Annotated in this window: 54 protein-coding genes and 2 tRNA genes (2 of these 56 cut by a window edge); 41 read left to right on the top strand and 15 right to left on the bottom strand. The window is 43.1% G+C overall.

Annotated features, from left to right (window positions below; all coding sequences use genetic code 11):
* The 3 genes in view from AC3WJJ_RS06925 to AC3WJJ_RS06915 are tightly spaced (at most 15 nt apart) and all read left to right on the top strand, a layout consistent with a single transcriptional unit that may run on beyond the window.
* On the top strand, positions 1–493 hold the 3' portion of the coding sequence (locus tag AC3WJJ_RS06925; protein WP_492539139.1) for a TetR/AcrR family transcriptional regulator. 38 nt of this gene lie to the left of the window's left edge; the window shows 493 of its 531 coding nt (coding positions 39–531); its start codon lies beyond the left edge, outside the window; the stop codon is at positions 491–493.
* On the top strand, positions 490–804 hold the full coding sequence (locus AC3WJJ_RS06920; RefSeq protein WP_492539137.1) for a DMT family transporter: 315 nt from the start codon (positions 490–492) through the stop codon (positions 802–804). The genes AC3WJJ_RS06925 and AC3WJJ_RS06920 overlap by 4 nt, the downstream gene beginning before the upstream one ends.
* Positions 805–819: 15 nt before the next feature.
* Positions 820–1170, top strand: coding sequence for a DMT family transporter (locus AC3WJJ_RS06915; RefSeq protein WP_492539135.1), 351 nt, complete (start codon positions 820–822; stop codon positions 1168–1170).
* Positions 1171–1252: 82 nt separating this feature from the next.
* Here the strand turns inward: AC3WJJ_RS06915 and AC3WJJ_RS06910 are convergent, their stop codons facing one another.
* Positions 1253–1966, bottom strand: a complete 714-nt coding sequence (locus tag AC3WJJ_RS06910) for a polysaccharide deacetylase family protein (RefSeq protein WP_492539619.1) — start codon at positions 1964–1966, stop codon at positions 1253–1255.
* Positions 1967–2192: 226 nt separating this feature from the next.
* A complete protein-coding gene (locus tag AC3WJJ_RS06905; RefSeq protein ID WP_492539133.1) occupies positions 2193–3860 on the bottom strand; it encodes a MutS-related protein in 1668 nt (555 codons plus the stop codon).
* 358 nt (positions 3861–4218) lie between these two features.
* On the opposite strand from AC3WJJ_RS06905, the gene AC3WJJ_RS06900 reads away from it, so the two are divergent.
* The 3 genes from AC3WJJ_RS06900 (at position 4219) to AC3WJJ_RS06890 (ending at position 5536) form a co-directional block, all read left to right on the top strand.
* Positions 4219–4304: transfer RNA gene (locus tag AC3WJJ_RS06900), tRNA-Leu, on the top strand.
* 131 nt (positions 4305–4435) lie between these two features.
* Positions 4436–5119, top strand: coding sequence for a uracil-DNA glycosylase (gene ung / locus AC3WJJ_RS06895; protein ID WP_492539131.1), 684 nt, complete (start codon positions 4436–4438; stop codon positions 5117–5119).
* 21 nt (positions 5120–5140) lie between these two features.
* Entirely contained in the window at positions 5141–5536 is a 396-nt protein-coding gene (locus AC3WJJ_RS06890; RefSeq protein WP_422660416.1) for a hypothetical protein, read from the top strand.
* A 90-nt stretch (positions 5537–5626) separates the two neighbouring features.
* On the opposite strand, the gene AC3WJJ_RS06885 is transcribed toward AC3WJJ_RS06890, so the two are convergent.
* On the bottom strand, positions 5627–6703 hold the full coding sequence (locus AC3WJJ_RS06885) for an AI-2E family transporter (RefSeq protein ID WP_492539129.1): 1077 nt from the start codon (positions 6701–6703) through the stop codon (positions 5627–5629).
* A 112-nt stretch (positions 6704–6815) separates the two neighbouring features.
* On the bottom strand, positions 6816–7151 hold the full coding sequence (locus AC3WJJ_RS06880) for a L,D-transpeptidase (protein WP_492539127.1): 336 nt from the start codon (positions 7149–7151) through the stop codon (positions 6816–6818).
* A gap of 161 nt (positions 7152–7312) precedes the next feature.
* Here AC3WJJ_RS06880 and AC3WJJ_RS06875 point away from each other — a divergent pair, with 161 nt between their 5' ends.
* The 17 genes from AC3WJJ_RS06875 (at position 7313) to nagA (ending at position 31735) form a co-directional block, all read left to right on the top strand.
* Positions 7313–7783 (top strand): hypothetical protein, encoded by a 471-nt coding sequence (locus AC3WJJ_RS06875; RefSeq protein ID WP_492539125.1) that lies wholly within the window; start codon positions 7313–7315, stop codon positions 7781–7783.
* Between the two features lie 167 nt (positions 7784–7950).
* Positions 7951–9750, top strand: a complete 1800-nt coding sequence (locus AC3WJJ_RS06870; protein WP_492539123.1) for a cache domain-containing sensor histidine kinase — start codon at positions 7951–7953, stop codon at positions 9748–9750.
* Between the two features lie 14 nt (positions 9751–9764).
* Positions 9765–11276: a response regulator gene (locus tag AC3WJJ_RS06865; protein WP_492539121.1), complete on the top strand. Its 1512-nt coding sequence runs from the start codon at positions 9765–9767 to the stop codon at positions 11274–11276.
* Positions 11277–11412: 136 nt separating this feature from the next.
* Positions 11413–12897, top strand: a complete 1485-nt coding sequence (locus AC3WJJ_RS06860) for an ABC transporter substrate-binding protein (protein ID WP_492539119.1) — start codon at positions 11413–11415, stop codon at positions 12895–12897.
* Between the two features lie 91 nt (positions 12898–12988).
* Complete coding sequence (locus tag AC3WJJ_RS06855) at positions 12989–13918, top strand: ABC transporter permease (protein ID WP_422661412.1); 930 nt, start codon at positions 12989–12991, stop codon at positions 13916–13918.
* Positions 13919–13950: 32 nt separating this feature from the next.
* The gene (locus AC3WJJ_RS06850; protein ID WP_492539117.1) at positions 13951–14868 is read left to right on the top strand and encodes a carbohydrate ABC transporter permease; all 918 of its coding nucleotides are present in this window, start codon (positions 13951–13953) and stop codon (positions 14866–14868) included.
* 27 nt (positions 14869–14895) lie between these two features.
* Positions 14896–17193, top strand: a complete 2298-nt coding sequence (locus AC3WJJ_RS06845) for a glycoside hydrolase family 3 N-terminal domain-containing protein (protein ID WP_492539115.1) — start codon at positions 14896–14898, stop codon at positions 17191–17193.
* 3 nt (positions 17194–17196) lie between these two features.
* Positions 17197–20301 carry an alpha-mannosidase gene (locus tag AC3WJJ_RS06840; RefSeq protein WP_492539113.1) on the top strand — a complete coding sequence of 1035 codons (3105 nt, stop codon included), beginning with the start codon at positions 17197–17199 and terminating at the stop codon, positions 20299–20301.
* A gap of 39 nt (positions 20302–20340) precedes the next feature.
* The gene (locus AC3WJJ_RS06835) at positions 20341–21660 is read left to right on the top strand and encodes a glycoside hydrolase family 125 protein (protein ID WP_422660426.1); all 1320 of its coding nucleotides are present in this window, start codon (positions 20341–20343) and stop codon (positions 21658–21660) included.
* Positions 21661–21718: 58 nt separating this feature from the next.
* Complete coding sequence (locus AC3WJJ_RS06830; RefSeq protein WP_492539111.1) at positions 21719–22717, top strand: glycoside hydrolase family 130 protein; 999 nt, start codon at positions 21719–21721, stop codon at positions 22715–22717.
* Between the two features lie 132 nt (positions 22718–22849).
* On the top strand, positions 22850–25573 hold the full coding sequence (locus AC3WJJ_RS06825; RefSeq protein WP_492539109.1) for an alpha-mannosidase: 2724 nt from the start codon (positions 22850–22852) through the stop codon (positions 25571–25573).
* A 172-nt stretch (positions 25574–25745) separates the two neighbouring features.
* On the top strand, positions 25746–26795 hold the full coding sequence (locus AC3WJJ_RS06820; RefSeq protein WP_492539107.1) for an SIS domain-containing protein: 1050 nt from the start codon (positions 25746–25748) through the stop codon (positions 26793–26795).
* Positions 26796–26873: 78 nt separating this feature from the next.
* The gene (locus AC3WJJ_RS06815) at positions 26874–27656 is read left to right on the top strand and encodes a DeoR/GlpR family DNA-binding transcription regulator (RefSeq protein ID WP_492539105.1); all 783 of its coding nucleotides are present in this window, start codon (positions 26874–26876) and stop codon (positions 27654–27656) included.
* Between the two features lie 21 nt (positions 27657–27677).
* Entirely contained in the window at positions 27678–28649 is a 972-nt protein-coding gene (locus AC3WJJ_RS06810; RefSeq protein WP_492539103.1) for an ROK family protein, read from the top strand.
* Between the two features lie 28 nt (positions 28650–28677).
* A complete protein-coding gene (fba, locus tag AC3WJJ_RS06805) occupies positions 28678–29547 on the top strand; it encodes a class II fructose-1,6-bisphosphate aldolase (RefSeq protein WP_492539100.1) in 870 nt (289 codons plus the stop codon).
* Positions 29544–30524: a 1-phosphofructokinase family hexose kinase gene (locus tag AC3WJJ_RS06800; protein WP_492539098.1), complete on the top strand. Its 981-nt coding sequence runs from the start codon at positions 29544–29546 to the stop codon at positions 30522–30524. Before fba ends, AC3WJJ_RS06800 begins: the two co-directional genes overlap by 4 nt.
* On the top strand, positions 30515–31735 hold the full coding sequence (gene nagA, locus AC3WJJ_RS06795; RefSeq protein WP_492539096.1) for an N-acetylglucosamine-6-phosphate deacetylase: 1221 nt from the start codon (positions 30515–30517) through the stop codon (positions 31733–31735). The genes AC3WJJ_RS06800 and nagA overlap by 10 nt, the downstream gene beginning before the upstream one ends.
* 96 nt (positions 31736–31831) lie before the next feature.
* Here the strand turns inward: nagA and AC3WJJ_RS06790 are convergent, their stop codons facing one another.
* Both AC3WJJ_RS06790 and AC3WJJ_RS06785 read right to left on the bottom strand, forming a co-directional pair.
* A complete protein-coding gene (locus AC3WJJ_RS06790; protein ID WP_422660435.1) occupies positions 31832–32347 on the bottom strand; it encodes a L,D-transpeptidase in 516 nt (171 codons plus the stop codon).
* Between the two features lie 260 nt (positions 32348–32607).
* Entirely contained in the window at positions 32608–32763 is a 156-nt protein-coding gene (locus tag AC3WJJ_RS06785; protein WP_422660436.1) for a hypothetical protein, read from the bottom strand.
* A 663-nt stretch (positions 32764–33426) separates the two neighbouring features.
* On the opposite strand from AC3WJJ_RS06785, the gene AC3WJJ_RS06780 reads away from it, so the two are divergent.
* Entirely contained in the window at positions 33427–34167 is a 741-nt protein-coding gene (locus tag AC3WJJ_RS06780) for an N-acetylmuramoyl-L-alanine amidase (RefSeq protein ID WP_492539093.1), read from the top strand.
* Positions 34168–34587: 420 nt separating this feature from the next.
* On the opposite strand, the gene AC3WJJ_RS06775 is transcribed toward AC3WJJ_RS06780, so the two are convergent.
* Positions 34588–34660, bottom strand: a tRNA-Val gene (locus AC3WJJ_RS06775).
* A gap of 142 nt (positions 34661–34802) precedes the next feature.
* Between AC3WJJ_RS06775 and AC3WJJ_RS06770 the strand changes: the two genes are divergently transcribed.
* Both AC3WJJ_RS06770 and AC3WJJ_RS06765 read left to right on the top strand, forming a co-directional pair.
* Positions 34803–35066, top strand: a complete 264-nt coding sequence (locus tag AC3WJJ_RS06770; RefSeq protein WP_492539091.1) for a hypothetical protein — start codon at positions 34803–34805, stop codon at positions 35064–35066.
* Positions 35067–35375: 309 nt separating this feature from the next.
* The gene (locus AC3WJJ_RS06765; protein ID WP_492539089.1) at positions 35376–35819 is read left to right on the top strand and encodes a GNAT family N-acetyltransferase; all 444 of its coding nucleotides are present in this window, start codon (positions 35376–35378) and stop codon (positions 35817–35819) included.
* Between the two features lie 84 nt (positions 35820–35903).
* Here the strand turns inward: AC3WJJ_RS06765 and AC3WJJ_RS06760 are convergent, their stop codons facing one another.
* Together AC3WJJ_RS06760 and AC3WJJ_RS06755 are read right to left on the bottom strand one after the other, a co-directional pair.
* A complete protein-coding gene (locus AC3WJJ_RS06760; protein ID WP_492539087.1) occupies positions 35904–36140 on the bottom strand; it encodes a DUF3892 domain-containing protein in 237 nt (78 codons plus the stop codon).
* 74 nt (positions 36141–36214) lie between these two features.
* Positions 36215–36952 carry an MBL fold metallo-hydrolase gene (locus AC3WJJ_RS06755; protein WP_492539085.1) on the bottom strand — a complete coding sequence of 246 codons (738 nt, stop codon included), beginning with the start codon at positions 36950–36952 and terminating at the stop codon, positions 36215–36217.
* Positions 36953–37198: 246 nt separating this feature from the next.
* Here AC3WJJ_RS06755 and AC3WJJ_RS06750 point away from each other — a divergent pair, with 246 nt between their 5' ends.
* Both AC3WJJ_RS06750 and AC3WJJ_RS06745 read left to right on the top strand, forming a co-directional pair.
* Positions 37199–37756 (top strand): stalk domain-containing protein, encoded by a 558-nt coding sequence (locus AC3WJJ_RS06750; protein WP_492539617.1) that lies wholly within the window; start codon positions 37199–37201, stop codon positions 37754–37756.
* 87 nt (positions 37757–37843) lie between these two features.
* Positions 37844–38161, top strand: coding sequence for a DUF1292 domain-containing protein (locus tag AC3WJJ_RS06745; RefSeq protein ID WP_422660444.1), 318 nt, complete (start codon positions 37844–37846; stop codon positions 38159–38161).
* 64 nt (positions 38162–38225) lie between these two features.
* Here AC3WJJ_RS06745 and AC3WJJ_RS06740 read toward each other — a convergent pair whose 3' ends face one another.
* Complete coding sequence (locus tag AC3WJJ_RS06740; protein WP_492539083.1) at positions 38226–39701, bottom strand: aminotransferase class I/II-fold pyridoxal phosphate-dependent enzyme; 1476 nt, start codon at positions 39699–39701, stop codon at positions 38226–38228.
* A 186-nt stretch (positions 39702–39887) separates the two neighbouring features.
* Between AC3WJJ_RS06740 and AC3WJJ_RS06735 the strand changes: the two genes are divergently transcribed.
* Entirely contained in the window at positions 39888–41183 is a 1296-nt protein-coding gene (locus AC3WJJ_RS06735) for an MFS transporter (RefSeq protein ID WP_492539081.1), read from the top strand.
* A 66-nt stretch (positions 41184–41249) separates the two neighbouring features.
* Here the strand turns inward: AC3WJJ_RS06735 and AC3WJJ_RS06730 are convergent, their stop codons facing one another.
* On the bottom strand, positions 41250–41873 hold the full coding sequence (locus tag AC3WJJ_RS06730) for a YktB family protein (protein WP_492539079.1): 624 nt from the start codon (positions 41871–41873) through the stop codon (positions 41250–41252).
* A 271-nt stretch (positions 41874–42144) separates the two neighbouring features.
* Between AC3WJJ_RS06730 and AC3WJJ_RS06725 the strand changes: the two genes are divergently transcribed.
* On the top strand, positions 42145–42741 hold the full coding sequence (locus tag AC3WJJ_RS06725) for a YkzI domain-containing protein (protein WP_492539077.1): 597 nt from the start codon (positions 42145–42147) through the stop codon (positions 42739–42741).
* A 197-nt stretch (positions 42742–42938) separates the two neighbouring features.
* On the top strand, positions 42939–44348 hold the full coding sequence (gene gnd / locus AC3WJJ_RS06720; RefSeq protein ID WP_492539075.1) for an NADP-dependent phosphogluconate dehydrogenase: 1410 nt from the start codon (positions 42939–42941) through the stop codon (positions 44346–44348).
* On the opposite strand, the gene AC3WJJ_RS06715 is transcribed toward gnd, so the two are convergent.
* On the bottom strand, positions 44332–44640 hold the full coding sequence (locus AC3WJJ_RS06715) for a hypothetical protein (RefSeq protein WP_492539073.1): 309 nt from the start codon (positions 44638–44640) through the stop codon (positions 44332–44334). The genes gnd and AC3WJJ_RS06715 overlap by 17 nt on opposite strands.
* A gap of 210 nt (positions 44641–44850) precedes the next feature.
* Here AC3WJJ_RS06715 and AC3WJJ_RS06710 point away from each other — a divergent pair, with 210 nt between their 5' ends.
* Positions 44851–45363 (top strand): shikimate kinase, encoded by a 513-nt coding sequence (locus AC3WJJ_RS06710; RefSeq protein ID WP_492539072.1) that lies wholly within the window; start codon positions 44851–44853, stop codon positions 45361–45363.
* 85 nt (positions 45364–45448) lie between these two features.
* On the opposite strand, the gene AC3WJJ_RS06705 is transcribed toward AC3WJJ_RS06710, so the two are convergent.
* Positions 45449–45754 (bottom strand): rhodanese-like domain-containing protein, encoded by a 306-nt coding sequence (locus AC3WJJ_RS06705; RefSeq protein WP_492539071.1) that lies wholly within the window; start codon positions 45752–45754, stop codon positions 45449–45451.
* Positions 45755–45903: 149 nt separating this feature from the next.
* On the opposite strand from AC3WJJ_RS06705, the gene aroA reads away from it, so the two are divergent.
* The 4 genes from aroA to ptsP all read left to right on the top strand — a co-directional run bounded on the left by aroA (position 45904) and on the right by ptsP (position 51450).
* Positions 45904–47196 carry a 3-phosphoshikimate 1-carboxyvinyltransferase gene (gene aroA, locus AC3WJJ_RS06700; protein WP_492539070.1) on the top strand — a complete coding sequence of 431 codons (1293 nt, stop codon included), beginning with the start codon at positions 45904–45906 and terminating at the stop codon, positions 47194–47196.
* 60 nt (positions 47197–47256) lie between these two features.
* On the top strand, positions 47257–47679 hold the full coding sequence (locus AC3WJJ_RS06695) for a CoA-binding protein (protein ID WP_492539068.1): 423 nt from the start codon (positions 47257–47259) through the stop codon (positions 47677–47679).
* A 127-nt stretch (positions 47680–47806) separates the two neighbouring features.
* A complete protein-coding gene (locus AC3WJJ_RS06690) occupies positions 47807–49690 on the top strand; it encodes a glucose PTS transporter subunit IIA (protein ID WP_492539066.1) in 1884 nt (627 codons plus the stop codon).
* Entirely contained in the window at positions 49687–51450 is a 1764-nt protein-coding gene (ptsP, locus tag AC3WJJ_RS06685; protein WP_492539064.1) for a phosphoenolpyruvate--protein phosphotransferase, read from the top strand. The genes AC3WJJ_RS06690 and ptsP overlap by 4 nt, the downstream gene beginning before the upstream one ends.
* A 173-nt stretch (positions 51451–51623) precedes the next feature.
* Here the strand turns inward: ptsP and AC3WJJ_RS06680 are convergent, their stop codons facing one another.
* Complete coding sequence (locus AC3WJJ_RS06680) at positions 51624–52148, bottom strand: type 1 glutamine amidotransferase domain-containing protein (RefSeq protein WP_492539062.1); 525 nt, start codon at positions 52146–52148, stop codon at positions 51624–51626.
* 250 nt (positions 52149–52398) lie between these two features.
* Between AC3WJJ_RS06680 and AC3WJJ_RS06675 the strand changes: the two genes are divergently transcribed.
* The 4 genes from AC3WJJ_RS06675 (at position 52399) to AC3WJJ_RS06660 (ending at position 55287) form a co-directional block, all read left to right on the top strand.
* Positions 52399–52872 (top strand): hypothetical protein, encoded by a 474-nt coding sequence (locus tag AC3WJJ_RS06675; protein WP_492539060.1) that lies wholly within the window; start codon positions 52399–52401, stop codon positions 52870–52872.
* Positions 52873–52965: 93 nt separating this feature from the next.
* The gene (gene ytxJ / locus AC3WJJ_RS06670) at positions 52966–53313 is read left to right on the top strand and encodes a bacillithiol system redox-active protein YtxJ (RefSeq protein ID WP_492539058.1); all 348 of its coding nucleotides are present in this window, start codon (positions 52966–52968) and stop codon (positions 53311–53313) included.
* A 106-nt stretch (positions 53314–53419) separates the two neighbouring features.
* Entirely contained in the window at positions 53420–54430 is a 1011-nt protein-coding gene (gene ccpA, locus AC3WJJ_RS06665) for a catabolite control protein A (RefSeq protein WP_492539056.1), read from the top strand.
* A gap of 155 nt (positions 54431–54585) precedes the next feature.
* Positions 54586–55287 carry a 5'-methylthioadenosine/adenosylhomocysteine nucleosidase gene (locus AC3WJJ_RS06660; protein ID WP_492539054.1) on the top strand — a complete coding sequence of 234 codons (702 nt, stop codon included), beginning with the start codon at positions 54586–54588 and terminating at the stop codon, positions 55285–55287.
* A 139-nt stretch (positions 55288–55426) separates the two neighbouring features.
* Here the strand turns inward: AC3WJJ_RS06660 and AC3WJJ_RS06655 are convergent, their stop codons facing one another.
* Entirely contained in the window at positions 55427–56059 is a 633-nt protein-coding gene (locus AC3WJJ_RS06655) for a GNAT family N-acetyltransferase (protein ID WP_492539052.1), read from the bottom strand.
* A 286-nt stretch (positions 56060–56345) separates the two neighbouring features.
* Between AC3WJJ_RS06655 and acsA the strand changes: the two genes are divergently transcribed.
* Positions 56346–57671 carry the 5' portion of an acetate--CoA ligase gene (acsA, locus tag AC3WJJ_RS06650; protein ID WP_492539050.1) on the top strand. 399 nt of this gene lie beyond the right edge of the window, so only the first 1326 of its 1725 coding nucleotides appear in the window; its start codon is at positions 56346–56348; its stop codon lies off the right edge, out of view.

Genomic DNA, 57671 nt, shown 5'->3' with positions numbered 1-57671 from the left:
AGTCATCATAACCCAAGGAATAGGATCACTTACACTAGAGGCAGTGGCAATTGAAGCTGGTGTTAGTAAAGGGGGATTATTGTATCATTTTCCGAATAAAGAGGAACTTATCATAGGTCTCAACCTTTATGCGCTTGAACGGTTTAGGAATTCTATACAGCTTGAGATGGAAAATGGAAAAAACTATGTTGAAGCTTATGCTATAGCTACTTTGAACGATATATTTGATCCGAAATATATCGGAATTGACGCAAGTGTATTGGCGGCTTCTGCCAATCATATTGAAGTGCTGAAGATGTGGAATGAGGAGTGTAAAAGGTTTACGGCAGAGATGAAAAAGGAAGGGATATCGTTTGAACTTGGCATGTCATTAAGGCTAGCTTGTGATGGGCTTTGGTATTCCAAAATCTTTGGGATCGGTGAGTTAAATGAAGACGAACAGAGAAGAATGATTACTTATTTACTAGAGCGGATTAGGGAGGGGCGTATGTGATTTTTTATTTGTTTTTGGCGGGTGCAATTTGTTCCGAAGTGTTTGGTGCTACGATGTTAAAGCTATCTCAAGGTTTTACGAAATGGAAACCGATGATAGGTGTAATCACCGGCTATGTCTTGGCTTTTTATCTGTTGTCGAAAGCTTTAGGTGGGCTGCCACTAGGATTATCCTATGCGACATGGAGTGGTGTGGGGACCATATTAACGGTTGTGATTGGAGTCTCTTTATTCAAAGAAAAGGTGAACCGTCAAGGAATTTTAGGTATCGCCATTCTAGTTATTGGAATTGTCATGCTTAATTTATCTTAGTAGAGGAGTAATGATGTGAAGGGTGCTATTTATTTAAGTTTAGCTATTTTGCTAGAGGTGTTTGGTTCCACAATGTTAAAGCTCTCTGAAGGATTTACAGTGCTTTTGCCATCAGTAGGTGTAGTAATCGGATTTTTGGGGTCATTCACGCTTCTATCGTTTGCGTTAAAGAGTATTTCATTATCTGCTGCATATGCAACATGGTCAGGAGTCGGAACGGCACTGACAGCGATTATGGGCGTGTTTATATTTCAAGAGCATTTTTCTATCATGAAGGGTGCTGCGCTCATTCTAGTCATTATTGGAATTGTTCTGTTGAACAAGTCTCAGCGTGAGTCTAAGTCTGTGGAGAATGGTGTTGCTTAATTAAATGAACATAAGAGTAACCCAAAAAAGTCCATGTATCTTTTGATACATGGACTTTTTGACATGTTAGAATCCGAGGAGTTTAATGGTTCACTTCCATATAGTTTTTAGCTTGTTCACGATAAGAGAGCAGGTCGGAGATCGTAACAAACGAGTAGCCTCTCTTCTTCAGCTCAGGCAAAATGATCTTCAGTGCTTCATAGGTCTGTGTACTCCCAGATACAAAATCATGCATTAGCACGATATCACCGTTATGCGCGTTCTTAAGTACTTTATTCACGATTTTATCAACTCCAGGTTTTTTCCAATCCAGTGTATCTTGGTGCCAAGACCAGAGGATCATCAGGAGACCACTTTTCTTACAGTGCTGAACGATGGATTCATTATAACTGCCGCCTGGAGGACGGAACAGCGTCGACTTATGTCCTGTTGCTGTATGAATAGCTTCTTGTGTCTTGTTTAGTTCAGTCACCATAAAATTGCTGCCGATTCTGACAAATGACGGATGGCTAAAGGAGTGATTGCCGACCTCATGACCTTCTTTCAACTCACGCTGGACAATCTCGGGATATTTCTCCACCCGGTTCCCCACGACAAAAAATGTAGCTTTGGCATCATACTGTTTCAGTAAATCGAGAATATTTGCGGTTGAGTCATCGTCAGGCCCGTCATCAAAAGTGAAAGCAATGACCTTATTCTGTGTAGGGACCTCCCACACAATATCTCCACGCTGTTCATAATAATCTCTTCCTTTACTTGTCGCGGAAGGCATGGCATCTAGTGGAGAACATAACATGGTATTGGTGAAGATGAGCAGGAGCAGTAAGATTTTTTTCATTTTTTTATTTATCCTTTGCTTGTCATGAAAATTGACGTTTTTTAGTATTCTTTGAATTGACAAGCTAAATTATTCTTAAATATATCTATGAGTTTTTTGACTTCTTTGGGTATAGACAACGATTGAATTATAGTTTTTCAGCATTGAATAGCCGTGGAAAGTTTAGCAAAGAGGAAATCGCTGATTATTTGGAGGAGGTTGTAACAAGGTTGCGTTCATGAATGGTTTGTGTCAGTTGCTTCAAACTTATGCCGTATTGCCGAGCGATATCTCTTGCAAAGCTTTGTCCTTGCGGCTTCCCAGGAGTTACTTTATATGATCGATTGGACTCAGTTAATTTATGCTCTACTTCTTCTTTAATCCCTGCGACCATACTAATGAGCTTGCTATCCCCGGGTTGCTCTGAATTAATTTCATTAATGTTTTCTGCTAGCTCATATAGATGTGTGGCGATAACAGCACGAAGACCCAACAATTTAAGTGCACAAACGATATCTTTCATTAAATAAAAGCTTTCCCCTGGACTGGTTGAAGAAAAGGATTCATTAAGTAAGATTAAACTGTTTCGTGTGGCGCACTGAAAAATCTCTCCTATTTTCTTGGATTCAACTCCTAGTCGTCCTGTTTCCATACTGGAATTTTCCTCAATGTTGAAATAAGGATAAATCCCATCTACAGGACTGATTTCCGCTTCATCACAAGGGACATATAACCCTGCTTGCATCAAGACTTGCGTCAAGCCGATCGCTTGGGCATATGTCGTTTTCCCTCCGGAGTTAGGACCTGTTAGTATAAATATGCGACCATGTTCATTAAAGAAAACGTCATTGGTTACGATATGATCTCCTAATTTACCGTCCTCGTATCGTGCAGCCATCCGAAGTGCAAGATTAAGATTATAATTCCCTTTCAAATGGGTCTTTCGCTCGCCTGATGGAAGCAGAGTAGGTCTGCACATCGGCATGCCTAAGTCTCTCAATTTATGGATGAATTTAACTACGCCAACATAAAAGGCTATGTCCGTTTCTAGTGAGAGTATCCAGTTGAAATTCAAATATGAATATCTTTCAACTATGGGTTGAATAGGCTTCAATACATTTTTAAGCACCTTTTTCAAATCGCGGAATAATGTTCTTCGGAGTTCGGTCTCTTCATGCGACATGTCGTATGTCGAAGTATCATTTTTAGATGTATGTACGGTTTCAACATGTTCTGGGTTTTTGTACAACTCGGATATGCCTTGATAGTCATTACTATTTGTGAAAAGTTTGCTGAGGAGAGAGTTCCCGGAAAATTTCTTATCATTAATTGAGACAAGTGTTGCTTCAACAGGATTTAATTGTGCGTCAAAATTAATACCGATGGTCACGCTAGAAATTGAATCTAACCCTTTTTGCAGTTTAGGAAGCTGTTCAAGTAGGTTTTTAAAGTCTAGATCTTCCGAAATTTGAGTAATGCGATCTTTTAGATCAATAAGTCCTTTTGATTTTAAGTCAGATTTTTCTGTAAAGGCATTATGTAATTGATTTATTAAGTCTACATAAATACCTAATTCTTTAAGTCTCGTTACTGTTTGCAACATATCGACACTTACGCTGGAATGTTTTCCAGATACAAACCTCATATCAGCAATGGTGGACAAACTCTTTTCTAAACAAACCAACAATTCAGAGTTATTCAACAAATCTTCTATAATATCCAACCTATATTTTATTGTTCTTGGATCATAGCTCAATTGTCTAAATATTTTACGGATATCGTTAAAGTATTTGCTGTTACTATCTATCATATGAATGATAGTGTTGAGCTCAAGCTCATCGAAGTCTTGCTCAGAGAATTTTGCTCCCTTCATATCCGATCTATGGGGAAAAACAAGGTTAATATTCTCGTTAGCGAGGAGAGACATCTTATTCACCATCCTTTTTTTGTATATTATAGAATATGTAGCAAGAGAGAGCCAATTAAACAAGCGTAGATATCGGACTAGAGTATATTGAGAGTTACTATAATTTGGGGCTATTTTTCATCAAAATAATTAAATTCAAAAATATTGTTGACAAGTATCGCCGCATCATGTTATTATCATTCTTGTCGCTGCTGACATAAACATTGCTTAGTCGGCTCACAGAATATCCGATATTGAAGTAAAATATATGCGGATTTTCGAAAAAAGCGAATTTAAAAACGCGGCAGTATTTCGCGTTAAACATGCCGGGGTGGCGGAACAGGCAGACGCACAGGACTTAAAATCCTGCGGTAGGTGACTACCGTACGGGTTCGACCCCCGTCCTCGGCATCAAGAGTAGAATAGCAAAAAATAAACCGGCTTCCTTCTGGAAGCCGGTTTATTTTTTGCTAGAAAGAGTGTAGTATTTTTAATACTATAATATATGATCATCCGGTAACATCTGCTAGGAGGAAATATCTGTGTTTAATAATGATTGGGACTTAACTTTACAAGAAGAAATCAAGAAACCGTATTTTGAAGAGTTAACTTTGAAGATAGCGGAAGAGTATAAAGAGCACACCGTTTATCCGCCACAAGAAGATATTTTTCGTGCGCTCAAACAGACACCTTATGATCGGACGAAAGTAGTTATTTTGGGTCAAGATCCATACCATGGTCAGGGACAGGCAGAAGGTCTGAGCTTCTCTGTTAAACCTGGGGTAAGGATCCCACCTTCATTACATAATATTTATAAAGAGTTGTCAGCAGACCTTGGCATTCCTGCTCCATCGCATGGTTCTCTGATGCACTGGGCCAATCAAGGTGTCCTGTTGTTGAACGCAGTGCTCACAGTACGGGAAGGACAACCTAACTCGCACAAAGGACTAGGTTGGGAGAAGTTTACGGATGCCGTTATTGCGAAGTTAAATGAGCGTACAACTCCAGTGGTGTTTATTCTATGGGGGAGTTATGCGCAAAAGAAAGGTGCCTTTATAGACCGGACGCGTCACCGCGTATTAGAATCCGTGCATCCTAGTCCGCTCGCAGCAAGAAGAGGATTTTTTGGAAGTCGTCCTTTCTCAGCATCGAACGCTTTTTTAGAGGAGCAAGGCATTGAACCGATGGACTGGAGTATTCCTGAACTGTCTCAGACAAAAGGTTAATAATCCAAGGAGGTGACCGCGTTGAAGCATTGGGTTGGGCGACATGTACTTGTCCATCGTCGTGATGGTGCCAAGGTCACTGTTGAAGGTGTGCTAAAAATATGGGATAACATGCAGGAGAGGGTAGTGATTGTACCAGGTGATATTGTGGTACCCTTTCAAGCGATTGCAAGAATTGAGCGGGCAGATTTGACCCCGATGTTAAACTGTATTGGGTATAAGATTAAACATGCTATCCAATTTGATAATGCGATATATTTCCGTTCTAAAGTGATGATATGGAGAGGTGATACTTTAGTGGCGCCTCAGGCCATTTTGACGGCTCATGATGCGGATACCGTTACATTGTCTAGTGGTGAGCGATTCATGAAAGCGAATCATAGCTTTGTCGTTCGTTCCTTAAGAGGTAAAGTATAGTAAGACATGATTCAGAACATGAAGGGCACCGGCATTTGCCGATGCCCTTTTTTTGTTTGTTTAAAGAATCAACCTGAATTTGTTGACTAACTAAGCATCTTCAACTTTCTCTGCTAGGAACAGCTCATATACGCGAACAACAATAATTTTGAGTACCATATAAGCTGGAATCGCTAGGAGAACACCTAATATTCCGTAAAAATCACCACCGACTAGCAGTAGAATGATTGTGGTAAGCGGATGAATATCAAGTTGTTTACCGTAGATCACAGGTGTAAGTATGTTGTCCTGAATTTGTTGAGCAACGACAATGACGACAACGGACCAAATGGCAATGCTCGGTGATTCGATAAAGCCAACGATAACGACAGGTATGGATGCCAGAAGGGCACCTACATACGGAATGAAGTTAAGGATGAATGAAATAATGGTAAGCAATAGTGAGTAAGGAAGACCAATAATGAGAAATCCAATATACATAAGAACACTAAGTGCGAGATTAAGGATAACTTTCCCGATAATAAAGTTACTAAGGGCACTGTCGATATCGCTAAGCACTTCTTGCCCATCTTTGCGATATCTTCTAGGGACTACACTTAAAAGCTTAGAAGGTAGCTTGCTGCTTTCTTTCAGCATGTAGTACAAAATAATAGGAATAGTGGCGATGATAACAACTACTCCAGACACAACGGAAATAAGGTTGCTGATGGAGTTGCTGATCCATGTCATAGCACGATTCGCATAGTCCATTAGACCGTTGTACAGCTCTGATTCTGATGGCATAAAGCGTGACCAGAAAGGATTTTTACCCAGCTGATTCATTTGTGTCTGTAGATCATTCACCAGATTTGGCGCATTCTCTATGAAATTTTCGATTTGCTCTTTTAATGTAGGCCATACGAGAAGAATAAAGATTAGGAATAATCCAGCAAATACAAAATAAATCATGAGTACGCCAAGGGGGCGTTTGATCTTTCTTCGTTCCAGATAGTCCACAATTGGACGGAGTAAATAGTAGAAAAAACCCGCTGCAGCAATCGGAACGAGAAGCATGTTAAATATGGATACGATAGGGTTGAACAAGAAGCTGACTTTGGCACCAAGATAAATAATTAACAGCAGTGCAATGATACCAAGGCAGGTACGAAAATATTTGCTCTGCATCATAGGGCTTTCCCTCCAGGCTATGTAGAGTGTCGCAATTACTTGCGACTTAACAGTTCTCATTAACCAAATTAGCCAGTTTTGAATGAAGGGGGATTTATCCAGAAGCAAAGTATCAGTCTATTTCCACTGGTGTGTGGATAGGAACAAGAGAGGCGAGCTCGTTGACATCTTCGTTATGCATTCGAATACAGCCGTGTGAAACGCTCCTCCCAATGGAGGAAGGGTCATTCGTTCCATGTATACCATAATGGGGCTTGGACAAGCCGAGCCAGTATGAACCGAAAGGTCCACCTGGATTGGGTTCTTTATTAATAATAGTGTAGGTTCCTGGAGGTGTCTGAGTAGCTAGTTTGCCAACAGCAATAGGATATGTTTTCACGACACGGTTCCCATCGAGTAAATGAAGCTCATAATTCGATCGATCGATCATAATCCGATAATTAGGCATATTCAATCACTCCTTCTCGAATAGTCTATGTGTGACAATAGGTGGCCGCGCATTAGGTACATAAAATGGGCTTCAATTACCTATCGTTTATTTTTTGTTACGGAAGGTTAATAATTTTTAAGCGTACATAATCCATTTTCCGGTATCGGGGGAAAACATAAATGGCTATTCTTTTGGTAGGTGTGTTTGAAGCGGAATCTGATCTTAATCGTGTGATTACCGGATTAGGAGAACTGGGATTTAAAATGAAGGATATATCGATGATCGGACGGAATGTGAAGATGCTAGACGACCTGAGCGATTTGACAGGGACGATGAAACCGGATACGGGAACAGCTTCAAGTGGTCTCCTAGGTTCCTTGCGAATTGTAGTGTCTGGATTAGAGGTATTGACCGAACCTGTAGCAGCGGTGGGGCCGATTGCCATAAGAGCTGCAGGGGCGGGAGTTGGAAATGGTAAGGAAGACAGTTTGGCCGTAAGCTTGCACGGGCTTGGAATACCGGAGGATGATGCAAGGAATTACGAGCATCAAGTGGAGTTAGATCGAACTTTGGTTCTTCTGGAGTGTGACGAGGATCAACAGGAGCAGATAACGATGTTGTTCAAGGAAAGTCGTGCTTTAAATATGTAATGTTTCAGTATATAGCAGAAGTCAAGGTGCTCAGTAGCCCTTGGCTTCTTTAAGTACGACCTTAACTCCAGATTATTACAGCACTTTAAAGTTGACGGATCATGTTATATTAGAGGGGGAGGACGAACAAGCTATGGGTATTTGCATCAGGAAGGAGTTAGACACCCTTGTCTTTAGTTTACTTCTATAGAAATTATATAAAGAATAATATGTTTACAAAAATGCTGCTGTCGTTCTCAGTGATCGCCATCATTACTATTGTGTCGTTGTCATATTGGATGTATCATTTTCTGTCACAATCTGCGATACGCAGTGAAATGAATACTCAGCGTGAAGCCGTAGAGCAAGTGGAGAGGTATGTGAATCAGAAATACGCAAATGTACAATCTTATGTGAATGATATGTATCGTAATAATCCGCTGAGCGATGATGCGTCTTTTTTTCTAATGAATAATTTCAATGAATATATGGCAAAAAGAATTGATCGCTTCACAGGTTCTAACGTCTCACATTCTGAAAGTATCTTGGCTTATTTCAAGCAGCGTCTTGAAGACGATGCTGATATTGAGAATATTCTTCTCTACAGTGCTGAGAAACAATATGTGTATGTGTACAAACAGGGGAGTATGAATAGACTGTATCAGGCGAACTCCACGCATTCTTTTATTCCGGATGCCATGGCACTAGAGACCCAAAGTGTTACTCTACCTAATGAATGGGTCCGAAAGCTGACTCACAATGAAGATCGGCCGTTGTATTCGATTAGAAGTCCTATTAACGATATGAGAACTTATAAGAACATTGGACAACTCCTTGTATATTACCGGACAGATGGACTACACAAGGTGCTGGAGACGATCAGTCCTCAATTGAAGGGCTACATTCTCGTATTGTCCGCGGATGGACAGGTATTGTTTGATTCCTCTAATAAGTATTATGGAAAGCGCTATCCTTATGCAGATGAACTTCTGAATCCAAAAGAGGTAGTTGATCTTGAGGAAGAGTCTTATATAACCACCTTGGCCCGTAATCAAGGGGGATATACGGTAGTGGGGATTGCTCCCAAAGCGGAGGTTGCTAAGTCTTACAAAGGTCTGCTAAATACCATTATTCCGCTTGCCTTGATTTCTATCTTAGTTGCAATTCTCGTTCCTGCCATACTGATTGTGAATTATTCGAAACGCACCAATAACATTATCCGGTTTATGCGCAAAGTTGAAACTGGGGATTTGGTGGCCAGAATTCAAGATCCGAGAGAGGATCAACTTGGCCAAATTTCGCATAGTTTTAATGAAATGCTTGATGAATTGACAAGATACATCGATCGGGTATATAAAGCTGAGATTAATCAGAAGAATGCAGAATTATCGGCACTTCAAGCAAGGATCGATCCTCACTTTTTATACAATACTTTGGAAGTCATCCGAATGCGGGCGTACTCTCAAGGCGCCACAGATGTCGCGGAGATGATTTATAGCTTATCGGTATTATTTAAGAATATGGTACAGAAGAAGCGTATTCATACATTGAAGGATGAACTTGAAGCTTGCCGCCTTTATCTGGAGTTATTCCGGATTAGGTATAAAGATAAATTCACTTATGAGATCGATTGGGACGAAGCGATTGAAGATATAGAGATCATCAAAATGTCGCTGCAGCCACTCATTGAAAATTACATTGTCCATGGTCTTAGGTCAGACCGTTATGATAACTACATTCACATTAAAGCCGTAGAACGTGGCGATCGAATCCATATTGAAATCCAGGATAACGGAAAGGGGATTGCAGAAGAGAAGTTAAACAGCATCCTTAATCGACTCCAGGCTCCGGAATCGAGTGGAGAGTCATTCGGTCTTCGGAGTGTGAATGATCGTCTGAAGCTGACATATGGAAATGACTATGGCATGGACATCCAGAGCAAGCCGGATATTGGAACAACATTAATTATTGAATTTCCGGTGACATAGAGGAGTGAAGAACGATGTATAAAGTGTTTCTTGTGGATGATGAGCCCTTTATTATCGAAGGACTATATGATGCGGTCGATTGGCCTAAATTCGGTATTGAAATTGTGGGAACGGCTGAGAATGGGCGGCAGGCTCTTGAGAAGATGCAGAGTGTTCCTGTGGATATTCTCATTACAGATATTTCGATGCCGATGATGACAGGGCTTACACTCATTGCTGAAGCTAGAAAAATTAAGCCCGAACTCAGGGTCATCATTCTTAGTGGATTCGATGACTTTTCATATTTGAAAGAAGCTATGCGACTAGGGATTGAGAACTATCTCCTTAAGCCAATTAATTTGAAGGAACTTGAGGAGACTCTTTCTGGAACGATCAACAAGATTAATGCTTCGAAAGCGAAGTACATGTTAGATGAATATGATATATCCATTCTCAGAACGAATATTCTTTATCGGTGGTTAACAGGCAGAATAGAGCCGGAAGAACTATCTGAGCGTGCCGCATTGCTAGGTCTTAGACTAGAGCAGCCTTACATGATGGTGTGCGTGTTACGAGCACAATCCTCTAAGTTAGATCAGGCGTTAGTGCAGCTGGTGGAGACAGAGAAGAATGTGATGTATTTAATCGACTATGATGGAGACTTTGTCGTTATCTTTACCATGGATGATCCTGAGGTAGAGAAGCCGAGAGCTATTCGATTGTTGCAGCAGGTTCGGGAGCAATGTTTTGAGGAGGATATCAGCATTTCTCTTGGAAGCATAGAGACCATTTCGGATCATAATACAGAAAGTTATAGGCATGCTAAAGAAGCACAAGAATATTTTCTTGTTCTAGATCAGCCTTCATATGTGGATTATGTCGATATACAAGAGCAGAAGGATGAGGCATCCAAATCTTTTTCGTTCCAATGGCAAGGATATGCCAAGGGAATCTCTGCAAGGGACAAGCAGGAGTTATTCCATACGATCGACAGTGACTTTGAACGGCTACGTATGACTCCAGGAATCATGCCGAGCGTATTACAGAGCATTGCGGTAGAACTTATTATCCGAATTAAGATTGAACTCAGTGATATACAATATAGTGCGGCCCCGGATTTTGTGAAAAACACGCTCAGTCGTATTGTGGAATCGGCCTCCATCGATGATTTGATTCGTGCAGTTAAAGACGGAATTGGTGGACTGGTTGATGCGCTAAATAGCGATACGAAAAGTCCCGTGATTCAGCAGACACTCAATCATATTCATGAATCATATGATGAAGATTTGTCGCTCAAAGTGCTGGCAGCCCATTATCACATCCATCCTGTGTATCTGGGACATCTCTTTCATAAAGAAACAGGAGAGAGTTTTACAGAGTACATTAATCGATACAGAATTGAGAAAGCGAAAGAACTACTTCGCACGACTCCACTTAAGGTACAGGAAATTGCAAGAGAGGTTGGCTACTGGGAGACAGGCTATTTTTATAAGCAATTCAAAAAATATGTGGGTCTTTCTCCAAGAGACTTTAAAGGACTACTCTGAATTTCATGTTCAGAGTAGTTTTTTTCTTTATTTTGAACCATAATACCTTTAGTTTTTCGCCTATGTGAAAATGCTTTCATCCGGTAATCTTAATGTATAGAAAATAAACAAAGAGAGACAAAAGGGAGGAAATGAAATGAGTAAGTCGAGAAAGAAATGGCTCATTCCCATGACGATGTTGTTGTCCATTTCGATGTTGTTATCTGCATGTGGCGGGGCTAAAGATTCGTCAAATGGAAGCGCAAGCAATGGTGGCTCTTCGGATAAGCCTGTTGAGCTGATCTGGTACACAATTGGTGCACCTCCAAAAGACCTGGAAAAGGTTGAAGCCGAAATTAATAAGTACACTGCTGAAAAAATCGGTGTAACTGTGGATATGAAAATGATCGACTTTGGTGACTACTCCCAAAAAATGCAGGTTATGGCTGCTTCCGGCGAGCCAATGGACATTCTGTTTACAAGCTCATGGGCATTTGACTATGTACAGAATGCAAGAAAAGGCGCATTTATGGAACTGGACGAGCTGCTAGAGAAGGAAGGTAAAGGTATTAAAGAAATACTGGACCCAGCATTCCTAGAAGGTTCTAAAGTTGATGGACATAACTACGCTATTCCAGCTAACAAAGAGCTTCCAGCTCAAGAAGTATGGCGTTTTAACAAGAAGCTAGTTGATAAATACAACTTGGATATTAGTAAAGTGGATACACTTGAAAGTCTTGAACCACTTCTTAAAGTGATCAAAGAGAATGAACCTAATGTGGTTCCACTTGCGATCAGTAAAGATTTTGGTCCGTTGACTCCTTATGATGCAGTTATTGAAAAAATGCCAATGGCTGTTCACTTGGATGACAAAGAGAACTTGAAAGTTGTAAACACATTAGAATCACCTGAACTTATGGCAGCTTTGAAAACAATGAACAAATATTACAAAGCGGGATACATTTCTCCAGAAGCGGCTACAACAACTTCAACTCAGGACTTGTTCACTTCCGGCAACTGGTTTGTTGACCGTGCAGCAACTCAGCCATTTGCAGACAATCTGTGGAGCCAAAGCTATGGCTACCCTGTAGTTTCTACACCGGCGAACGATCCTGTGGTTTATAACTGGTCTGTAATGGGCTCCATGCAAGCGATTTCTGCGAACTCAGAACATCCAGAAGAAGCAATGAAATTCTTGAACCTTCTTAATACGGATGCGAAACTTCGTAACTTGGTAGACTCCGGTATTGAAGGCGAGCACTACAAGAAAGTTAGTGAGAATGTAATGGAGAACCTTCCAGCATCTAAAAACTATGACGTGCCTACATTTACTTTTGGTAACGTAATGCTGACTTACTTGAATCCAGAAGATCCTGAGAACAAATGGGAAGAGTTCAAGAAGTTTAACGAGTCCGGTACAAATGCACCGCTTCTCGGATTTAACTTCAACCCATCAAAAGTATCTTCCGAACTTGCAGCAGTCAACAACGTAAAAGAAGAATTCTGGGCTCCGCTTATGACGGGAACTGTAGATCCTGAACAATACTTGCCTAAAGCTGTTGAAAAATTGAAAGCTGCTGGCTTAGACAAGATTATGACTGAAGTTCAGAGTCAAGTGGATGCATGGAAAGCAAGTAAGTAAGAATTAGATTGACAATGTGGATTAGATAGGGCGGCGGTCATCCACCGCCCTTCTTTTTCATTCATCACGAGGAGGGATTGACGTGAGAGCGATCGGACAATTTTTCAAAAATATCATGACGAATAAGGCCATGCTATTCATGGTTTTGCCGGGGGCCATTTGGTTTCTCTTTTTCTCTTACTTGCCGATGCTTGGAACAATCATTGCGTTTAAAGAATACCGTTTTAGCCGCGATGGGTTTCTTGCCAGCATCATAGACAGTAAGTGGGTTGGACTCGATAACTTTAAATTTTTATTCAGTACCAATGACGCATATATCATCACCAGAAACACGGTGTTGTACAATTTCGCATTTATCGTATTAGGTCTCATTTTATCTGTTGCTTTGGCAATTGTGTTGTCTGAGATTGTAAATAAACGACTGGCGAAAGTGTACCAGACCGGTATGTTTCTTCCCTATTTCCTATCATGGGTAATTGTTGGGTATTTTGCGTTTAGCTTCCTCAGTATGGATAAAGGTATGCTGAATCAGATTCTTGCTTGGTTTGGTGTAGATCCAATCCAGTGGTATTCGGAGGCGAAGTACTGGCCTTACATTTTGATTCTAATTAGCTTGTGGAAAGCAATTGGTTATAACAGTGTCGTGTATCTCGCAGCGATTATGGGTATAGACAAGTCCTTGTATGAAGCAGCTATGATTGACGGCGCGAACAAATGGCAGCAGATCAAAGCAATCACGATCCCAATGCTGAAACCGCTTATGACGATTCTAACTCTACTTGCTGTAGGTAAAATCTTTTATGCGGATTTCGGATTGTTCTATCAAGTGCCGAGAGATTCCGGTACCCTGTATTCGGTAACGAATGTTATTGATACGTATGTATACCGTGGATTGAAAACAACAGGTGAGATCGGTATGAGTACTGCAGCTGGTTTGTATCAATCCGTTGTCGGATTCATTCTCGTCATGACTTCCAACTATATCGTGCGCAAATACGATAAGGACAACGCGTTGTTCTAACAAGCGAATTTACTTCAAAGGGGGTACGAGACATGTTTAAAAGAAAACCCAAAACCCAAGACTTTCATCAGCTCTCCAAAGGTTGGAACATTGGTGCGAACTTAATCGCAGGTATTTTTGCCTTTATGTGTGTATTTCCATTCTTGTTTGTTATGATTATCTCCTTTACGGATGAGACATCACTTGCAAAGAACGGTTATCAAATCTTCCCAGAAAAATGGAGTCTTGAAGCATATAAATATGTGTTTGAAACAGGAGATACTCTGCTTCGCTCCTATGGCGTAACGATCTTCGTTACCGTGGTAGGTACGATCATTAGCCTTTGCGTAATCGCATTGTATGCTTATGCAGTGTCGCGTAAAAGTTTCAGATACCGTAACTTCTTCTCATTCTTTGCATTCTTTACCATGCTCTTTAATGGGGGCTTGGTTCCAACTTACATTGTAGCTACCCAGCTTCTTGGTCTGAAGGATTCCATCTGGGCTTTGATTTGGCCACTTGCTGTAAATGCCTTCTACATCATGATTCTACGTACGTTCTATAGCACAAGTGTTCCGGATGCTATTGTGGAGTCCGGTAAAATTGACGGTGCGACGGAGTTCAAGATTTTCTACAAACTCGTTCTTCCGCTCTCCTTACCAGGTCTAGCAACGATCGGTTTGTTCAGTACTTTGGGATATTGGAATGATTGGTTTAACGCGCTATTATATATCGATAATCCGAACTTAGTTCCTTTACAATCGATGTTAATGAGAATTGAAACTAGCATGCAATTTATACTTCAGAACTCTCAGAACGCTTCTCTTAGCATGGATGCTCTTCAATCGCTGCCTCAGGATACTTCTCGTATGGCGATGGTTGTACTGGCGACAGGACCTATCATTCTGGCGTATCCGTTCTTCCAACGTTATTTCATCCAAGGTTTGACGATTGGTGCGGTGAAAGAATAAAACATGTAGTGACCGGGGGATATGGGAATGACCTTTAAAGATTCTAGCAAACCTGCACTAGATAGGGCTCAGCATTTGCTGAGTCTCATGACACTTGAAGAAAAGATTGGACAGCTTATACAACCTTTCGGCTGGAAGACTTACGAATATAAGAATGGTCAAATATCTTTAACAGATTCTTTCAAAGAACAAGTGGAGAATGGCGGCGTAGGCTCTTTATATGGGGTACTACGTGCTGACCCTTGGACAGGTGTTACGCTTGATAATGGTCTTTCACCAAAAGAAGGCGCTCAAGCGGTTAACGAAATTCAGCGATATGCCATTGAACATTCTCGTTTGGGTATTCCGATCCTGATCGGAGAGGAATGCTCTCATGGGCACATGGCTATCGGAGGAACGGTCTTCCCAGTGCCGTTATCTATTGGCAGCACATGGAATGTGGACCTGTACCGGGAAATGTGCCAAGCTGTTGCTCGAGAGACAAGGAGCCAGGGCGGTGTTGCCACTTATTCTCCTGTGCTTGATGTTGTACGGGATCCTCGCTGGGGACGTACAGAGGAATGCTTCGGGGAAGATCCTTATTTGATCAGTGAGCTTGGTGTTGCTTCTGTAGAAGGTCTTCAAGGTGAGCGACTGGATGGAACAGACAGTGTAGTTGCAACACTGAAGCACTTTGCAGGTTACGGAAGTTCTGAAGGTGGCAGAAATGCAGGTCCTGTTCATATGGGCTATCGTGAATTGCTTGAAGTCGATTTGTTGCCATTCAGAAAAGCAGTTGAAGCTGGTGCAGAATCAATTATGCCAGCCTACAACGAAATCGATGGCGTTCCTTGTACTGTCAACTCCGAGCTTCTGGAAGAGCTGCTTCGCAAGGAGTGGGGCTTTAAGGGAATGGTCATTACGGACTGCGGAGCTATAGATATGCTAGCTTCCGGTCATGATACGGCTGAGGACGGTATGGATGCTGCAATTCAAGCGATTCGAGCAGGAATTGATATGGAAATGTCCGGTGAGATGTTCGGTAAGCATTTGTTTGAAGCGGTACGACTTGGCAAATTAGAAACAGAAGTCATTGATCAAGCTGTCTTGCGAGTACTAACATTAAAATTCCGTTTAGGCTTGTTCGAGAACCCATATGTTGACCCAGATCGAGCAGAACAGGTCATCGGTAGCGATGATCATAGGAGAATAGCTCGTCAGTTGGCAGCTGAAGGTACGATTTTGCTGAAGAATGAGGGAGATCTACTTCCACTATCCAAAACTTCAGGTACGGTTGCAGTCATCGGTCCAAATGCGGATCAAGGATACAACCAATTGGGTGATTATACTTCACCACAACCACAAGAGCATGTTGCTACTGTATTAAAGGGAATTCGTCACAAGTTCGTCGATGAGACACAGCGCGTTCTTTATGCACCAGGGTGCAGAATTAAGGACGATTCGAAAGAAGGATTTGATTTAGCCTTGTCTTGTGCTGAACAAGCGGATACAATTGTTATGGTTCTTGGGGGTTCCAGTGCCCGTGATTTTGGCGAAGGGACCATTGATTTAAGAACCGGAGCATCCCAGGTGACAGAGCATTCATGGAGCGATATGGACTGTGGTGAAGGAATTGACCGTATGAACCTTCAACTTTCTGGTGTCCAGCTTGAGTTGTTCCAAGAAATCCACAAGTTAGGTAAGCCGATTGTTGTTGTGTATATCAATGGCAGACCGATTGCAGAACCTTGGATTGATGAACATGCTCATGCAATTCTGGAAGCTTGGTATCCAGGACAAGAAGGTGGTCATGCCATTGCTGATATTTTGTTCGGCGATGTTAACCCGTCAGGTCGTTTGACCATTTCTATTCCGAAGCATGTCGGACAACTCCCTGTGTATTACTATGGAAAGCGCTCGCGCGGAAAACGCTATCTGGAAGAAGATTCAAAGCCACGCTACCCATTTGGATATGGTCTGAGCTATACGAAGTTCAGCTATAGTGATCTCAAGGTTGAACCTGAGATTATTGGAGTGGATGAGCAGGCAACTGTGAGTCTAAACGTAACCAACTCGGGAAATCGTGAAGGTAGTGAAGTCGTTCAGTTGTATATATCCGATGCAGCAAGTCAGTACACCAGGCCGGCTAAAGAGCTGAAAGGCTTCCACAAGATGAACTTGAAGCCGGGAGAAACCCGGACCGTTAACTTTACCGTTGGAGCTGAAGAGCTGAAATACATCGGTAAAAATTATAAATATGTCGTAGAGCCAGGTCTGTTCCACGTGATGGTGGGTAGACATGTTAACGATACGCTTAGCGCGGATTTAAGGGTGCGGGAGGTTTAATCTATGGAGCGAATCAGACGTTTTATCCGGGAACTGTCGGAGCGGCAGTGGCAAGAGCAAATGGAACTGCGGGATTGGGATATTACACGTTCAACCTATAAACTTCCTGGTCAATATGAAGATACAGCGCCATATCCAGAAGGTACGGGGTTAGATCGGTTTCCTAGTACTCAGGGAACAACGTATTTTTTTCGCAAAACTTTAGAACTCCCCATTGCTTGGAGAACCGAGAAGATAGGTCTATTGTTCGAGTCTGGAGGAGAAGGGCTGCTGCGTATTAACGGCAGTTCGTATCAGGGGCTTGATCAAAATCATACGTTTGTTACACTCGATCCTAAACGAACCGGAACAACAATGGATCTCGAAATAGAATTGTTTGATCCGATTCCGGAACCGGTTGATCCATTGAATCAACAAGCGGTCATAAAGCCTCCGATTACTTCAATTCGAAGTATGCTTGTAAGCGTCAATATGCCGATTCAAAGCCTGATGCATACGGTAACGGTCATACGGGACGCCATGGTTCTTTTACCAGAACAGGATTTCCGTCGTGTCCGCCTTATGGAGGCGTTATACCGGGCAATGGACCGATTTGTGTCCATGGACGATACAGCGATTCACAGTGGACAAGCCGTCAGAGCACTAGAAGAAGATCTGATCCATGAAGTTCGTAAAGTTGGCGATAACGCCGAGGGAACCGAGCACATGGTGGGACAGTCTCATATCGATATCGCATGGCTTTGGCCCGTGCGGGAAACGGTGCGCAAAACGAGTCGAACCTTCTCAACAATCAATTCATTGATGGAGGAATTTCCAGAGTTCAAGTACGCTCAAAGTCAACCACTTTTGTTTCAGTTCTTGAAAGACAACGATCCTGAACTGTACGAGCGGGTTAAGGAGCGGATTGCTGAAGGACGCTGGGAACTGGTCGGTGGAATGTGGGTTGAACCGGATCTGAACATACCGAGCGGTGAGTCACTTATGCGTCAAATGCTTTATGGTCAGCGTTTCTATCAGCAAGAGTTCGGGAAAACCTCCAATGTGGAGTGGTTACCAGATACGTTCGGTTATTGTGCTTCATTACCTCAAATATTGAAACATGGTGGAATTCGGTACTTCATGACCACAAAGCTTGGCTGGAACGATACGAACGTTTTTCCTTATGATTTGTTCCACTGGGTAGGGATTGATGGCACTCCGATGTTATCTTATTTGAATCATGGAGTGAATGAGAATACGCTCCCAAAAGATATCCATGATCACTGGCAATCCTACCGGCAGAAGGATGTTCATAATGAACAGATGCTACTCTATGGGCATGGTGATGGCGGCGGCGGGGTAACCCGTGAAATGCTGGAGTATATTGATCGGTCAGATTTAATGGTTGGACAACCAGCCAGTCGTTATAGCACGGCAGCGGATTTCTTTGATGGTATTGATCAGAAAGATCCGAAACTCCCAACTTGGCGAGGAGATCTTTACCTCGAACTGCACAGGGGGACTTACACTACACACGGTCGTAATAAAAGACACAATCGTAGAGCTGAAATGCTATACCGCGAATCTGAACTGTGGAACACTTTAGCAGCACCTATGATGGATGCCGAGAAGCTACAGCAGGTTAATACAGCTCTTCATGATGGATGGAAGCTGATTCTATTAAATCAGTTCCATGATATTATTCCAGGGTCTGCTATTACCGAATCCTACGTAACTTCAGAGAAGGAATATGGCGAAGTATTTGATAAAGGTTACTCTTCTCTTGAGCAAGGACTTGAAGCACTAGCGGCTCAAGTAAATACGGAAGGTGACGGTCTTCCTTATTTGATCTTTAATAGCATGGGATGGTCCCGTGATGCGGTTGTTACCATACCATGTGAACCGGATCTCCGTAAGCAATCGATTTATGATGCAGAAGGAAATTGTCTTGATAGTGATGTTGTAACCGATGATAATGGGGTTTCTTCTTTTGCCGTACGTGTGCCGGGAGTTCCTGCATTTGGTTACAAGACAATCTGGGTTCGAGATGTTGGAGACATTGATGGTTTAACCGCTACCAAGTCCCAAGTGCTTGATCAGGATTGGGAGACGGAATACTACAAGATACAGTTCAATGATCGCGGTGAGATCGTAAGCCTCTATGATAAAGAAGCTGACCGTGAAGTGGTTAAGGATGGAGAACGTGCGAATCGATTCCATTTCTTCCATGATCGGCCGACGCTATGGGATGCTTGGGACATTGATACACGCTATGAAGATCAGGTGGCTGGAGAAGCCGAGCTGCTGGAGAAGAAAGTGGTGCTTTCTGGTACGGTGAAGGATATTCTCCGTTTCCGCTGGCAGCTACATCAATCGGAGATTACTCAGGATATGATTTTGTATCATCAGGATCGCCGTATTGATTTTAAAACCAAGGTCATCTGGAATGAGTCACATAAGTTGCTAAAGGTTGGTTTTCCGATTGATGTGGTTACAGAAAAAGCGACTTACGAGATTCCATTTGGATCTATTGAACGTCCAACACACCGAAATACGAGCTGGGAACAAGCACAGTACGAAGTGTGTGGTCATCGCTTTGCAGACGTATCTGAGTTCGGTTATGGCGTCAGCCTGCTGAATGATTGTAAATATGGTTATGACGTCCAGGGCAGTACCATTCGATTATCTTTATTAAGAGCTCCAAAATGGCCGGATGTCACTGCAGATCTGGGAGAGCATCATTTTACTTATTCTTTATATCCTCATGAAGGAGACTGGCGTGAGGCCGATACCTTCAGGAAAGCTGCAGAGCTCAACTATGAATTACCTGTTCAAGCGACAGTGCCTAAGAAGGGGTCACTGCCTTCTAATCACTCGTGGATTTCGTTTGAAAGTCAGCATGTTGTTCTTGATACAATTAAGCTGGCAGAAGATGGTGATGGGGTTGTTCTTCGGTGGTATGAATCCTCTGGAGGAAGAGAGAACGTAACCCTTAATTGGCCTCATGCTTATACGAAAGCGTATCTATCAAATGCACTTGAGGAAGAGATCGAAATCATTCCAAGTACCGAAGGTAAGATAACCCTTTCGTTTGCCCCTTATGAGATCAAAACTGTGAAACTTACTTAATTCTTATTACTATACTTAACTTTAAAGGAGCCAGTATCCATGGAACAATTCAGACTCCCTCAAATACCTATGCCAAAGCTTGAGCTACCACAGTCCATTCAAGATGTACTGAAGGAAGCAGAGGAGAAGCTCGCACATCGCCCTAAATTGCTGCAACTCTTTAAAAATACATTTCCTAATACACTAGAAACGACAACGAAGCTAATGGACGACGGAACTACGTTTGTAATCACTGGCGACATTCCTGCAATGTGGCTTCGTGATTCCGTCGAGCAGGTGATGCACTATGTGCCGTTTGCTAAGAATGATCCGGAATTGCAGCGTATTCTGAGTGGTGTGATCAAGCGTCATATGAATTACATCCATATTGATCCTTATGCGAATGCGTTCAACGAATCTGCTAATGACTGGCATTGGAACACCGTGGATGAGACAGAAATGTCCCCATGGGTGTGGGAGCGTAAGTTTGAAATCGATTCTCTGTGCTTCTCGATCAGACTTGCTTATGCTTACTGGAAAGAGACTGGACTTACGGATGTATTTGATGCTGGATTTAAAGCAGCAATGCTGAAAATCGTTGAACTGTTCAAAACAGAGCAATATCATTTCGAGCGTTCTCCGTATCGTTTCACAAGAGATAACGGAATTCCGGAAGATTCCTTGCGCAATAATGGACTTGGTATGCCAGTCAACTACACAGGAATGGTATGGTCCGGTTTCCGTTCGAGTGATGATGCGTGTGATTTCCATTACAACATTCCAGGTAACATGTTTGCTGTTGTGGCTCTCCGTCATATGCAAGAATTTGCGGAATGGATTTTCCGTGATATGGCACTTCTGGCTGACCTTAAGAAACTTGAGGCTGAAATTGACCACGGTATTAAGCTCTACGGTATCTATCGTCATCCGGAGTTTGGACCGATCTATGCTTACGAAACCGATGGATTTGGTAACTATTGCTTAATGGATGATGCAGGTACACCTGGACTCATGTCTATCCCTTATCTTGGTTATGTAACAGCAGATGATCCAATTTATCAGAACACAAGACGTTTTGCACTGAGCAAAGAGAATCCGTTCTATTTCGAAGGGAAAATGGCTAAGGGAATCGGAAGTCCGCATACACCGGAGAATTATATCTGGCATATGGCACTGTCTATGCAGGGAATCACGGCTTCATCTGCTGAAGAGAAGCTTGAGATGATCGCTATGCTGGAAGCGACAGATGCGGATACTGGATTCATGCATGAAGGTTTCCACGCTGATGATCCGAAAGTATTTACAAGATCATGGTTTGCTTGGTCGAACAGTCTCTTCTCCCAACTTGTTTACAAGGCGATGAAAGAAGGCATTCTGTAAGTCTTTCGTGATCTTAAATGATGCATCATAAACGTTCTTATAAAAAGGAGACATAACAATGAGCAAAATTATTGGCGAATCCCTAAACAATATCCCTTGGCAGGACAAGCCGGAGGGCACTAACGCTCCGGTATGGCGCTACTCCGCTAACCCGATTATTGAGCGTCATGCAATTCCAAATTCCAATAGCGTATTTAACTCCGCTGTCGTTCCTTTTGAAGGTGGATTTGCTGGTGTATTCCGCTGCGACTCTAGATCGGTTAGTATGGATATTTTCGCTGGCTTCAGTGAAGATGGCATTAACTGGACAATTAATCATGACCCTATCGTGTTCGAAGGTGACGAGGAAATTACGAAGCGTGAATACCGCTACGATCCCCGCGTAATCAAAATCGGAGATCGTTATTATATCAACTGGTGTAATGGATACCATGGTCCAACAATCGGTATCGGTTATACAACAGATTTCAAAACGTTCCACCAACTTGAAAATGCATTTTTACCATATAACCGTAATGGTGTAATGTTCCCACGTAAGATTGGTGATTACTACGCGATGCTTAGCCGTCCGAGTGATACTGGTCATACACCGTTCGGAGATATTTTCTACAGTGTGAGCCCGGACCTCACTTTCTGGGGTAAACACCGTTATGTAATGGGCACAGTGAATGGAGATGCTTCCGCATGGCAGTCCAAGAAAATTGGACCAGGACCTGTACCGATTGAAACAGACAAGGGCTGGCTTTTGATCTATCACGGGGTTATTAATACTTGTAACGGATTCGTATATCGTATGGGTGTTGCCTTGCTTGATATTAATGAGCCTTGGAAAGTTCTAGCTCGTTCCCGTAACTACATTTTGGGACCTGAAACTACTTACGAGTGCATGGGCGACGTTCCTAACGTTACATTCCCTTGCGCAGCGCTTACGGATGCTGACACAGGTCGCATCGCAATTTACTACGGCTGTGCTGACACCGTTACTGGTCTTGCATTTACAACCGTTGACGAGTTGATGAGTTACATGGAAGAGTACCCTCTGGTGGACGAGGCGTAAGCTTTACATTCTAAAGCTCGAAGTATAAACAAGCCTTTTAGACCAGCAAGCGTGAAGAATTGTAGGTATGATCCTATAATTCACACGCTTGCTGTGTCATACATCAATCTATGAAGCAGGGAGTCGACAACTATGACTGAATCAAGAAAAGCTCATATCATCTCTCATACGCACTGGGATCGAGAGTGGTATTTACCTTATGAGAAACATCATGTACGTCTCATTCAGTTGATGGATCAATTGCTTGAAACAATGGAGAAAGATGCAGAGTATCGTTATTTCTTCTTAGATGGACAAACCATCATCTTGGAAGATTATCTGCAAGTACGTCCTGAGAAGAAAGAGCAACTTGAAAAGCTTATTCATGACGGACGTATACAGATCGGTCCGTGGTATATTTTGCAGGATGCATTCTTGACTAGCAGCGAAGCGAATGTACGTAACATGCAGATTGGACATCAGGATGCAGAGAGTTATGGAACGATATCTAAAATCGGATACTTCCCTGATACTTTTGGCCTTGTAGGTCAAACACCTCAATTGATGCTGCAATCCGGAATCGACAATGCTTTCTTTGGTCGTGGCGTGAAGCCAACGGGCTTTAATAACACGGTATCGGATGGAGACTTTGAGTCTTCTTTCTCTGAGTTGATTTGGGAAGGTCCAGACGGCTCCAAAGTACTCGGCATCCTATTCGCGAACTGGTACAGTAACGGTAACGAAGTACCTGTAGACGAAGAAGAAGCTAAAGCTTACTGGGAAAGAAAGCTTGCAGATGCTGAGAAGTATGCATCTACAGAGCAACTGCTCTATATGAACGGATGTGACCATCAGCCAATTCAATGCGATCTTCCAGAAGCGATTCAAACAGCGAAAAAAATTCATCCGGACACCGAGTTTGTTCACTCTAACTTTGAGGATTACTTGGTAGATGTGAAGAAAAGCTTGAGCAAAGACCTCTCTTCTGTCCAAGGCGAGCTTAGAAGCCAGCGTACAGATGGATGGGGAACTCTAGTAAATACGGCTTCGGCTCGTGTGTACTTGAAACAAATGAATCAGACGGGTCAGAGCATCCTTGAGAAAGTGGCCGAGCCACTTGCTTCTTTCGCAAGTCTAGTTGGTCAAGAATACCCGCATCACCTCTTTACTTATGCATGGAAGACATTGATGCAGAACCATCCGCATGACAGTATTTGTGGTTGCAGTGTGGATGAGGTTCACCGCGAAATGGTTACCCGTTTCGATAAGAGCCGTCATGTAGCTGAATCGATTATCGATGACAGTAAGAAGGCGATTGCAGAAGCTGTAGATACATCTTCTTTCGCTAAATATGGCGACGATGCTGTACCTTTCGTTGTGTTCAACACAACGGGCTGGAAGCGTAGTGGAACAGTGACTGTTGAATTGGATGCTGAACGTCTATACTTCCGCGATGGGTATTCCCTGAAAGAAACAAGCCAGCGTATGAAAGATATCGATCTTTCAGGACGTACGGTTGTGGATAACGAAGGCAACGCGGTTGCATTTACAATTGAAGATCTCGGACTTCAATTTGGATATGACCTTCCAGATGACAAGTTCCGTCAACCATATATGTGCCGTAGAGTGAAGCTGACTTTTGAAGCTAAAGATATCGCTGCACTAGGTATCCAAACGTATGCACTCGTAAAAGGTTCAGCTTCTGCTGCAGCAGATTCTTTGATCACAGGAGATCGTACGCTTGAGAATGCGAATCTTAAAGTAGAGCTTGCAACGGACGGATCCTTTACATTGACAGACAAGCGTAACGGCCAAGTATTCCGTGATCTTGGTGTATACGAGAATACGGGCGATATCGGTAATGAATATATGTTTAAACAGCCAGAAGGCGAAGAGACGCTGACTACAAAAGGGCTGGATGCTAAAATTCGCATTATAGAAGATACACCTTTCCGTGCTTCTCTAGAAGTGATTCATGAGTGGGAAATTCCTGCTTCTGCTGATACTATGCTGGATGAAGAGCAGCGTGAGCTGATCTACTACCCGTATCGTAAAACGCAGCGTTCAAAAGAAATGATTGTATTGTCAATCCGTACACTCATCTCTCTGAACCGTGAAGGAAAAGGCGTTGAGATCGAAGCTAGCTTCAACAATCAGGCGAAGGATCACCGTTTGCGTGCATTGTTCCCAACAGACTTGGAAACTGCGACTCACCGTGTAGATTCGATGTTCGAAATCGTTCAGCGTAACAACGTTCCCGCTAAAGAATGGGAGAACCCAAGTAATACAGCTCATCAACAAGCATTCGTTGATGTGAGCCGTGATGGTGCAGGACTGACTGTAGCTAACCTTGGACTCAATGAGTACGAAGTTCTTCGCGATGGACGTAATACAATCGCTGTAACATTGCTTCGTGCAGTTGGTGAACTTGGTGACTGGGGCTACTTCCCAACACCAGAAGCACAGTGTCTGGGTGAAAGCACAGTACGTATGGAAGTTATCCCGCACAGTGGTGACGGTATGGCATCTGGTGCCTATGCAGAAGCCTATCAGTTCCAGATTCCATGGACTGTTAGCCAGACAGGTATTCATGAGGGATCGGTTACTCCGAATGCATCAGTATTCCAGTGGGAGAGTAATGAACTTGCCTTCTCATCCCTCAAAGTTAGCCGTAAATCGGGTGATTTGATGCTTCGCTGGTTTAACATGGGCGGTGCTCCTGTTGAACTTGCACTGCAGTCAAATCTTTCCGGAGCTCAGGCTTACAAATCTACCATCCTTGAGATTCCAGGAGAACTCCAACCATTTAATGGTGAAGGAGAGTATTCGCTTCCTGTGAAGCCTTACGAAATCATAACCGTTGGTGTTAAAGCTTAATAAGCTATGACACTAGATAATAAAAGCCAGATTCTGCATTTATTGCGGAATCTGGCTTTTTTATTTTTATTGTTTGAAATCATCAAGTTTGACGAAAACCATCATAATATGATTGAAAAAATCATTATAGTGATTTAATATAACATTATAACACGGAGGGGAGAGTTCTTTCATGACAAAGGGACAATTGACTTACCCAGAAATTGGACAGCAAGGCGAAGCGATAGCAGCAGCTTGGGAACAGTTAGCGAAACAGCAGGATTGGGTCAAGAAATATATTGGAAATACCGAGTACGAAGAGGTAATATTTATAGGTTCGGGTTCTTCGTATTACCAAGCACAGACGATGGCTACAACTTTCCGCTTATGGCTTGGAAGACCAGCTAGTGCGTTCCCTTCTTCTGAAATTTTCCTATTCAGAGATCAGTCTTCAGCTAAAGGAGGAAAGAAGCTTTTAGTAGGTGTATCACGTTCTGGAGAATCCACGGAAGTCATTCTAGCCATCGATTCGGTGAAAGGGCTGGAGAATTGGGATACATGCGGTATTACGTGTTACGAGGATAGCGGCATGGCGAAGCAAACAGAATGCCTTGTATCTCCGTTTGGTAAAGAGAAAAGCACCGTGATGACCAAATCATTCGTAAGTATGACGTTTATGATGCAAGCAGCTATTGCGGCGGCAGCAGACGGCAGTTATTCTAATGAAATGAAGTCTGTTATGGAACAAGCAGGCGCAAAGCTTAAAGAAGCAGATGATTTTGCCCAGCAATTACTTCATAACAATCATTTTACAAAAACAATTTATTTAGGTATGGGTAGTTATTTCGGTATTGCTCAAGAGGCGTGCCTTAAGATCAAAGAAATGTCTTACATTTGGACTGAAAGTTATGGAACACTCGAATTCAGACATGGTCCGAAGTCTATTATTGAACCTGGATCATTAGTGATATTACTTCTGTCAGAAACAGCAAGATCCTATGAGGTAAAAGTGGCAGAAGAGATGAAAGCATATGGAGCTCATGTTCTTATCCTCACTTCGCGTGTTGATGAAGATACAGCATTTGCAGACTCCGTATTTGAAATTGGCGGCGCAGACGTTAGCGATGAAGCACGCGCTGTAATGTACTTACCGCTTCTTCAGTATTTGGGCTTTTGGACAGCAGTGAATAAAGGTGTCGATCCCGATGAACCACGTAACCTGACACAAGTCGTTAAAATCTAATTTTACGGATCAGGGGAATGTTCAAAAGCTCTATGAAGAGGCAAACGTTTAATCACCAGCTAGGAGGAAGAGAAAGATATGGCTCGTATTGGTATGAAAGCAGAAAGACAAAACCAGATCCTGAGTGCGCTGGCGATCAAAGGTGAAATGTCACTTCAAGAGCTGATGACGACATTCAACTGTTCAGAAGCTACAGCACGGCGGGATCTCGAAGAATTGGAGCAGACCGGCAGTGTAATCAGACGTGTCGGTGGTGGAGCGATGTATGTGAAGCCAGCTTCGGTTTACGAGGTTCCTTTTATTGAGAAACAGCAAGTTCTATATGCTGAAAAAATGGCTATCGCAAGCTTGGCCGCTTCTTTGGTTCAAGAAGGTGATGTTATTGGACTTACGGGAGGGACAACTACGTTTCTTATTTCTCAGCAGCTCAAGCATCGGAAGAATATTACCGTTGTAACGAATGCGGTGAATATAGCGATGGAGCTGTCGGAGAATAGTGATCTTCAAGTCGTCCTAACTGGGGGAGTGTTGCGCAATAAAAGCTTTGAGCTTTGCGGACCGCTAGCAGAACAAACGGTGAATGCCATAAACATCAATTTGATGTTTATGGGAATTGACGGTTTCACTGCGGGAGGTGTAAGCACATACTCCGAGCTTGAAGCGAATATAGCTCGTATGCTTATGCGTCGTGCTGACAAGACGATTGCTGTGTTTGATCATACGAAGATCGGTCGTGCCTCACTGTTTACAGTCGCTCATCTGAATGATCTATATGGGTGTATAACAGATGGAGAACCACCGGAAAGCTTAGTTAGCGCAATGAAAGAAGCGGATACGACCCTGTATATAGCCCAAAATTGACAATCCGTAAGGGGTGAAACGATGAGTTTCTGGATTGGTATAGATGTTGGGGGAACCAACATCGTTTGCGGAATCGTAAACGAGAAGGGTGAAGTGATGGATTCGATGAAGAAGCCTACAGAGGCTTCTCTCGGTACTTCATCAGTGCTGGATAAAATGGCACAAATGACGGTAGAATTGGCTGCCAGAGCAGGACTCTCTGATCAGATTTCTGGAATCGGTATCGGTATCCCAGGTCTCGTAGATCCTTGGAGTGGCGTAGCAACGTATTCCGCGAATCTGAACTGGCGTGATGTTCCCTTGAGTGCTGAACTATCGAGACGAACTTCCTTACCTGTGTATATTGATAATGATGTAAGAATGTATGTTTATGGTGAGGCAGTGTATGGAGCAGGTCAAGGTGTGGATTATGTACTTGGATTGACTGTAGGAACCGGAATCGCATCGGCTATGGTCAACCGGGGACATCTTCATTATGGACATCTCAATTTAGCTGGAGAAATTGGTCACGGACCCATGGATGGAGAGTCGGCATTATGTGGATGCGGATTTGAAGGATGTCTGGAAGCATCAGCCTCAGCTTCAGGGATGGTACGCGAAGCCAAACGTTATATAAATGAAGGAAAAGAGACGATTTTAGCGGAGTGGTTCCCTGAGGATCAGCTTCAGCATTTATCGGCTGCTGATATATCAAAAGCGATGGATGCAGGAGATGCCGTTGCTACAGAAATTATGAACCATGCCGGAGTATTGCTCGGTAAGGCGCTTGTGCCTGCCGTACATATCCTCAGCCCTGAGGTTATTATTATAGGCGGAGGCGGGGCTAACGCCGGGGAAAGGCTGTTAACACCGCTAAGGCAAACCATGATGTCCCGTCTACTGCCTGATTACAGGCAACATGTTAGTATTCGTACTGCATCACTTGGTGATGATGCAGGGGTTATTGGGAGTGCAATGCAGGCAAAGCAGCGTCATGAGCTAAATCAATCATAATTTACGATCGACATGGGAGGGCTTTACTATGACATTAGTATCATCTACGCCTTTATTAGAAACTGCTCGTCGTGGTGGATATTGTATTGGAGCATTTAACGTCCATACACTAGAAATGTTGCAAGCTGTCGTTGAGGCTGCTGAGGAAACACAATCGCCGTTAATCATTCAATCCACTGTAGGGACCGTAAAGCATCTTGGCCCAGATTATATCGCTAAGGCTGCGTTAGTGGCATCAGAAAGATCAAGCGTACCTATCGCACTTCATTTGGATCATTGTTCTGATTTTAATATCATTATGCAGTGCATTCGCGCTGGTTATACTTCGGTTATGATTGATGCCTCTCATGAGCAGTTCGATGTGAATGTTGCCATGACCAAAAAAGTGGTTGAGGCAGCGAATGCAATTGGTATCAATGTTGAAGCAGAACTAGGACGAGTTGGTGGAGTAGAGGATGATATCGTTGTCGATGATGAGCATGCACTCCTTGCTGACCCAGACGATTGTGCACGTTTTGTAGAGTTGACAGGTGTGCACACACTTGCCCCTGCGATCGGAACAGCACATGGTATCTACAAGGGTGAGCCTAACATTGATTTTGATCGAATTGAGAAGATTGCTTCCAAGGTGTCTGTTCCATTGGTACTTCATGGTGGATCTGGTATTCCAGAAGAACAAGTAAGACGTTGTGTAACGCTTGGTATGTCCAAGATGAACGTTGCAACTGAACTTCGTATTGTATTCTCTGATGCGATTAAAGAAGTATTTAGTCAGAATCCAGAGGAGAATGATCCTCGTAAATATATGGTGCCTGCTAAAGAAGCGTTGAAGAAGGCAGCTATTGAAAAAATGCGCCTGTGTGGATCGTTTGGTAAAGCAAGGGATTACCTGCAATGAAAACCCATATCGTCACCGTTACATTAAATGCGGCAATTGATAAAACGTATTATTTGAACGGATTCTCAACCGGAAGTGTAATGCGTGTGGATCGTGTTCATGCGATTGCCGGAGGTAAAGGTCTTAATGTTGCGAGAGTTCTTCATCAGCTTGGGCATGAATCTGTTACAGCTACCGGCTTCACGGCTGGATACAACGGACAGTTTATTGCTAAGGCGGCGCAAGAGGAAGGCATACATACCGATTTCGTGGCTACGGCTGGTGAATCGAGAGTATGTCTGAGCATTGTAGACGAGCTGAATCATTCATTTACCGAGGTGCTGGAGCCTGGACCACACTTGACTGCTGAAGATGAGAATAAGATGAAAGCGAAAATTGAGGAATTGGCTCAGCGAGCTGGACTTATTATTATCTCTGGAAGTATGCCAAAGGGATGCCGCCCGGAATTATATACAGAGCTGATCGAAATTTGTTCCTCTCACGGTGTTGATGTGTTTCTGGATGCGAGCGGTTCTCCGCTGGTCGAAGGGATGAAGGGGAGACCGGATTTTATTAAGCCGAATGAGGATGAAATTAAGCCATGGCTGAACGCTAATGGACAGATTAGCAATGACACTGAAGTTGTCGGCGAATTTGCGCTTCAGAACTACGGTACCGCCATTCAGAATCTTGCAAAGGATACGGGAATTCCGAGAGTAATCGTCTCCTTAGGTGCTATGGGAGCATTAGCTTGTATAGATGGGGTTCTGTACCGGATTCGTATCCCGAAGCTTCAAGCGGTTAATCCCGTGGGAAGCGGGGATTCCTTTGTAGCCGGTTTTGCTTATGCACATGTCCGTAATCAATCAGTGGAGCAGTGTTTACGTTATGCTGCGGCTGCAGGCAGTGCGAATGTACTTAATCCAACAGCCGGCTGTGTATTGCCTGCCGATCACGAAAGGATTATGGGACAAATCGAGGTAGATGTATGGGAATGATTAATGATTATACTTCCGGTATCGATCTTGACATTGTTGATGGTGAGATCATCTCAGGCCATGAACGGTTCAAACGTGGTGTTCTTCAAATCCGTGGAGGCAAGGTCCATGCCATCTTATCACTTGAGGAATGGGAGAACTCTTCTCGCAATTCTTTAGTTCACGTGTATGATGCAGCAGGACGTACAGTTATTCCTGGTTTCGTTGATGTTCACGTACATGGTGGTGGTGGATTTGACGTCATGTCAAGGAAGAAGAGTGACCTTGAAGGGATGAGTCTTTTTCATGCTTCACGGGGAACAACCTCTTTTCTGGCAACGACCCTTACAGCAGGACACTCTGAGTTGCTTGAAGCAGTGCGAGTAGCGGGTGAATGCACGTTACAGCGAATGCCAGGAGCACAAATTGCTGGTATTCATCTTGAGGGACCTTATTTGAACCCAATCAGATGTGGCGCGCAGAATCCGGAACATATCCGTGAAGTTGACCTAGATGAGCTTAGACAGTACTGGGAAGCATCCCAAGGTCAGCTCAAATTAATTACACTTGCTCCGGAACATCCTCAGGCTGAAGCCTGTACGCGTTTTTTGACGGAACGAGGTGTGACGGTATCCTTGGGTCATTCGGATGCTGATTTTGAGACGGTGCAGAAGATTGTTCAGTCGGGTGCTAGTCACGCTACGCATCTGTTCAATGGGATGAGACCTCTTCATCACCGCGAACCTGGAGTTGCAGGCGCATCTTTGATGCTCGATGAGATCACAGTTGAGCTCATAGCTGATGGAATCCATGTGCACCCCGAATGGGTTAAGTATGTTCTGAGAACTAAAGGCTGTGAGCGGGTTGTTATGGTAACAGACTGCATCGGTCAAGCTGGAATGAAGGATGGAACTTTTGACTTCGGAGGTCTTCCGGCCATGATGATAGATGGGATCGCCTATCTTCGTCTTGAAGATGGGAAAGCGGGAAGTCTAGCGGGTAGTACACTTAGCCTAGAGCGGTCCCTCCAAAATGTGAGGAGCTGGACGGGTTTACCGCTGGGTGAATTACTCCCTGCATATACCCGAAACCCTGCTCGACAAGCTGGTTGTCTAGACCAGAAAGGTACCTTGTCTCCGGGCAAGGATGCAGATTTCCTGCTTCTCGGTGCGGAAGGACAGGTTGAGGAGACTTGGGTTTGTGGCAGAAGAGTATATGCTAGTCATTCTTAATCAACAGACTATATTTCCTTGGAAATAAATGATTTTACTATGAATATAAAAAGCCAAACACATTGCGGTGTTTGGCTTTTTTGCAGTTCTTAAGTATTATTTTTGAATGAGTACAGGGGTGTTCATCTTAACCTTATCAAATAACCAGCGGACTTCTTTATTATGCATTCGAATACAGCCTTCTGAAACGTATTTACCGATGGAAGCTTCATTGTTGTTACCGTGAATGGCGTAGGCATAACTTGTTTTCCCATTAATCTTTACATTGATGCCCAGCCATCGATCGCCAAGAGGGTTCTTGGGATCACCACCCTTGATCTTTTCTTTATAGTAAGGCCTGTTTTTTGTCTTCTCATGAATTTTGAATAGACCTTCGGGGGTGTAGGAAGGTTTTTTTCCTGTGGCGACTGAGAACGTCTTGATCGCTTTACCTTTTTCATAGTAAGTGAGTTTGTTGGTGGACTTATCAATCACAATAAATTGCGCGTATTTTGCATATTTATTGTCTAACTTCTGAGTTGCCGCGTCAGCTGGTTTGACGATAGGTAAGACAAACACAAGAAGTAAAGCGAAGATAAGTACACGAGTTAACGCTTTGAAGATTTGAATCACCTCTTTTCGCTATTCCAGTATATGCGAGAGAACTCGAAAGTTGCCGTTTTTTATACTGCTTTACAATGGGATAGAGTTTGTATTTTTATGATTCAGCAGATGGGAAGAAACGGAGACATATAATATACGATCTTTGTAATGAAAAGGAAACATTTAATTTTCAAATTTTTTCACACGAAAAAACCTTTAAGCTTACAAGACAGGCACCGTAATCGATGGCTTAAGAATCTTGTAGGCCTAAAGGATAAATGAAATTCCTATTATTGTTTTAAGGAGTCTGTTCTTTCATAAGCAATTAACGTAACCTCTTTACCTGTAAGGCTGGCTATAGCTGCTTCCGCAGCTTTAATAGCATTTATAGTCTGTTCATCGTCACTTAGTGAAGCAATTTTGTATTCATTGGAATGAATGTCCATTTGCTTATCCTCCTTTTGTATTGGTTTACGATTCATGATAGGTTTTCCCATATGGCAGAAATTGAATACAGGTATGACTCTAGAACTTTGCAGACGTGTGAGAACATGGACGGGATCGATCGTAAGTAAAAGCTGTAAGGAATCGCTAATCGCTAAAAATTTTTTAGAAATCTGATTCGCATGTTTGAAATGTGGTTATATAAAGAATAAGTGGGAAGTGGTAATAATCATTCAGCACACGGAAAACAGTATTGCATTCCGAAAGGTTGTTGATTCACCATGAACGCTCTGAAATGGAAAAGAAAAAGACGGTCGGGACTTCGGCGGTTCTTTAAAGGTAAAATACCCTAGCAATTGGAAGATTGCTTAGACTATAAAATCGCTTCCCACGATACAAAGCCCTGCGGATGATCCGTAGGGCTTTTTGTTTGTGTTATTTTGTGTTATAACGGAGCGTATACGCGTTACTCTAAAAGGCACATCTGTTAACGGATGTGTTTTTTTGTGCTATCGCACAAACGGCTTAACAGACTTGAAGAATAAAATAAAGTACCTCATATTGCGAAAGGAGGGAGCAATGGCAATTATGAGAATGGGGTGTGGTGTATCTGTTGCTCTTAGATACTAGGCTGTTATGCAGGCCAAGAATGGAGTTGTAGGTGAATGAAGAAGATTTGGATTGATGCCGGCCATGGTGGGAAAGATCCAGGTGCTGTTGGCAATGGGCTACAAGAAAAAGATATTGCTCTGTCCGTAGCGAATGATATGAAGAGAAGATTAGAATCAAGTTACGAAGATGTACAAGTCATGCTGTCACGCTCTACCGATGTATATCTAAGTCTTACGGAGCGTACGAGTGCTGCTAACAACGCAAGCGCTGATATACTGGTTTCTATTCATTGTAATTCCGGCGGTGGCGCAGGAGGTTTTGAGAGCTATAGGTACACCTCGGCAATGGCTCCATCGGTTGCACTTCAAAATATAGTTCATGCAGAAACCATGGCTGCATTATTACCACTTGGCATAATAGATCGCGGTAAGAAAGCAAAAAATTTGCATATGGTGAGAGAGAGTAGTATGCCTGCCATTTTGACGGAAAACCTGTTTATCGATGTTGCCTCAGATGCGCAGAAACTAAAAACACCTGAGGTGATTAAGGCCATTGTGGATGGACATGTTTCTGGAATTGCCCAGTATTTAGGGCTAAAAAAGAAAGAGGCAACAGAGCCGGTTCGTGATATTCATGTGGTTAGTCCATGGGCAGCGAAAGCTTGGGAAGAGGCAATAGCGAATGGGTATTTTGATGGTACTCGTCCAGGAGCACCTATTACACGGGAAGAGGCTGCAATCGTCATGAGTCGGTTAAGTAAAAATTTGATGAAATTGATCGATGAACGAAAATGAACATTTATGTTTCCCTAATGTTTATTTAATCTCCCATTAAGTTTTATAGATTACTATAAAGATACCCCTTTTTATATAGTAGAAGCCCCTCTAAATCTGGTTAGAGGGGCTTCTTTGCGTAAAGATTTAGATATGATTAGAGAATGATAAATATATAACCTGCGTACGAATATGTTAAAGCCAGCAACACCAGACATGACTCCGCTAGATTTCACGGAATGGATATGAATAAGGAAGTATCCCAGCACTTCCTCCGCTCCTCTGTTGTAAATATGAAAAAAGTGTATTTTTCATAATGATAATCCCATCGCAAGGGTTAGCTCGACGAACCTTCTTAATTCCATTGTAGAAGGGTCTCCTTCATTATTGTATAAAATAAGAGAGAACCCTTGCAGCTTCCGCCACAAGGGTTCTCGATGATGATCTGTAGTGGGCTCGAACCACTGACCCCTACCCTGTCAAGATAGTGCTCTCCCAGCTGAGCTAACAGATCAAAAAGAAATATGTTGTTAAGTAAAGATATTACATATATTATCAGCTGCCCCTATGGGGTGTCAATTGTTTTCTCGTTATAAAATGAGAAGTTCCGGTTCACACTATGGAAAGCATGATTTTCCATAAGGAGCGAAGATAACATGTGTGTAATTAAGCATCTTGGAGACGGTGTAATAAGGATTTGCACTATATTATTGTCTGTCCTCTTATTTAGCGGCTGCAGCATACCTTCAAGAACTGTGGAGTCTGAGAATATCAATCAGCCGACATCGCCAGTGATGATCCATGTGTATGAACGTTCAGTAGAGAAGGATGTTTACTCATCTGATGGAAGACGTGGAGAAAAAATCATTCCAGAGCCTTCTTTGGAGATGGAAGATCATTTACAAGACGTAGTGCATTAATCAGCAAAGGTAGAATATATATTTGAAAAACCGTCGACCATATAGGGTTGACGGTTCTTGGTATGTTTCTTATTCCTCATCCCATTTTCGGGAATAGCCTTTTTTGATGGTATAGAACATGGGATAAATCAATATTACGGATATGATGATTGCCCAAAAAATCGTTCCTCCAATACCGATGCCCAGCAGCCCCTTTCCAAATTAAGCTAATTTGATTTTACTATACAAGAAAACTAAAGTTTTGTATAATAATTCAACTTGATCCGGCGAGATATGCAGGAAATTTTTTGATTGATGAGGTGTTTAATTATGGCAGCAGAGATCATAAATGTGACAACAGAGGAACAGTTACGTGAAGCGCTGGATATTCGTATGGAAGTATTTGTACAGGAACAGAAGGTGCCAGCAGACTTGGAGATCGATGAGTATGACACGCTGGATGCTGATGCTTTTCATATACTTATTAAATATGATGGAGAGTATGCCGCTACAGGCAGGGTTACATATTACAACAAAGACTCTGCTAAAATGCAGCGTATCGCCGTACGCCAAGATTTTCGTTCCAAGGGACTCGGCCGGGTGCTGTTAATGGCTATGGAAACACAGGCGCGGGAACTGAAACTTGTATATTCTGTATTGGATGCACAGTGTCAAGCAGAAGGTTTTTATAATAAACTTGGTTACGTTACGATTTCGGATGAACCTTTCGATGATGCTGGTATTCCGCATGTGCGGATGAAAAAAGAACTATAAGATCTTATTGCATAATCAAAAGACCCCGAACTTGAAGTTCGGGGTCTTTTTACGCTTATTACTTCATCTATGATGAAGAGATAGTTAGAATATCGGCAAATTATCCAAGTTGTTACTAGGATCGCCATCCGCATTGGACCGTAGATGCATTTCATCATCTCGTCCTCGGAATACGTTTAGATTTTTAATTTCTTTGTTTTGGACCATTTGCTGAGCCGTTTTATAATCGACGACATTGCCTGTGTTTAGCTTTAATTGAATGATGTCACCATCACCATTTTTTCTTACGGCCACGACTTCTGCTTGTTGATCTTGGTTCATATGATATCGCCTCCCGTACATAATATCCCCGAGGCAATTGGATTTCTATTCATTATTTCTTAAATTATATAGTTTCAAAGCTCATAAAGACGATGTTGTTCAAGGAATTTCATGACATGGGTTTGACCTAGGTAGTTCTGCATGTTGTCTCCGTAATGCATAAGATAAATCTGCTGCTGGATGTACTCAGGTAGGCTCAAGAGCTCCTGCAGTGTTGTGTGCACCTCACCTCGCCCTTCAAGCTGGCATTCATGCAAAATCACCTCACATCCGCGCTCATTTATTAATTGGGCGAGGAGTCCAGGGGCGAAGATCATATCCGCACTGTAGAAAATACGTTCATTAAAGTAAATGGAGTAACTATCTTTTCCCGGAATGTGCTGTGTGTGGATAAGCTCTGCTCGTATGCCAGGTGAGATATCCACGGCAACTCCTGCCTTCAAAGGACGAACATCAAAAATATCTTCAAGACAGGTGATATATCCTTCCTGAAACAATCCACCTCGTAAGGTGTTGTCCCACAGAGGTTTAACGAGGGTCTCTGCTATATATAAAGGAAGTTTTCGATCGTACATCATTTTCAACTTGAATGCTAATTCCTCCAGTCCACCAACATGATCTGCATGAATGTGTGTGATCAGAACAGCATCAACGGATTCGAAAGAGCGGCCTAATTGATGCAGTGCCATAGGTGCTGTCACACCGCAATCCAGAAGAAGGGTGAAGCTTTTATCAAAGATAAGCGCGTTATTGTTATAGTATGTTTTTGCGAAGGCACTCCCAGTACCTAACATTTGCAATTGTAGCTTCAATGAACTCAACCTCCAGGTGATTAATATGTAAGGTAATAGGTATTAACTATATTTTAACGAATTCTATGTTTATTTACACGGGGTATTCATCAAAAAGTGTCATATAGAACCAAGGAACTAACCAGCGATGCTATAAGTAACAAAAAATTGCCAGTGATTTCAATTTTTTGCGCAACTTTGTTTTTTGGCTTGTAGTATAACCATATAACAACTAGAAAAAGTATACGGAGGTTTGTTTATATGAAAATAAAATGGAAAAAGGTAATAGCCTGCACTTTATTAATTTCGTTACTCGGTGGCAGCTCACTGCTATTTGCAGATTCATTTAATGAACAAGTTCGAGTATGGATGAATGGCAAGGAATTGAGAGATGGCGGGTACTTAATTGATAACAAAACATATATCCCGGTTCGAGATATTGATGGCGCGGTGAATTGGGACAAAAAGAGCGGTAGAGTCGATATTATTAAACCTAACGTACATATTTTTCTGTTTAAAGGGGATACTGCATTCGGAAATGTGAACAGGGGCAAATTGAAATTTAATGTATTTAGCCAGATCGACACTTTAAATGCAGATATACATTCTGTGAAAGTGGCCATATCGGACCCCTCCGGAAAAGTGAAAGATATTCAAACCCAGGAAATGAAAAATAACAACAGTGACAATTTCTGGTTCCGAACGTATGACTTCACCTACGATTTCAACACAATCGGTAAATATTCCGTCGGTTTTTATATTAAAACTTCCGCTGATTCGGCTTTTGTGAAAGTGGCTGAGAAAGTAATCACCGTTCTGAAGTAAGGTATTAGCATTGGTAAATTGACCTAGTTATTCTTCCGTGTTACCATACGGAAGTATGATAATTTAACTGAAGTGAGGTATTTTTTAATGAGCGATCACAAACATGAACACGGAGCTGACTGTGGCTGCGGTCACGATCATGACCACGACCATGAACACGAAGAGTTCGTGCTTACATTGACGGACGAGCAAGGCAATGATGTAGAAATGGTACTCGTAGAGACATTTGATGTCGGCGAGAAATTGTACGCACTACTTCTTGAGCGTGAGAATCCAGGAGCAGATGGCGTCATTCTTCGTATGGAAGAAGAGAACGAGGAAATGGTTCTTTACAATATCGAAGATGAAGAAGAATGGAATGCAGTTGAAGCAGCTTATAACGAGCTTGTAGCAGCTCAAGAATAGTATTTGTTCAACAGCAAAGACCCCGGTGCGTCCACACTGGGGTCTTTGCTGTTTGGTCCCTATTTTAGAATATTGGATCTGCTTCAACGATTACTTTGACGTTCTGAATACTGCGATCTTCCGGTCCTTTAACAGGAAGTCCCACATCCACATGGTCGATAATATAATCGATATTATCCTGCGAGATTACCTCACCCGGCAGAAGGATGGGGATTCCTGGGGGATATACATAGATGAATTCAGCAATAATCCGTCCTGCAGATTCCTTGAACGGTACGACTTCCGTATCTCCATAAAAAGCATCTCTTGGAATCAAGGAAAGCTGAGGAATCTCTGGGATTTTTACGATAAGTTCATTAATCTCATTTACATTATTGTAAGTCTTGGACATATCACGTAGCGCAGTAAGTAGTATTTCAATGGACTCAGAAGTATCCCCTGGAGTAACTAAGCACAAGATATTGTACATATCGCTAAGCTCGACTTCAATATTGTAATGTTCACGTAACCAGTTTTCCGTTTCATATCCGGTAATACCTAAATGGCGTACATGAATCGTTAATTTAGTAGGGTCATAACTGTATGCGGCCTCTCCGCCAAGAATGTCTTCACCAAAACAGTATAATCCTTCGATTTCGTTAATAGCAGAACGAGCATATTGTGCAAGCTCAATCGCTTTGGCAGCCATTTCACGACCGTTCACTGCTAGATTACGACGAGATGTATCAAGCGATGCTAATAAAATGTATGAGGTTGAGGTGGTTGTCAACATACTGATAATCGTCTGGATCCGGAAAGGATTAACATAACCATTCTTCGTATTCACATTAAGGACAGAGCTTTGAGTCATGGAACCACCCAGCTTATGGACACTCGTAGCAGCCATGTCGGCACCTGCTTGCATTGCTGACATCGGGAGGTCCTCATGGAAGTGTATCAGCACACCATGCGCCTCATCAACCAATACAGGGACGTTAAAGCTATGGGCAAGGTCTACAATTTCTTTCAGATTAGCACTTACCCCGAAATAGGTAGGGTTAATGACGAGAACAGCTTTCGCATCAGGATGTCTTTTCAGTGCTTTACGCACAGAGCTAATTGTAATTCCGTGGTCGATTCCTATATTTGAGTCTTGTGCCGGCGATATAAATACAGGTTTAGCACCTGAATAAATAATGGCGGACATGACGGATTTATGAATATTCCGAGGAACGATAATTTTGTCCCCTGGAGAACAAACTGTCATGATCATGGTCATGATCGCTCCGCTTGTTCCTTGAACACTAAAAAAGGTGTAGTCAGCACCAAATGCATCGGCAGCAAGTTGCTGTGCTTCTGCAATAACACCCGTCGGTTGATGAAGGTCGTCCAATGGGGCAATATTAATTAAGTCTATTGAAAGTGCATTATCCCCTATGAATTCCCGGAATTCGGCATCTGTACCGAGTCCTTTCTTATGTCCCGGAATGTGAAACTGTACGGGATTCTTGGCCGCATGTTCTTTAAGCGCGGTGAATAGCGGAGTACGGCTATGGTCCATGGACGCTGTCACAACCTTTCTGTGTCTGAATTGTTTATGATTGTCGATTTGTGTTTTATATAAACAAAATTGAGTATAGCAAAATAGAGGGGGATTGCAAGCAAATGATTTGGAGGCATTTCTTCTTTAAGAACAGGAAACAATAGAGATAAGTGCTTTACAGTATGAGCGATAGGATGTGAGTCCATGACTGAGGTCATTTCCACGGCGAATAAGCGCCGATTGATGTCTCCTTTTTTCTTTGAATTGCTCGCGATTATTTTTTTGGTCGAATTCATAAAGGGTTCACTACTTGTTGCGATTCTTCCAGTATATATGAAAAATGTTCTTGGCGTATCTGGGACGGTGATCGGTGTTGCCTTTGCACTGCAGTACTTAGGCGATAACCTGTTCCGCAGTCCAGCGGGGTGGATTGCGGAACGCCTTGGCTTCAAGACAACGATGACTGTAGCACTTACCATGGTCGTTCTAGGTGTGCTTATCATTGCATTTACCGATGGCCCGATCTGGCTTTCATTCGCCTGTCTCATCCTTGGGACAGGAACAGCTCCGTTGTGGCCTTGCGCGATGACAGGCGCTACAGAAATCTCAGGGCCTAATAACAGCAATGGTACAGCTATGGGGGCCTTGGAGACAGCGGCTCTCGCTGGAACGGGAGTAGGCCCGATTACCATGAATTTTGTGATGGAACACACATCGAAGAATTATCAGACGGCTTTTTTAATCATGATTGGTGCGGGCATTATACTTGTGCTAACAGCGTTATTGCTTCCTGGCAGGGTGAAAATTGCGTTAAAAGCAGAGGTCTCAGCTACTGCTGCACTAACAGGGAATCGACTGAAGGATGGCTTGAACAAGCTTAGGACTAGCGTGAAAGCTACACTTCATGAGGTTAAGACCACGCTGAATGTCAGCTGGTTAGTGTACCCTGCACTATTCCTCCAGTCTTCAGTAATCGGGCTGTTAAGTCCCGTATTGACGCTCTATGTTAGCAATGAACTCGGTGTATCTCCGAATCAGTACAGCTTGCTGCTCATCGTTGGGGGTGGAATTACCGTTCTTGCACTAATACCAGCTGGTAAACTGATTGACCGTTTCGGGACAACACCATTTTTGAATACAGGATTCCTTCTCTGTGCGATAACCTTGTGTATATTTACTCTTTTTAAATCACTTCCAATTGTGTACGGACTAGTATGTGCTGTTGGTGTTGCTTACGCCATGATATTACCAGCATGGAACACCTTTGTTGCCAGTTTAGTTCCCAAGGGGGAGCGCGGAACGGTATGGGGCTTCTTCTTAACTTTACAGGGGTCAGGGATGGTGTTCGGACCAATTATTTCCGGATGGCTATGGGATGGAGTCGGTCATGGTGCTCCATTTGTTGCGAGCGGAATAGTCATGGGAACGTTATTCTTCATTCATCTGTTTCTATCCAGGCGTCACGGTTCAGGGGTTCAATCAAGTCGCGCGAAGGCTTAAATCTATGCAGCTCAATATAGGACAAACAGCCTTAGCTCAAATGAGCTAAGGCTGTTTAAGTTTTGTCTAAAATGCTATCCGGTACAGGGGAAGCAGCGTTTCAAACGTCTCCTGAACTTTTTCAAGCAGTTGTTCACCACTAAGTTTAGCCGCTTCTTCACGAGGAATACGAAGGCCGCACATGACCTCGGCTTTTTTCACCTGCTTTAGCTTATTAATGAGGGCACCCATACGCTCATGATCCATATCCGCATGCGGCGTACCGGTCGGACTCATATGATCGGTGGACCAATAGAACTGATCAGGCAGTTTAGCTTTTATATCGGACATTTTCTTTTCTAGATTGCTTGCAAATACCGTCTTGTTCGGACTTTCATATATGATGGCAAAAATAATGAATAGATGCGATTCGAACATACCGACCTCAAAATGCGGTAACGCTTTATAACCTCGCTTGTTCGCAGCCCAAGCCACCCAAGTGTCAATCGGTGGATTTACCGTTCTTCGTGCGTGCTTAGCAACATGGACGAACATTTCTTCTCCACATACCGCGGATATGTAAGGAGCGATCTCAGCACCTAGAGTCTCAAGCTTGGGACGAACACGCTCGATAAGCACTTCCATGCGGTTCTCTAGCCCTGGAACATTAAAAACATCAAAGTCATCTGCAGTAAATCCGGTAAAACTCATATAGAAACAGCCTCCCTGTAAGTAGTCATAACGTGTGGTTGAGGACAATCCTTTCAAGCCTTTAATTCAGGTGGAAAAGATTATACCTAGGTATCCATCTGGCTTCAAGTTTGGGCCTCAATATTAGAGGGTAAAAATAGTCAATAAACCAAGTTACCGTTACATAAGATGAAGTATAAGATATAGATAAGACAACGTCAAAGAAGTCCAACCGTAATAAATCATCTTAGCCGCATAAGTATAGGAGAAGGAGTACTGAGGAGGGAGTGCCGTGAATAAGAGCGAGGAAGTGGAGTATTGCAATTTGGAACTCCGGTTTGACCGCCGGCATATCCAGGACTTAATTAAGGAATTGATCCAAGAAGGATATTCTCTTTATTGGAGTGAGAACGACGTCCAATTTGTCATATCTATCCGGACGGGTCGAAAGCTTGTAAAACTACGCTTCCAGCGTACAGGCAGCGGATATAAACTGGTCGGTGACTATATGATCAGGGACCCGAAGCTTGCAGAATGGATGGAGAAGCTCATCGAGAACACGCGAGGACATGCGGTTGTGAAGCGGTTTAAAGACAGGCAGATATTAATTGAGAATATTTTGTTTGGAGAGGTCATTCGCCTTGTGGAAATTTCTGGGTACCGGCAGCGCGTGCTCTACCAGAAAGGAACGCCCATGACAGAGCAGGAGATGGTTCGTCTGTTCGAGTCGAAGGAAGGAGAACGACGATTACTGCTATGCAGGCTTGAAGTTGATGATGAGCTGGAGAAGCTGTATGAGGCGATTCAAACCGGAAATGAAAGTGTTGCTGCAGATTGCAAAAAAAGACTCTACGAGCTCTCGCTTGAGTTATTACGACTTGAATGGTAATCAGATTCCTGCACAAACTAAAAAGCACGAACAACACCTCAGACGTTCAGGGGTGTTTTCGCGCGGTCAGTTTTCAAGTGAGGGGGTTCACTTCTCTGCGGAAAAACGTTAATATAGGTGTATTGTGAGTCATCCGCGGTTAATATGCTAGGGATGAATTACGTACAAATATAATGGAGTAAAGGATGGAGAACCAGATGGAAAAACAACAAATTGGTGTGATTGGCCTTGCTGTAATGGGTAAAAATTTGGCTCTAAACATCGAGAGCAAAGGCTTCACCGTTTCCGTATATAACCGCTCTCCGCAAAAAACGGAGGATCTGTTGAAGGAAGCAGAAGGAAAAAACCTCAAAGGAACATTCTCCATCGAGGAATTTGTGGAGTCTCTTGAAACTCCTCGTAAGATTCTAATCATGGTTCAAGCTGGACAAGCTACTGACGGTACAATTGAGCAGCTTCTTCCACATTTGGATCAAGGTGATATCATTATCGACGGAGGTAATGCTTACTTCCCAGATACGGTTCGTCGTAGCAAAGAGCTTGAAGCTAAAGGCTTCCGTTTCATCGGTGCTGGTGTATCTGGCGGAGAAGAAGGAGCGCTTAAAGGTCCTTCTATCATGCCTGGTGGACAGAAGAGTGCTTATGAACTAGTTCAACCGATCTTAACAGCAATTTCTGCAAAAATTAACGAAGAGCCTTGCTGTACATATATTGGTCCAGACGGTGCGGGTCACTATGTGAAAATGGTTCACAACGGCATTGAGTATGGAGATATGCAGCTGATCTGTGAAGCGTATCATCTGATGAAAGATGTACTTGGACTCGATGCTAAAGAACTACATGCTATTTTCTCCGAATGGAATAAAGGCGAGCTAGATAGCTACCTAATCGAAATCACAGCGGATATCTTCTCGAAATATGATGAAGAGACAGGTAAGCCGATGGTTGATCTTATTTTAGATACAGCTGGTCAAAAAGGTACTGGTAAATGGACAAGCCAAAGCTCCTTGGATCTAGGCGTTCCATTGTCCATGATTACAGAATCCGTATTCTCCCGTTTCCTTTCTGCAATGAAAGAGGAGCGTGTGGCAGCAAGCTCTATCTTGAACGGTCCAAAAACGGAAAGTTTCTCAGGCGACAAAGCGGAATTTATCGAAAATGTCCGCAAAGCGTTGTTTGCGAGCAAAATCGTTTCCTACGCTCAAGGTTTCGCACAGCTTCGTGTTGCATCTGACGAATATAACTGGGATCTTCAGTATGGTGAGCTTGCTAAAATCTGGCGTGGGGGCTGTATCATCCGTTCCCGTTTCCTTCAGAACATCACGGATGCATACAACAACAATCCGGAACTGAAAAACTTGCTTCTGGATCCGTTCTTCAAAGAAATCATCGAAAACTACCAAGATGCATGGCGTAAAGTTGTTGCTTCTGCAGTAACTCTTGGTATTCCGGTACCAGGCTTCGCAAGTGCGCTCGCATACTACGACAGTTACCGTACAGCGAACCTTCCTGCAAACCTGCTTCAAGCACAGCGTGACTACTTCGGTGCTCATACATTCAAACGTGTGGACAAAGAAGGCGTATTCCACTTTAACTGGATGGATTAATATCCGTTAAACCGTGAACTACATCACGCAGACATGCGCGAATGTCATCATCATCGGCATGAAAGTGCGCTTTGTTGCCTAGAAGTAGCATAGCAGCTTCGCAGTATCTGCTGAAGCTTTGTAGTAATCGTGGCTTTGAGAGGTCCAGTAGCGCTGGGTCTTTCGAAGCCACTTTTTTTTGTACATAATGTAGAACCCAGATAATATCTTCGCGGCATAGAGGGTGCGAAGGATCTAGAATCATGCTGAGTCTTTTTGGTGGTTCAGGCCTCGTGAATTGGTCGTAAGACATCGTCTTCATATCACTCCTGATCATCATAATCTTGCAAAGGTTATTACTATTTATATGGCAATTTATCAAAAGATAGACTGGTAGAGTAGAAATATATATGGAGCTCTCATTTGGCGCATTTAGGCTAAATAGCTGGATTGTCCAATCTTTTGGGCCTGTGGTATGATATGAAAAAGTTTAATAGGCTGAATGTGCAAATGGGGTGAGGAAATGAATCAAACGGGCCGAAATATCATTCTGATTGGTATGATGGGGACAGGCAAGAGCACAGCTGGGAGTATTATCGCACAGCAGTTAAATTATACACTTGTTGATCTGGATGCAGAAATTGAGAAAGCGGTAGGGAAATCGATACCAGCCATTTTTGAAGATGAAGGTGAGTCTTTTTTTCGTAACGCAGAGTCGGCGGTTCTCGAGAGAGTTCTTGAGCGTCAGAAGCTCGTAATCGCTACGGGTGGCGGATCTGTGCTAAGGCAAGAGAATTGTGAGCTTATGAGCAGTAAAGGCTGGGTAGTTGCCCTCACGGCAGATGAGTCCGTAATCATCGAGCGAGTCCGTGGTGATGGGAACCGTCCGCTGTTGGCTGGGAACCTAGAGGCCAGGGTAAGTAAGATTATGGAAGAGCGTAAAGATTGTTATCGCTTTGCGAATGTGACGGTGGATACAACAGGTTGTTCCGCCCATGAAGTAGCACATCATATTTTAACGCATTACCGCGGCTAAGCTTCAACTGCTATATCTGATGCACACAGAGGTGGGAATATTCCCACCTCTGTAAGTAGCGAAGAATAAAATGTTCGTATAGGAACTATTCTTCGTTATTCCACTGAAGCATGCCACCTGTCATATTGACAACATTCTGTATTCCTTGATGGCTCAAAAAATCACATACATGTTGACTGCGTCCACCGCTGCGACAGATGAATATTACCTCGGTATCACGAGGGATTTCATCTAATCGGCTAGGGATGTCTCCCATCGGGATATGTTTAGCACCGGCAATCATACCTTGTGCGACTTCATCATCTTCGCGTACATCAATCATGTAGATGTTTTCTCCGTTTTGGAGCCGGCGTCTAAGCTCGGAAGGTTCAATCTGGGGAATAGGTTTCATCGAAATGTTCCTCTTTTCTGAAGTTATTAAGCCTTCGTCTATGCTTTCATGATACCGAAGGGGAGAATTACCTGTCAATTTATCTATGGTACTTATGGAAGATAAGAAGAGGACTTTGCTTAAATCATAAATAAGGAGAGATTACATACATGGACGTTATCGTAAGGCCGACACCGGAATTAAAAGGAGAAATTGGAGCACTTTCCTCCAAAAATTACACGACCCGTTATTTACTTGTTGCTGCTCTTGCTGAAGGGGAGAGCACGATTTATTATCCAGCTCACAGTGAAGACAGTGACGCAATGAGACGTTGTATCCAAGATCTTGGTGCGACGCTTGTAGAAGATGAAGAGAAAGCAGTTATAACAGGATTCGGTCGTTCACCTAAAGATGTGAGAGAGCTGAATGTCGGAAATGCGGGAGCTGTCCTTCGATTCCTAATGGGAATTACATCGCTCTCGAAAGAAGTAACGTTCGTTAATACATACCCCGATTCCCTTGGAAAGCGTCCTCATGATGATCTTATCGATGCGCTTGGTCAGTTAGGTGTACAAGTGGAGCACAATAATGGTCGACTTCCGATAACGATCCGTGGAGGCCAAGCAAAGGGCGGACAGATCACTGTATCCGGTGAGGTCAGCTCACAGTATTTAAGTGCATTGCTGTTCGTAACACCACTATTAACTGAAGATAGTGAAATTACGGTTACAGGAGATCTGAAATCCAAGGTAGTCATCGGACAGACACTTGAAGTGTTAGAACAAGCTGGTATCGTGATACATGCTTCTGAAGATTACACGCAATTCCGTGTGCCAGGCGGACAGGCCTACCAAGCGAAGACCTATACGGTGCAAGGCGATTATCCAGGTTCAGCAGCTGTTCTAGCGGCAGCAGCAGTTACGCAATCTGATGTGACCATTCGCAATCTATCAGAAGATAGCAAACAAGGTGAGCGGGCGATTATTGATGTACTTCAGATGATGAAGGTGCCTCTAACGCATGAGAATGGTGACGTTCATGTGAAGGGAAATGGAAAATTGCAGGCGCTTGAATTTGATGGAGATACAGCGACTGATGCTGTACTGGCTATGGTTGCTGCTGCAGTGTTCGCGGATGGGACCTCTCGTTTCTACAATGTGGAAAATTTACGCTATAAAGAATGTGACCGGATTACGGACTATTTGAACGAGCTTCGAAAAGCCGGTGCACATGTTGAGGAAAAACAGGCTGAGATCATCGTTCATGGTCGCCCTGAAGGTGTAGAAGGCGGCGTTGAGATAAACGCTCATTATGATCATCGGGTCATCATGGCTCTAACCGTCGTAGGTTTACGTTCGGAGAAGCCATTACTCATCAAAGATGCCCATCATGTAGCTAAGTCTTATCCGCAGTATTTCGACCATTTGAAGGCGCTTGGCGCGAATGTGGAATGGGTACAATAATAAATAAGGGACTAACGCATGTAAACATTTTTGGATGAGTCCCGGAAAGGTGGGCTTAAGATGGCATTTGAAAATCCTTCACGAGAGCAAATAGCAGACATATTACGGAATGCGGGAAATATTGCAGTAGTCGGTTTATCAGATCGGACGGACCGAACCTCATATATGGTTGCACAAGCGATGCAGAACCGTGGATACCGGATTATACCGGTGAATCCGAAAGCTACTGAGATTCTAGGAGAGAAGTGCTACGCATCCCTTAAGGACATTCCAGAAGCTGTTAGCATTGTAAATGTGTTCAGACGTAGTGAATATTGTGCTGAGGTTGCTGAGGAGGCTGCTGCGATTGGGGCTAAGGTACTCTGGCTTCAGCAAGGGATTATAAGTGATGAAGCTGCGGCTATTGCAGAAGCCCATGGCATGATCGCAATTATGGACCGCTGTATTAAAGTTGAGGATTCTATCGCTCTCCGCGAGAAATAAACCGTTCGAAATTGTATTCGTTTATGGCAAGCCCTGACATTCAGAGCTTGCCTATTTTTTGTTAGGCAATTCTTTTGACAAAATCATGCTGAGCGCTTACCATCTAGAATAGAAAGGAGGGCTCGCCTTGAATTGGTTGGGATCTTTACAGCAATTGGGCAGAGCAGTCATGCTCCCTACGATGGCTCTTCCTGCGGCGGCTCTCCTGCTTAGTTTCGGGAGTTTGCCATGGGCTTCATGGGGAATGGAATCCTTGGGTGAGGTCGCTTCAGCGGCTGGCCACGGTGTTTTCTATTATATGCCCTATTTATTTGCAATCGGGGTGGCATGGGGGCTATCTAACCAAGGTGGACCAGCCGGGCTAGCAGCACTTGCTGGCATGTTCATCTATGATCAGGTTACTGCGGTGGCCGGGGACGGTAGCGTGCAGCCGTCAACCTTGGTCGGTATTATTTTCGGAGTTGTTTCGAGTATAGTCTACAATCGTTTTAAACATATTAAGCTTCCGGAGGCGATACAATTTTTCGGAGGCTCTCGTTTTGTACTGTTAATTATGGGCTTATTCTCAGCTGTATTTGCATGGGGAATGACCAGTGTAGCGCCCCTTATACAGAAAGGGTTTGAAGCATTTTATTTATTAACCGTTCATATGGGTGGTTTTGGTCTGTTTTTATACGGAATTTTATATCGTGTATTAACGGCCTTTGGGCTACACCATATTTTAAACAATGTGTACTGGTTTCAGCTTGGAACGTACGAAACTTCGGATGGCGTAATGGTACAAGGAGATTTACCGCGTTTCTTTGCTGGGGACCCGACTGCTGGAGATTTTATGGCTGGGTTATTTCCGATCATGATGTTCGCACTTCCGGCAATTGCGTTTGCTATTATTCAAGAAGCTCGAGAAGATCTGAAACCTAAGGTGAAGAAGACCTTCATGCGTTCAGCCCTTGTTTGTTTCTTGACTGGGGTATCAGAGCAGATCGAATTCGCTTTCTTGTTTGCATCTCCATATCTCTATGTTCTTCATGCATTAATGGCTGGATTCGCAATGGTATTAACTTATATCTTTAATGTTCATCATGGTTTTTCATATTCTGCAGGGTTTATCGATTTTGTTATTAACTATCACCTTTCTCAGAATGCTTGGATTTTGATTCCTATTGGTATCGCCTACGGGTTAATCTACTATTTTTTGTTCCGCTGGGCAATTCGAAGGTTCGGAATCCCAACGCCGGGGCGAGAGGAAGGCTCTGCACTAGAAGGTTGGGCAGGTAATATACCTTATCAGGCTCCACTGATTCTGGATGCACTGGGAGGGAAAGATAACATCGTGCAGGTTGAATCCTGTATGACGCGCCTTCGACTAACTGTTTATAACGATCGTCAGATCGACACGAACGCGCTTAAACTGCTTGGCTCCGCAGGAATTATTAAGCTAGGTGGCGGCAACGTACAAGTTGTGTTCGGAACTTATTCTGAGCTGATTCGAGAAGAGATCAATAAACTGATGCAGCGTGATCTGCCAAGGGTATTGTTTAGTGCTCCCGTTCAAGGAAGAATGCTGCCTATTGAGGAAGTTCCAGATGATATATTTGCAGCTAAGCTAGTAGGTAGTGGGGTTGCATTTATACCGGAGAAAGGTGAGTTGGTTTCACCGGTGTTCGGTACTGTGATGCACATATATCCTACGATGCATGCGATTGGGATCTCTACGCCGGAAGGCTTGGAGGTACTAATACACATAGGTATTGATACATCACAGTTGAAAGGACCATTCACAGCTGTTGTCAGCGAAGGGGACACAGTCGAACCAGGACAACTGCTGGTGCGATTTGATCTTGCGTATTTGAAGAGTCATGCAGCATCACTGGCTACACCGATGGTGATCACGAATCCAGATAAGGTGAGGTCCTGGAACTATGCGCCTTTTAAATCGGTCAAAAAAGGACAGTCATCGGTCATGTCAGTCGTACTAAATGAGAGTAACGCTGGGGGTAGAGAAACATGATACAAGGCATTGGCGCAGCAGCGGGCGTTGCGTTCGGGAAGGCGTTTGTACTTCCTCACTGGGAACTGGATCTGCCGGATTCTGAAATCGACGCTGTCGATTTAGCCAAAGAGTTCGAGCGACTTTATGAAGGCATACGAACCTCCAAAGATGAAATAGAATATATCAAGAATGAATTCAAAGAAATGGTGGGGGACGAGGAATCTCATATTTTTGATGCACATCTTGCCATTTTGGAGGATCCGGTGTTCATGAATGAGATTCAAGGGCTCATTGAACGACAATACAAAGCGGCTGAAGTGGCTGTTAAGGAAGCGATTGACCACTTTGTATCGATGTTTGATCTGCTCGATGATGAATATATGAAGGAGCGGGCCATTGATATTAAAGATGTCGGTAATCGACTACTTAAACATTTGCTTGGCGCACCTGAAGTGACACTTCCGTCAGATACACAGCCCTATATTCTAGTTGCAAAGGAGCTGTCTCCATCACAGCTTGCTCATCTCAATCCATCTCATGTTCTAGGCATTGTGACGATGTCTGGAGGTAAGACTTCTCATTCTGCTATCATGGCCAGAGCGATTGGAATTCCACTTGTATCTGGAATAGAGAACCGACTGGAGCAGCCGATTCAGACTGGAGAATTCCTTGTAATCGATGGTGACGAGGGGCATTTATATGTTAACCCTAGTCCAATGATCTTAGAACGATACCAAAGGATTCGTGATGATCAGCGGAAAAAGAAGGAACAACTTCAACTGCTATCGTCTGTCGAAGCTGTTACGAAAGATGGTTCACATTTTCATCTTGCTGCGAATATGAATTCTCTGAAAGAGCTGGAAATGGCTTTAAAGAACGGGGCTCAGGGTGTGGGCTTGTTTCGTACGGAATTCCTCTATATGGATCGAGATACTTTTCCGACTGAAAATGAGCAGTTTGAGGTTTACCGGCAGGTAGCCGAGAAAGCAGGAGATGCCTCTGTTGTCATTCGGACGCTCGATATCGGTGGTGATAAGCAGCTGGACTACTTCTCACTACCGGAGGAAGAGAATCCAGTGCTAGGGTATCGTGCGATTCGGATTAGTCTGGATCGAATGGAGCTTTTTCAAACACAGTTAACTGCCATCTTAAGGGCGAGTCAATATGGCAAAGTAAAATTGATGTATCCTATGATTTCTTCCGTTGAAGAGGTTCGTCAGGCGAACGAAATCCTCAAGCGTGCTATGACGGATCTTGATCGGCGCGGCATCGCTTACGATCCGGATATTAAGGTTGGCATTATGATTGAAATACCTGCAGCGGTAACTATTGCGGATATGTTAGCTGAAGAATGTGATTTTTTCAGTATTGGCACGAATGACTTAGTACAATATGTTCTTGCGGTGGATCGTATGAATGAGCAGATTGCTCATATGTATCATCCGTTTCATCCAGCTGTCATTCGAATGCTTAGGGCGACAGTAGAAGCTGCTAAGCGTGCTGGAATACCTATCAGCGTCTGTGGTGAACTTGCAGGTGATGAGCGTGCTATTCCACTCTGGCTTGAGTTTGGTGTACAGAAGCTAAGCATGTCCCCTTTATCTCTACTTAAAGTGAAACATCGAATTCTTAATACGAACGCTGAGGAAGCGAAGAAGGAGGCTGAAGCCTGCTTTAAACTTCGCACAAGTTCAGAGATCGAAGAGCGCCTGACTAGATTTGCTGAGCAAAACAACTTTATGAGCGATGGTGTTAGCCAAGATACACCTGCACTATAAAGGCTTTGAGTTTTATGTTCGTTTTTTTGAACGGACAAGCTCTTAGTGATGGATGTAACGAAAAGTTCAAAGTGCATAACATTTGAAAAGCCGTCTTAAGGAATAACAGTTCCTTTGGGACGGCTTTTTGTATGAAAAGAATCTTTTACCTAAATTGATTGATCAAATGTTAATTATTTGCCAGCCAGCGCATCGCAGAATGCCTTACCGTAAGGTGGTAGATCCGGAGGACGTCTAGCCGAAATGATGTGACCGTCAGTAACTACAGCTTCATCTTTCCAGATCGCACCGCCATTCTCCATATCATCACGAATTCCAGGAGTTGAAGTAACAGTTACTCCATTTAAAATCTTCGCTGAAATTAAAACCCATCCTGCATGGCAAATTTGTCCGATTGGTTTTTTATCCTCGTGCATGTCACGAACCAATTGAAGAACTTTGTCGTAACGACGTAGCTTGTCCGGAGCCCAACCACCTGGTACTAGAATGCCGTCATAATCTTGACTATTCAATTCATCAAATGAATATTCTGCAGTTGCTGGAACACCGTACTTGCCAATATAGGTTTTGCCTTTTTCGTGACCAGCTAGATGGACCTCAGCACCTTCTTCACGAACTCGGTATACAGGATACCATAACTCTAAATCCTCAAATTCCTCATCAACGAGAGCTATTACTTTTTTACCTGTGAGTCTCATAGGTTCCAAGCTCCTTTCTAAAATACATTCCGGCTTAACTAGCATGGGTCGGTATGACGTTTGCTGCCGAATGTATTCATTGTATCAAATCCATCAGTGAGTTTCATTATGCATACAACAGGATGAACCATAATTGGAAAACAATATATTGTTACAATTTGAAGGATTTTCGAGTTGATAGTCGAATAGTACTATTCATATCAAAGCGTATTATCGAATTGACGATTAGTCCCGACTTATTAGACATCATGTGATAGGATTTGAGGTGGCCCAATTGTTCAAGAATTGCAAATGTGGACAGATGATGAGTGTCGATCTTAGAAGGCTGGTGTTTGCACGAAAGGTCTGGATCTCCCATGTTCCCGTTTATGCTTGTCAGGATTGTTCAATATATGAACTCTTACCGTTACTTAAGGCAGATTTAGTCTGCTATATAAGCTCGCTTGGCGATGTGAAGAGACGTATGCAAGTTTCATTTGCCGACATCTATGAACCAGCTTCTGTGCTACGAGATGTGCTGTCATCTTCTAGTGATTCATTGCTTGAATTTCAACATCGTTGCAAGGTTGCGTTTGATGATCGGATCAACCAGTTGCTGGATCTTTATCGTGTCGCCCAATTAGAGTGTGATACGGAGTGGATGGCAGAGATAACTACTCGGCTGAAGAAGATGACTGCATTTGTACAATTGCAAAATGAGTATTTGGATTTCTGTGCGAGTTAATGATGGATTTTGTCGAGTTAGTTGGATTTTTCACGAACATTTTGTTAGGATATAGTATAGGAACTTCAATATAATGAAGGGAATGTATATCCTATGGCGACTATGACGAAAATGACTACAAACGAACAATTGCTTGATGCGTTAGAAGCATCTAATCAGAAGGCACTTCTTCTGTTTAAGCACAGCACTAGATGTCCGATCAGTGCGAGAGCTTATGAGCAAGTGACTGCGTACCTAAAGGATCAGCCTAATGAAGAGGTTAAGTACGCTATGATTGATGTGATAGCTGACCGTGCGATTTCGAATGAAGCTGCCGAGTCTTTAAACATTAAGCATGAATCGCCTCAAGTTATTCTTGTTAGACAAGGAGCGCCAGTCTGGCATACATCCCATTCCCATATTACGACTGAAGCGCTGAGAGGCAATTTGGACAAGCTGTAGAGCTGTGTCATTGCACAAAGCAGTAATTTGTCGTATCATAAATTTAATTGGCTGTTGTACGTATGTATGAATGAATGAAAATTTATTGGCAATGGAGAGAAGGAATTTGACGGTAACCATTTACGATGTGGCACGTGAAGCAGGCGTTTCGATGGCAACGGTGTCGCGGGTTGTCAACAATAACCCCAACGTTAAGCCTCAGACCCGGAAGAAAGTATATGAAGCAATAGAGAGATTGGGATATCGTCCGAATGCAGTAGCCAGAGGATTGGCGAGCAAGAAGACAACAACCGTCGGCGTTGTTATCCCAGACATTTCGAACTCTATTTTTGCTGAAATCGCCCGGGGTATTGAAGATATCGCCAACATGTACCATTATAATATTATTTTGTGTAACGCCGACAAGCGGAAGGAAAAAGAAATTCGTGTCATCAACACCTTACTTGAGAAGCAAGTTGATGGCCTGCTGTTCATGGGTGGAACTGTTACGGACGAGCATATCCAAGCATTCCAAACCTCAGCAGTACCGATTGTTTTGTGCGCGACTCGAGATGAGAAGGGGTCATATCCTTCCGTCGATATCGATCACGAGCAAGCGGCTTTTGATGCTGTGAGTACCTTGATTCGACATGGACATCGTGAGATTGCGATGATCAGCGGAACGCTGCAAGATCCTGCTAATGGATATGCACGTTTTCAAGGATATAAGAAGGCGCTTGAGGCAGCTGGTATTGAATATCAGGAAGACCTTGTGCGGATCGGTAACTACCGTTATGAGTCCGGGGTAGAAGCGATGAAGTACTTCTTAGGATTGAAGAAGAAACCAACCGCTATATTTGCGGCAACGGATGAAATGGCTATTGGAGCTATTCATAGCATTCAGGACGAAGGCTATAAAGTTCCAGATGATTTCTCGATCATTAGTGTCGATAATATTCGTATGGCTTCTATGGTTCGTCCACAGTTGACGACAGTCGCTCAACCGATGTATGACTTAGGCGCTGTAGCAATGCGTTTACTTACGAAATTAATGAAGAAAGAGAATGTAGATAATTCTCGTGTTATTTTGCCGCATGAGACAATTCTTCGCCTTTCTGTCAGTCATGTAAATGAGTAGGTAGTAGGTACCTATACATTGATAGAGATTTTGAAAGAAGCTCCTTCTTGGAGCTTCTTTCTAGTGTGTATAAACAGAACTCTTATATTACTTATGTCCTGTTATTTAAGAGGCGTAAGTACGAGTAGACGAAAGAATGGAGGGGCACAAGGATCATGACAACTTCGGTAATAGGGTTAATTGGTGCGATGGATGAAGAGGTTGAACTACTATTGGCTCAGATGGAGAGTAGTGAGAAAGTCACAAAATCTGGAGTGAATTATGTAAAAGGTACACTTGAAGGTAAAGAAATAGTGGTATGCAAGTCTGGTGTTGGCAAGGTTAATGCTGCAATTACAACACAAGTACTTATTGATTATTTCGGTGTTTCACAGATTCTGTTTACAGGGGTTGCAGGTGCTCTGGACCCTAGATTAAACATCGGTGATATCGTTATTTCTTCATCGTGTATGCAGCATGATATGGATGTGACTCCACTCGGCTTTGAGCGTGGTGTTATTCCGTACCAAAGTGTATCTGACTTCCCTGCAGATGGTACTCTGATCAAACTTGCTGAGCAGGCTTGTAAAGATCTCTCAGCAGATGGATACCTTGTAGGAAAGGTTCTGTCAGGGGATCAATTCATCGCGAGTAGAGAAACTGTACAAATGCTCTACGAGCAATTGAACGGTGCATGTGCTGAAATGGAAGGATCCGCAGTAGCTCAAGTATGCTATATGAACGAAGTGCCGTATGTTGTCATTCGATCCATGTCGGATAAAGCAGATGGATCTGCACATGTGAATTTTCAAGAGTTTACGGTTAAAGCATCCCAGCGCTCGCATTCCATTGTCACTCATATGCTAAAACATTTGTAAAATTAGATTAACATATCTAAAATACTAGTCTCATAGAGACTGATATCTGTTCATAGGTTTTGATATCTATTTCATAAGTATGCAAAAAGGCGTTGTCTCTTTGAATAGAGCAGCGCCTTTTTCATGACAATAATCTATTTTAATACATAAATCGCTGTTGGAATCTGATCCGGTCAAACTGCTCCTGCGAAGATAAGGGTACCTGCTTTCCGATCTTGACCATGAGACAATTAGCGGGATGGGAGCAAATCTCAGGATCATCTGTTGCATACCATTCCATTTCTACGACTTTCATCAATCGTTCCATCATTTTGCGGTAATCCCATACATTCAAACCACTTCCCTTGAGGTCCCAATGCCAATAGTATTCCGTCGTAAAAACGATATATTGCTCCATTTGTTCATCTTCAAAAGCGGTCTGTATCATCTTCTGGCCTAGACCGAGTGAACGGTAATCATTAGCGACTTCAATAGCTCCAAGCTCAACCAAATCTTCCATTTTCCCCTGAGACCATCTTTCTTGTTCATCAGGATAATGAAAGGTTACATACCCTACAATCATATCCCCATCGCGGGTAAGAATAATTCTTCCTTCAGGTAAGCCAGCAATTTCAATTAGCGCTTCATGCTGCTCTGCAGGACGGCGAAAGGCATTGAGGTCAGGGTGCATAGTCAGCTTAGAGAGCTGCTCGGGCGTTACAGGGCCTTCTATGATTAGGCGGCGGTCTTCAGGAAACAAGAGGTGAGACTTGTATAGCTTGTAGTGTTCCATCCGGTACGCTCCTTTCAAGTACATACCCTACTTATAGCAAAAAAATAAAAAAATGAAAAGCAATGACAGGAAATCATATCCTATGATATAATCTTTTCGACATAAAACCTTCACAATTATTACATTGACTTTCGAGTTTGACTCTCGAAATTCCTTAGGTCTATTTCCTGATGATTTGAGCTCCATGATGACCTGCCGTTTGTGAATTCTAATGTACCATTCATATCATTTGTAAGCGCTGTCCACACAAGTAGGAGAACGATTTAAGAATGAGGAGGATGCAATTATGAATCAAACGCACACTGAAGTGCTGCCGAGTGAAGTTACCATTTCCAATATGAGCAATTACGAGCAAGCAGCTTCTCAATTTTCGTGGGAAGAAGTTGAACGCCACTTCACTTGGTACGATACAGGCAAAGTCAACATGGCATACGAAGCAATTGATCGGCATGTGGCCGAAGGAAGAGGAGATAAGACTGCGCTGTTGTATAGTGATGCAACTCGTGATGAAGCTATCACTTTTGCTCAGTTGAAAGAGAAGTCGGACAAGTTCGGCAGTATTCTCCGCAGTTACGGAATTGGCAAGGGAGAGCGGGTCTTTATTTTTATGCCTCGTAGTCCTGAGCTATATGTTAGTTTGTTCGGTATTTTGAAGGTTGGTGCCGTAGTAGGTCCTTTGTTTGAAGCTTTCATGGAAACAGCGGTTAAGGATCGGTTGGAGGATAGTGGAGCAGTGGCGCTAGTTACGACTCCTGCACTATTACCACGTGTGAAACGTGATGAGCTTCCGGAATTAAAGCATATTTTTGTAGTGGGTGAGAATACACCAGAGAATGAAGGTCTCATCGATTATTACAAAGAGATGGAGAATGCCTCATCGGATCTTGAGATCGAATGGTTAGATCGTGAAGACGGTTTGATTATGCATTACACTTCTGGATCAACAGGTAAACCTAAAGGTGTCTACCACGTACAGAATGCAATGCTTCAGCATTACTATACAGGTAAAGTCGTTCTCGATCTGCGAGAAGATGATATTTATTGGTGTACAGCGGACCCGGGATGGGTTACTGGAACATCTTATGGAGCCTTTGCTCCTTGGCTTAATGGTGCAACAAACGTAATTCGCGGCGGACGTTTCAGTCCTCAGGATTGGTACGGAACGCTTGAGAAATATAAAGTAACGATTTGGTACAGTGCTCCAACAGCATTCCGTATGCTGATGGGGGCAGACAAAGATCTTATCTCCCAGTATGATTTGAGTAACCTGCGTCACGTACTCTCAGTAGGAGAACCTCTTAATCCTGAAGTGGTACGTTGGGGACATAAAGCTTATAAGCAGCGCATTCATGATACATGGTGGATGACGGAGACGGGTGGACAATTGATCTGTAACTATCCAAGCATGGCGATCAAGCCTGGGTCTATGGGTAAACCATTGCCAGGAATCAAAGCAGCTATCCTGGATGATAAGGGGCGAGAGGTTGCTCCTTACACGATGGGTAACCTAGCGATTCAATCAGGATGGCCATCTATGATGAGACAAATCTGGAATAATCAAAGTAAATATGAGGAATATTTCAGAATTCCAGGTTGGTATGTATCAGGAGAC

Source organism: Paenibacillus sp. FW507-14B1B (genome assembly GCF_058781425.1).
Note: the sequence above shows the minus strand (reverse complement) of the source record. Positions and strands in the feature narration are given on the sequence as shown.

Coding starts and splice junctions, on each gene's coding strand:
- AC3WJJ_RS06695 (WP_492539068.1), top strand. CDS start 47,257: ATGGCATTTGAAAATCCTTCACGAGAGCAAATAGCAGACATATTACGG.
- AC3WJJ_RS06880 (WP_492539127.1), bottom strand. CDS start 7,151: ATGCCTAATTATCGGATTATGATCGATCGATCGAATTATGAGCTTCAT.
- AC3WJJ_RS06850 (WP_492539117.1), top strand. CDS start 13,951: ATGTTTAAAAGAAAACCCAAAACCCAAGACTTTCATCAGCTCTCCAAA.
- ptsP (WP_492539064.1), top strand. CDS start 49,687: ATGATACAAGGCATTGGCGCAGCAGCGGGCGTTGCGTTCGGGAAGGCG.
- AC3WJJ_RS06680 (WP_492539062.1), bottom strand. CDS start 52,148: ATGAGACTCACAGGTAAAAAAGTAATAGCTCTCGTTGATGAGGAATTT.
- AC3WJJ_RS06770 (WP_492539091.1), top strand. CDS start 34,803: ATGTGTGTAATTAAGCATCTTGGAGACGGTGTAATAAGGATTTGCACT.
- AC3WJJ_RS06785 (WP_422660436.1), bottom strand. CDS start 32,763: ATGGACATTCATTCCAATGAATACAAAATTGCTTCACTAAGTGACGAT.
- AC3WJJ_RS06655 (WP_492539052.1), bottom strand. CDS start 56,059: ATGGAACACTACAAGCTATACAAGTCTCACCTCTTGTTTCCTGAAGAC.
- AC3WJJ_RS06705 (WP_492539071.1), bottom strand. CDS start 45,754: ATGAAACCTATTCCCCAGATTGAACCTTCCGAGCTTAGACGCCGGCTC.
- AC3WJJ_RS06825 (WP_492539109.1), top strand. CDS start 22,850: ATGACTGAATCAAGAAAAGCTCATATCATCTCTCATACGCACTGGGAT.
- AC3WJJ_RS06710 (WP_492539072.1), top strand. CDS start 44,851: ATGAATCAAACGGGCCGAAATATCATTCTGATTGGTATGATGGGGACA.
- AC3WJJ_RS06830 (WP_492539111.1), top strand. CDS start 21,719: ATGAGCAAAATTATTGGCGAATCCCTAAACAATATCCCTTGGCAGGAC.
- AC3WJJ_RS06735 (WP_492539081.1), top strand. CDS start 39,888: ATGACTGAGGTCATTTCCACGGCGAATAAGCGCCGATTGATGTCTCCT.
- AC3WJJ_RS06730 (WP_492539079.1), bottom strand. CDS start 41,873: ATGAGTTTTACCGGATTTACTGCAGATGACTTTGATGTTTTTAATGTT.
- AC3WJJ_RS06780 (WP_492539093.1), top strand. CDS start 33,427: ATGAAGAAGATTTGGATTGATGCCGGCCATGGTGGGAAAGATCCAGGT.
- nagA (WP_492539096.1), top strand. CDS start 30,515: ATGGGAATGATTAATGATTATACTTCCGGTATCGATCTTGACATTGTT.
- AC3WJJ_RS06715 (WP_492539073.1), bottom strand. CDS start 44,640: ATGTCTTACGACCAATTCACGAGGCCTGAACCACCAAAAAGACTCAGC.
- AC3WJJ_RS06820 (WP_492539107.1), top strand. CDS start 25,746: ATGACAAAGGGACAATTGACTTACCCAGAAATTGGACAGCAAGGCGAA.
- AC3WJJ_RS06885 (WP_492539129.1), bottom strand. CDS start 6,703: ATGATGCAGAGCAAATATTTTCGTACCTGCCTTGGTATCATTGCACTG.
- AC3WJJ_RS06835 (WP_422660426.1), top strand. CDS start 20,341: ATGGAACAATTCAGACTCCCTCAAATACCTATGCCAAAGCTTGAGCTA.
- AC3WJJ_RS06815 (WP_492539105.1), top strand. CDS start 26,874: ATGGCTCGTATTGGTATGAAAGCAGAAAGACAAAACCAGATCCTGAGT.
- AC3WJJ_RS06905 (WP_492539133.1), bottom strand. CDS start 3,860: ATGAAGGGAGCAAAATTCTCTGAGCAAGACTTCGATGAGCTTGAGCTC.
- AC3WJJ_RS06740 (WP_492539083.1), bottom strand. CDS start 39,701: ATGGACCATAGCCGTACTCCGCTATTCACCGCGCTTAAAGAACATGCG.
- AC3WJJ_RS06660 (WP_492539054.1), top strand. CDS start 54,586: ATGACAACTTCGGTAATAGGGTTAATTGGTGCGATGGATGAAGAGGTT.
- AC3WJJ_RS06865 (WP_492539121.1), top strand. CDS start 9,765: ATGTATAAAGTGTTTCTTGTGGATGATGAGCCCTTTATTATCGAAGGA.
- AC3WJJ_RS06910 (WP_492539619.1), bottom strand. CDS start 1,966: ATGTTATGTTCTCCACTAGATGCCATGCCTTCCGCGACAAGTAAAGGA.
- fba (WP_492539100.1), top strand. CDS start 28,678: ATGACATTAGTATCATCTACGCCTTTATTAGAAACTGCTCGTCGTGGT.
- AC3WJJ_RS06840 (WP_492539113.1), top strand. CDS start 17,197: ATGGAGCGAATCAGACGTTTTATCCGGGAACTGTCGGAGCGGCAGTGG.
- AC3WJJ_RS06860 (WP_492539119.1), top strand. CDS start 11,413: ATGAGTAAGTCGAGAAAGAAATGGCTCATTCCCATGACGATGTTGTTG.
- ytxJ (WP_492539058.1), top strand. CDS start 52,966: ATGGCGACTATGACGAAAATGACTACAAACGAACAATTGCTTGATGCG.
- AC3WJJ_RS06745 (WP_422660444.1), top strand. CDS start 37,844: ATGAGCGATCACAAACATGAACACGGAGCTGACTGTGGCTGCGGTCAC.
- AC3WJJ_RS06765 (WP_492539089.1), top strand. CDS start 35,376: ATGGCAGCAGAGATCATAAATGTGACAACAGAGGAACAGTTACGTGAA.
- AC3WJJ_RS06760 (WP_492539087.1), bottom strand. CDS start 36,140: ATGAACCAAGATCAACAAGCAGAAGTCGTGGCCGTAAGAAAAAATGGT.
- AC3WJJ_RS06845 (WP_492539115.1), top strand. CDS start 14,896: ATGACCTTTAAAGATTCTAGCAAACCTGCACTAGATAGGGCTCAGCAT.
- AC3WJJ_RS06810 (WP_492539103.1), top strand. CDS start 27,678: ATGAGTTTCTGGATTGGTATAGATGTTGGGGGAACCAACATCGTTTGC.
- AC3WJJ_RS06875 (WP_492539125.1), top strand. CDS start 7,313: ATGGCTATTCTTTTGGTAGGTGTGTTTGAAGCGGAATCTGATCTTAAT.
- AC3WJJ_RS06800 (WP_492539098.1), top strand. CDS start 29,544: ATGAAAACCCATATCGTCACCGTTACATTAAATGCGGCAATTGATAAA.
- aroA (WP_492539070.1), top strand. CDS start 45,904: ATGGACGTTATCGTAAGGCCGACACCGGAATTAAAAGGAGAAATTGGA.
- gnd (WP_492539075.1), top strand. CDS start 42,939: ATGGAAAAACAACAAATTGGTGTGATTGGCCTTGCTGTAATGGGTAAA.